The 52,510-nt window shown below is 53.6% G+C and carries 49 protein-coding genes and 3 pseudogenes (1 of these 52 running past the window's edge); 32 read left to right on the top strand and 20 right to left on the bottom strand.

From position 1 onward, the window contains the following. Nucleotides 1-405 precede the first annotated feature (405 nt). A pseudogene (locus ACQKE4_RS04835) lies at nt 406-537 on the top strand (GntR family transcriptional regulator); the annotation flags it as partial. Nucleotides 538-588: 51 nt separating this feature from the next. Here the strand turns inward: ACQKE4_RS04835 and ilvY are convergent. Next, entirely contained in the window at nt 589-1,467 is an 879-nt protein-coding gene (ilvY, locus tag ACQKE4_RS04830) for an HTH-type transcriptional activator IlvY (RefSeq protein ID WP_427387153.1), read from the bottom strand. A gap of 196 nt (nt 1,468-1,663) precedes the next feature. On the opposite strand from ilvY, the gene ilvC reads away from it, so the two are divergent. Together ilvC and modF are read left to right on the top strand one after the other, a co-directional pair. Next, a complete protein-coding gene (gene ilvC / locus ACQKE4_RS04825; RefSeq protein ID WP_427387152.1) occupies nt 1,664-3,136 on the top strand; it encodes a ketol-acid reductoisomerase in 1,473 nt (490 codons plus the stop codon). A gap of 138 nt (nt 3,137-3,274) precedes the next feature. Further along, nucleotides 3,275-4,762, top strand: a complete 1,488-nt coding sequence (gene modF / locus ACQKE4_RS04820) for a molybdate ABC transporter ATP-binding protein ModF (RefSeq protein WP_427387151.1) — start codon at nt 3,275-3,277, stop codon at nt 4,760-4,762. Between the two features lie 100 nt (nt 4,763-4,862). Here the strand turns inward: modF and ACQKE4_RS04815 are convergent, their stop codons facing one another. From ACQKE4_RS04815 to ACQKE4_RS04770, 10 genes are all read right to left on the bottom strand, one after another. Next, a complete protein-coding gene (locus tag ACQKE4_RS04815; RefSeq protein WP_427387150.1) occupies nt 4,863-5,126 on the bottom strand; it encodes a Txe/YoeB family addiction module toxin in 264 nt (87 codons plus the stop codon). Then, nucleotides 5,123-5,365, bottom strand: coding sequence for a type II toxin-antitoxin system Phd/YefM family antitoxin (locus tag ACQKE4_RS04810; RefSeq protein ID WP_427387149.1), 243 nt, complete (start codon nt 5,363-5,365; stop codon nt 5,123-5,125). Before ACQKE4_RS04810 ends, ACQKE4_RS04815 begins: the two co-directional genes overlap by 4 nt. Nucleotides 5,366-5,632: 267 nt before the next feature. Next, nucleotides 5,633-5,929: a type II toxin-antitoxin system RelE/ParE family toxin gene (locus ACQKE4_RS04805; protein WP_427387148.1), complete on the bottom strand. Its 297-nt coding sequence runs from the start codon at nt 5,927-5,929 to the stop codon at nt 5,633-5,635. Continuing rightward, complete coding sequence (locus ACQKE4_RS04800; RefSeq protein WP_427387147.1) at nt 5,929-6,177, bottom strand: type II toxin-antitoxin system ParD family antitoxin; 249 nt, start codon at nt 6,175-6,177, stop codon at nt 5,929-5,931. The genes ACQKE4_RS04805 and ACQKE4_RS04800 overlap by 1 nt, the downstream gene beginning before the upstream one ends. 152 nt (nt 6,178-6,329) lie before the next feature. Then, nucleotides 6,330-7,244: an SH3 domain-containing protein gene (locus ACQKE4_RS04795; RefSeq protein ID WP_427387146.1), complete on the bottom strand. Its 915-nt coding sequence runs from the start codon at nt 7,242-7,244 to the stop codon at nt 6,330-6,332. 103 nt (nt 7,245-7,347) lie between these two features. Further along, complete coding sequence (locus tag ACQKE4_RS04790; RefSeq protein WP_427387145.1) at nt 7,348-7,953, bottom strand: hypothetical protein; 606 nt, start codon at nt 7,951-7,953, stop codon at nt 7,348-7,350. Further along, nucleotides 7,946-8,404: a Panacea domain-containing protein gene (locus ACQKE4_RS04785; RefSeq protein WP_427387144.1), complete on the bottom strand. Its 459-nt coding sequence runs from the start codon at nt 8,402-8,404 to the stop codon at nt 7,946-7,948. Before ACQKE4_RS04785 ends, ACQKE4_RS04790 begins: the two co-directional genes overlap by 8 nt. A gap of 551 nt (nt 8,405-8,955) precedes the next feature. Beyond that, the gene (locus ACQKE4_RS04780) at nt 8,956-10,425 is read right to left on the bottom strand and encodes an NCS1 family nucleobase:cation symporter-1 (RefSeq protein WP_427387143.1); all 1,470 of its coding nucleotides are present in this window, start codon (nt 10,423-10,425) and stop codon (nt 8,956-8,958) included. Between the two features lie 27 nt (nt 10,426-10,452). Then, on the bottom strand, nt 10,453-11,811 hold the full coding sequence (locus ACQKE4_RS04775) for an NCS1 family transporter (protein ID WP_427387142.1): 1,359 nt from the start codon (nt 11,809-11,811) through the stop codon (nt 10,453-10,455). 152 nt (nt 11,812-11,963) lie between these two features. Beyond that, the gene (locus ACQKE4_RS04770) at nt 11,964-12,719 is read right to left on the bottom strand and encodes an aspartate/glutamate racemase family protein (RefSeq protein WP_427387141.1); all 756 of its coding nucleotides are present in this window, start codon (nt 12,717-12,719) and stop codon (nt 11,964-11,966) included. A 308-nt stretch (nt 12,720-13,027) separates the two neighbouring features. On the opposite strand from ACQKE4_RS04770, the gene puuE reads away from it, so the two are divergent. Further along, nucleotides 13,028-13,966 (top strand): allantoinase PuuE, encoded by a 939-nt coding sequence (gene puuE, locus ACQKE4_RS04765; RefSeq protein ID WP_427387140.1) that lies wholly within the window; start codon nt 13,028-13,030, stop codon nt 13,964-13,966. Between the two features lie 24 nt (nt 13,967-13,990). After that, entirely contained in the window at nt 13,991-14,866 is an 876-nt protein-coding gene (locus ACQKE4_RS04760) for a MurR/RpiR family transcriptional regulator (RefSeq protein ID WP_427387139.1), read from the top strand. A 521-nt stretch (nt 14,867-15,387) separates the two neighbouring features. Here ACQKE4_RS04760 and ACQKE4_RS04755 read toward each other — a convergent pair. Then, complete coding sequence (locus tag ACQKE4_RS04755) at nt 15,388-16,260, bottom strand: zinc-binding dehydrogenase (RefSeq protein ID WP_427387138.1); 873 nt, start codon at nt 16,258-16,260, stop codon at nt 15,388-15,390. On the opposite strand from ACQKE4_RS04755, the gene ACQKE4_RS04750 reads away from it, so the two are divergent. After that, nucleotides 16,249-17,352 carry a LysR family transcriptional regulator gene (locus ACQKE4_RS04750; RefSeq protein ID WP_427387137.1) on the top strand — a complete coding sequence of 368 codons (1,104 nt, stop codon included), beginning with the start codon at nt 16,249-16,251 and terminating at the stop codon, nt 17,350-17,352. The genes ACQKE4_RS04755 and ACQKE4_RS04750 overlap by 12 nt on opposite strands. On the opposite strand, the gene ACQKE4_RS04745 is transcribed toward ACQKE4_RS04750, so the two are convergent. After that, nucleotides 17,349-17,591, bottom strand: coding sequence for a hypothetical protein (locus ACQKE4_RS04745; protein ID WP_427387136.1), 243 nt, complete (start codon nt 17,589-17,591; stop codon nt 17,349-17,351). The two genes, ACQKE4_RS04750 and ACQKE4_RS04745, sit on opposite strands and share 4 nt — an antisense overlap. On the opposite strand from ACQKE4_RS04745, the gene ACQKE4_RS04740 reads away from it, so the two are divergent. Both ACQKE4_RS04740 and ACQKE4_RS04735 read left to right on the top strand, forming a co-directional pair. Then, nucleotides 17,578-18,213, top strand: coding sequence for a transporter substrate-binding domain-containing protein (locus ACQKE4_RS04740; RefSeq protein WP_427387135.1), 636 nt, complete (start codon nt 17,578-17,580; stop codon nt 18,211-18,213). The two genes, ACQKE4_RS04745 and ACQKE4_RS04740, sit on opposite strands and share 14 nt — an antisense overlap. Beyond that, nucleotides 18,171-18,635, top strand: a pseudogene (locus ACQKE4_RS04735) (ABC transporter permease subunit); the annotation flags it as partial. The gene ACQKE4_RS04740 and the pseudogene ACQKE4_RS04735, both read left to right, overlap by 43 nt. Nucleotides 18,636-18,676: 41 nt before the next feature. Here ACQKE4_RS04735 and ACQKE4_RS04730 read toward each other — a convergent pair. Beyond that, nucleotides 18,677-20,116: a YfcC family protein gene (locus tag ACQKE4_RS04730; RefSeq protein WP_427387134.1), complete on the bottom strand. Its 1,440-nt coding sequence runs from the start codon at nt 20,114-20,116 to the stop codon at nt 18,677-18,679. 281 nt (nt 20,117-20,397) lie between these two features. On the opposite strand from ACQKE4_RS04730, the gene ACQKE4_RS04725 reads away from it, so the two are divergent. The 7 genes from ACQKE4_RS04725 (at nt 20,398) to ACQKE4_RS04695 (ending at nt 26,495) form a co-directional block, all read left to right on the top strand. Continuing rightward, nucleotides 20,398-21,228, top strand: coding sequence for a bifunctional allantoicase/(S)-ureidoglycine aminohydrolase (locus ACQKE4_RS04725; protein ID WP_427387133.1), 831 nt, complete (start codon nt 20,398-20,400; stop codon nt 21,226-21,228). A gap of 9 nt (nt 21,229-21,237) precedes the next feature. Further along, on the top strand, nt 21,238-21,726 hold the full coding sequence (locus ACQKE4_RS04720; protein ID WP_427387132.1) for an ureidoglycolate lyase: 489 nt from the start codon (nt 21,238-21,240) through the stop codon (nt 21,724-21,726). A 105-nt stretch (nt 21,727-21,831) separates the two neighbouring features. Then, on the top strand, nt 21,832-23,307 hold the full coding sequence (gene pyk, locus ACQKE4_RS04715) for a pyruvate kinase (RefSeq protein WP_427387131.1): 1,476 nt from the start codon (nt 21,832-21,834) through the stop codon (nt 23,305-23,307). Beyond that, entirely contained in the window at nt 23,294-24,091 is a 798-nt protein-coding gene (gene modA / locus ACQKE4_RS04710; protein WP_427387130.1) for a molybdate ABC transporter substrate-binding protein, read from the top strand. Before pyk ends, modA begins: the two co-directional genes overlap by 14 nt. A 46-nt stretch (nt 24,092-24,137) precedes the next feature. Then, entirely contained in the window at nt 24,138-24,806 is a 669-nt protein-coding gene (gene modB, locus ACQKE4_RS04705) for a molybdate ABC transporter permease subunit (RefSeq protein WP_427387129.1), read from the top strand. Continuing rightward, nucleotides 24,769-25,959: an ABC transporter ATP-binding protein gene (locus ACQKE4_RS04700; RefSeq protein WP_427387128.1), complete on the top strand. Its 1,191-nt coding sequence runs from the start codon at nt 24,769-24,771 to the stop codon at nt 25,957-25,959. Before modB ends, ACQKE4_RS04700 begins: the two co-directional genes overlap by 38 nt. Before the next feature lie 2 nt (nt 25,960-25,961). Further along, a complete protein-coding gene (locus tag ACQKE4_RS04695) occupies nt 25,962-26,495 on the top strand; it encodes a DUF192 domain-containing protein (RefSeq protein ID WP_427387127.1) in 534 nt (177 codons plus the stop codon). Here the strand turns inward: ACQKE4_RS04695 and ACQKE4_RS04690 are convergent. Continuing rightward, nucleotides 26,492-27,352 carry a DMT family transporter gene (locus ACQKE4_RS04690; RefSeq protein ID WP_427387126.1) on the bottom strand — a complete coding sequence of 287 codons (861 nt, stop codon included), beginning with the start codon at nt 27,350-27,352 and terminating at the stop codon, nt 26,492-26,494. The genes ACQKE4_RS04695 and ACQKE4_RS04690 overlap by 4 nt on opposite strands. 331 nt (nt 27,353-27,683) lie before the next feature. Here ACQKE4_RS04690 and ACQKE4_RS04685 point away from each other — a divergent pair, with 331 nt between their 5' ends. The 12 genes from ACQKE4_RS04685 to ACQKE4_RS04630 all read left to right on the top strand — a co-directional run bounded on the left by ACQKE4_RS04685 (nt 27,684) and on the right by ACQKE4_RS04630 (nt 42,241). Further along, nucleotides 27,684-28,091: a GFA family protein gene (locus ACQKE4_RS04685; RefSeq protein ID WP_427387125.1), complete on the top strand. Its 408-nt coding sequence runs from the start codon at nt 27,684-27,686 to the stop codon at nt 28,089-28,091. Nucleotides 28,092-28,265: 174 nt separating this feature from the next. Beyond that, nucleotides 28,266-29,276, top strand: coding sequence for a DctP family TRAP transporter solute-binding subunit (locus ACQKE4_RS04680; RefSeq protein ID WP_427387124.1), 1,011 nt, complete (start codon nt 28,266-28,268; stop codon nt 29,274-29,276). A gap of 62 nt (nt 29,277-29,338) precedes the next feature. Then, nucleotides 29,339-29,818 (top strand): TRAP transporter small permease, encoded by a 480-nt coding sequence (locus ACQKE4_RS04675; protein WP_427387123.1) that lies wholly within the window; start codon nt 29,339-29,341, stop codon nt 29,816-29,818. Continuing rightward, the gene (locus ACQKE4_RS04670) at nt 29,808-31,112 is read left to right on the top strand and encodes a TRAP transporter large permease (protein WP_427387122.1); all 1,305 of its coding nucleotides are present in this window, start codon (nt 29,808-29,810) and stop codon (nt 31,110-31,112) included. The genes ACQKE4_RS04675 and ACQKE4_RS04670 overlap by 11 nt, the downstream gene beginning before the upstream one ends. Before the next feature lie 407 nt (nt 31,113-31,519). Continuing rightward, entirely contained in the window at nt 31,520-32,500 is a 981-nt protein-coding gene (locus ACQKE4_RS04665; RefSeq protein ID WP_427387121.1) for a TAXI family TRAP transporter solute-binding subunit, read from the top strand. A 166-nt stretch (nt 32,501-32,666) separates the two neighbouring features. Next, nucleotides 32,667-35,273 carry a TRAP transporter permease gene (locus ACQKE4_RS04660; RefSeq protein WP_427387120.1) on the top strand — a complete coding sequence of 869 codons (2,607 nt, stop codon included), beginning with the start codon at nt 32,667-32,669 and terminating at the stop codon, nt 35,271-35,273. Nucleotides 35,274-35,284: 11 nt separating this feature from the next. Further along, the gene (locus tag ACQKE4_RS04655; RefSeq protein ID WP_427387119.1) at nt 35,285-35,713 is read left to right on the top strand and encodes a universal stress protein; all 429 of its coding nucleotides are present in this window, start codon (nt 35,285-35,287) and stop codon (nt 35,711-35,713) included. 324 nt (nt 35,714-36,037) lie between these two features. After that, the gene (locus tag ACQKE4_RS04650; protein ID WP_427387118.1) at nt 36,038-36,862 is read left to right on the top strand and encodes a DUF2189 domain-containing protein; all 825 of its coding nucleotides are present in this window, start codon (nt 36,038-36,040) and stop codon (nt 36,860-36,862) included. Between the two features lie 171 nt (nt 36,863-37,033). Then, nucleotides 37,034-37,519 carry a molybdopterin-dependent oxidoreductase gene (locus ACQKE4_RS04645; RefSeq protein ID WP_427387117.1) on the top strand — a complete coding sequence of 162 codons (486 nt, stop codon included), beginning with the start codon at nt 37,034-37,036 and terminating at the stop codon, nt 37,517-37,519. Then, nucleotides 37,509-39,746 (top strand): ATP-binding protein, encoded by a 2,238-nt coding sequence (locus ACQKE4_RS04640; RefSeq protein ID WP_427387116.1) that lies wholly within the window; start codon nt 37,509-37,511, stop codon nt 39,744-39,746. Before ACQKE4_RS04645 ends, ACQKE4_RS04640 begins: the two co-directional genes overlap by 11 nt. Next, entirely contained in the window at nt 39,703-40,893 is a 1,191-nt protein-coding gene (gene nosP / locus ACQKE4_RS04635) for a nitric oxide-sensing protein NosP (RefSeq protein WP_427387115.1), read from the top strand. The genes ACQKE4_RS04640 and nosP overlap by 44 nt, the downstream gene beginning before the upstream one ends. Next, nucleotides 40,862-42,241 (top strand): hybrid sensor histidine kinase/response regulator, encoded by a 1,380-nt coding sequence (locus ACQKE4_RS04630; protein WP_427387114.1) that lies wholly within the window; start codon nt 40,862-40,864, stop codon nt 42,239-42,241. The genes nosP and ACQKE4_RS04630 overlap by 32 nt, the downstream gene beginning before the upstream one ends. Here the strand turns inward: ACQKE4_RS04630 and ACQKE4_RS04625 are convergent. Then, nucleotides 42,238-42,909, bottom strand: coding sequence for a response regulator (locus tag ACQKE4_RS04625; RefSeq protein WP_427387113.1), 672 nt, complete (start codon nt 42,907-42,909; stop codon nt 42,238-42,240). The genes ACQKE4_RS04630 and ACQKE4_RS04625 overlap by 4 nt on opposite strands. A 116-nt stretch (nt 42,910-43,025) precedes the next feature. Here ACQKE4_RS04625 and exaC point away from each other — a divergent pair, with 116 nt between their 5' ends. Beyond that, complete coding sequence (gene exaC / locus ACQKE4_RS04620; RefSeq protein ID WP_427387112.1) at nt 43,026-44,546, top strand: acetaldehyde dehydrogenase ExaC; 1,521 nt, start codon at nt 43,026-43,028, stop codon at nt 44,544-44,546. A gap of 141 nt (nt 44,547-44,687) precedes the next feature. Continuing rightward, nucleotides 44,688-45,716, top strand: coding sequence for an alcohol dehydrogenase AdhP (gene adhP / locus ACQKE4_RS04615; RefSeq protein ID WP_427387111.1), 1,029 nt, complete (start codon nt 44,688-44,690; stop codon nt 45,714-45,716). A gap of 76 nt (nt 45,717-45,792) precedes the next feature. Here the strand turns inward: adhP and dauA are convergent, their stop codons facing one another. Beyond that, nucleotides 45,793-47,544, bottom strand: a complete 1,752-nt coding sequence (gene dauA / locus ACQKE4_RS04610; protein WP_427387110.1) for a C4-dicarboxylic acid transporter DauA — start codon at nt 47,542-47,544, stop codon at nt 45,793-45,795. A 176-nt stretch (nt 47,545-47,720) separates the two neighbouring features. Next, entirely contained in the window at nt 47,721-48,155 is a 435-nt protein-coding gene (locus ACQKE4_RS04605; RefSeq protein ID WP_427387109.1) for a hypothetical protein, read from the bottom strand. A gap of 148 nt (nt 48,156-48,303) precedes the next feature. Here ACQKE4_RS04605 and ACQKE4_RS04600 point away from each other — a divergent pair, with 148 nt between their 5' ends. Beyond that, entirely contained in the window at nt 48,304-49,263 is a 960-nt protein-coding gene (locus ACQKE4_RS04600; protein ID WP_427387108.1) for an alpha/beta hydrolase fold domain-containing protein, read from the top strand. Between the two features lie 121 nt (nt 49,264-49,384). On the opposite strand, the gene ACQKE4_RS04595 is transcribed toward ACQKE4_RS04600, so the two are convergent. Continuing rightward, nucleotides 49,385-49,936, bottom strand: coding sequence for a heme ABC transporter permease (locus ACQKE4_RS04595; RefSeq protein WP_081192588.1), 552 nt, complete (start codon nt 49,934-49,936; stop codon nt 49,385-49,387). Further along, entirely contained in the window at nt 49,933-51,381 is a 1,449-nt protein-coding gene (locus ACQKE4_RS04590) for an ethylbenzene dehydrogenase-related protein (protein WP_427387107.1), read from the bottom strand. The genes ACQKE4_RS04595 and ACQKE4_RS04590 overlap by 4 nt, the downstream gene beginning before the upstream one ends. Before the next feature lie 187 nt (nt 51,382-51,568). On the opposite strand from ACQKE4_RS04590, the gene ACQKE4_RS04585 reads away from it, so the two are divergent. Both ACQKE4_RS04585 and ACQKE4_RS04580 read left to right on the top strand, forming a co-directional pair. Then, nucleotides 51,569-52,324 carry a prenyltransferase gene (locus ACQKE4_RS04585; protein WP_081192584.1) on the top strand — a complete coding sequence of 252 codons (756 nt, stop codon included), beginning with the start codon at nt 51,569-51,571 and terminating at the stop codon, nt 52,322-52,324. Continuing rightward, nucleotides 52,267-52,510, top strand: a pseudogene (locus tag ACQKE4_RS04580) (alpha/beta hydrolase fold domain-containing protein); its annotated part runs 419 nt beyond the window's last position; the annotation flags it as partial. The gene ACQKE4_RS04585 and the pseudogene ACQKE4_RS04580, both read left to right, overlap by 58 nt.

Raw genomic sequence — 52,510 nt, 5'->3', positions numbered from 1 at the left:
AAGCGGCTGTTGGTGCTTGATGGATTGGTTAGGTTCTTGAAATCATAGCACTTTCAGCCGCTTTCTTTTATACCCTGTGAGAAATCCGGGCTAGCTTATCTGCTGGGGTAGAAAATCCCACTGTTATTCGGAGGAATTATGATTCTTCCCATTGACGGTGGACACCACCAGAATGTAATACGCTACGATGAGGTGCACCATGGGAAAGTCGATAATAACAATGAAAAAAATCATACACCCGTTATTCAAATGCCTACCGGCAATAAGCGTTAGTGCTGGCTGATCGCATGGGTGTCGTCGCTGAAGTTTGTGAGTTAAGTGGTGTACTTACTTTGTGAAAGCCTCAAGTGAAGTGCACCCTTTGTCCACCGTTATCGCCAGGCTTTCGGTGTTCAGCAGATGCGCCACATGGAAGCAGGCAACAGCGGGCACGCCAAAGCCTTTATGAGCCGCCACCTAAAAGCCATCGAAGCCTCGCTCTCCATGGTCGAAGAGGAAGAGAGCGCACCGGATCTGCAGCAGATTTTTGGCGGGTAAGGGCGGTTTCGGATCGCTAAAAAACAGCGCCTGGGGCTTATTAAGGAGGGCTTACATCAACCGCCAAAACGCGTCGACCAGTGGGTTTTTTAGGTTTTTCTTTAAGGTAAACAAACCAATATCGTAGGGTTCCAGTTCCGGTGTCACGTCGAGCACGCGAATGCGATCCATCAATGGGCTGTTGTCGAGGACGATTTTTGGCACCACGCCAATCCCAAAGCCCAAGCTCACCATACTCACAATGGCTTCATTGCCGGTGACCTGTGCATAAATGCGCGGGGAGACATCCAACTGGCGAAACCACTCATCCACACGGGCTCTTGAGACTCCGCTCTCCGATAGAATCATCGGGATGCTCGCCCACTCTTCCGGTGTGGTTGGTGTGTTAGTAGGCACATTCGGCACTTGCTGCTCAACAGGCGCAATAAACAGTAAAGGTGACGTAGCAATGGGTTTAAAAGCCAAGCCACGCGGCAGGTTGGCAGGCTGCGCGGCAATGCTTAGGTCTTCCTTGCCATCCAGAACACGGGCAATCGCATGTTCTGGATCACCCGTGCGCAACTTTATCTCTATCACCGGGTAGGCAATACGAAAGCGGCGCAGTAGCTCGTATAAAAAGCTGTAGCTGGCGGTAACGGAGCCATACAAGCTGATTTCACCACTTAGCTGGTCAGAGTTGTCGGTTAACTCATGACGAATCAAGTTCCACTGGCTACTGGCATCGCGGGCATACTTGAGAAATTTTTGCCCTGCCTGAGTCAACACCACGGTACGGTTGTCGCGATTAAACAGCGATACGCCCAGCTCATCTTCTAAATGACGAATGTTGCGCGACAAGGCAGAAATGCTGATATAGCACTCATCGCTGGCGCGTCCGAAATGCAGGGTTTCTGCCAAGGCGAGGAACTGTTTTAAAATTTTATAGTTCATAAACGCCATAATAATTGATATTTGCAAAAATCGGGATACGCTGTTGCAAATATATCAATTTAAGAAATGCTCACTCTTGTATAGATTGTCCTTATCCACATGGCGCTGGATCTTGCATTGAGCGGCTATGTCTCCCTTTTTCGTGTCGGTGTGGCTCACATCGATATGGTGATCATAAATATTTAGGATGTTAACGATGGCTAACTACTTCAATACGCTGCCGCTTCGCGAGCAACTGGCTGAACTCGCCAAATGCCGTTTTATGTACAGCTCTGAATTTGCTGATGGCGTAGACGCGCTAAAAGGCAAAAAAATGGTGGTGATCGGCTGTGGCGCGCAAGGCCTTAACCAAGGCTTGAACCTACGCGACAGCGGCTTAGACGTCTCTTACGCACTGCGCCCAGAAGCCATTGAACAAAAACGTCAGTCTTGGAAAAACGCCTCTGAGAACGGCTTCGTAGTAGGTACTTACGAAGAGCTGATCCCCACGGCAGACGTGGTTTTGAATCTTACGCCCGATAAGCAGCACACCTCTGTTGTAACGGCGGTAATGCCGCTGATGAAGCAGGGCGCTTGCCTGTCTTACTCTCACGGGTTCAACATCGTAGAAGAAGGCATGAAAGTCCGTGAAGACTTAACTGTCATCATGGTAGCGCCTAAGTGCCCGGGTTCTGAAGTGCGCGCTGAATACGTGCGCGGTTTCGGTGTTCCCACCTTGATCGCTGTTCACGAAGACAATGATCCTAAAGGCGAAGGCCTTGCCCTGGCAAAAGCCTACGCAGTAGGTACTGGCGGCCACAAAGCGGGCGTATTGATGTCCTCTTTCATCGCGGAAGTTAAATCCGACCTGATGGGTGAGCAAACGATCCTTTGCGGCATGCTGCAAACCGGTTCTATCCTTTGCTTCGACAAAATGATCGAAGAAGGTATCGAGCCTGGCTACGCCTCTAAGCTGATCCAGTATGGCTGGGAAAACATCACTGAAGCACTGAAATACGGCGGCGTGACTAACATGCTGGATCGTCTTTCTAACCCAGCTAAGATCAAAGCCTTTGATCTTGCTGAAGAGCTGAAAGAGATTATGCGCCCGCTGTACAACAAGCACCAAGACGACATCATCAGTGGCCACTTCTCTAAAACGATGATGGAAGACTGGGCGAACGATGACGCTAACCTGCTAAAATGGCGTGCAGAAACAGCAGAAACGAACTTCGAGAAAACACCTGCTGGTAACGTAGAAATTACTGAACAGGAATACTTCGACAACGGCATCTTGATGGTGGCGATGGTTAAAGCGGGCGTTGAGCTTGCTTTCGAAACCATGACGGCGGCTGGCATCATCGCCGAGTCTGCTTACTACGAGTCTCTCCACGAAACGCCGCTTATCGCCAACACCATTGCGCGTAAGAAACTGTACGAGATGAACGCGACTATCTCTGATACAGCGGAATATGGTTGCTACCTCTACAACCACGCGTGTGTGCCGCTACTGGCTGACTTTATGAAAGGCATCAAATCCGATGTTATCGGTAAAGGCCTGGATCTAGACGACAACGGCGTTGATAACGCGCGTTTGATCGAAGTCAACGATGCGCTTCGCGCCCACCCGGTTGAAGCCGTTGGCGCAGTGCTTCGTGGCCACATGGCTGATATGAAGAAGATCGTTTAATCGGCTGATTAAATGATAGCTCGTCAAAGAATAGACCGCTAAGTCATCTAAAAAGCCGAGATATCGCCACGATATTCTCGGCTTTTTTGTCTCATTTTATTCGAACACTGACTTTTCCAAACAATAAGGAACACATTGATGGAGCCTTCCAGCCGCTTAGAGAGTATTCAGCTAAAAAAAGCGACGATCAGTTTTGATGATCGCTTCACCCTAAGCGAGATTGATTGGATCATCGAACCCCACCAACATTGGGTTATCACTGGCACCAATGGCTCAGGAAAATCGGCCCTGGCGGCGGCGCTGGCGGGCGTTGGCAAAATTGAAGCAGGCACGGTTCAAGGGCTTCCCAAAAACGTTGGTTTGGTCTCTTTCGAAGCGCAAGCCGAACTCATCGCCAAAGAACTGAAAAAAGACGATGCCGATATCATGGATGTCATTTCTCTAGGCACCCCCGTCAGTGAAATGATTTTCGAGCAGTGCCAAGACCCTGAACTCGCAAGCGAGCTGGTCGAAAAATTCGGGCTGAGCAAGCTGCTTGACCGCGCCTTTCGTAAACTCTCCACCGGCGAAACCCGCAAGGTCATGCTGATTCGTGCGCTGGCGAGCAAGCCGGACCTACTGATTTTAGACGAGCCGTTTGATGGTTTGGACGTCGACACCCTCGCCATGCTGCAAGCCCATCTCGCTTCCATTATCGACACCGTTCCCATGGTGATGGTGCTGAACCGCTTTGATGAAATGCCGGACTTCATCACCCATGTGGCCTATCTGGATAAAGAGCGCTTGGAGAAAAAGAGAGGGGATAAACAACGGGGAGATAGTGGCCGATTAGCGTTCATGGTAGAGCGTCAGGACGAAGCCGCTTTCAATGAGCTGTACCAATTGCTGCATTTGAAAACCACCGATCTAAGCGTGCCCGAGGCCGACCCAGCCAATCAATTACCCGCTCTCGACCCCAGCCAGCCGTTGGTGAAGCTCAAACAAGCGACTATCCAATACGGCGATACCGTGATTGTCGATAAGCTCGACTGGACGATAGAGCAGGGCCAGCACTGGCAACTGAGTGGCCCTAACGGTAGCGGTAAAACAGGCGTCTTGTCCTTGATCACGGGGGATCATCCGCAGTGCTATACCAACGATATTTTTGTGTTTGGCTTCCAGCGCGGTAACGGCGAAAGCATCTGGCAGATCAAGCAGTTTATCGGCTATGTCTCCACCGCCCTGCAGTGGGAATATCGCGTTAGCACCAGCTGCAAAAACGTGATTATTTCAGGCTTCTACGACAGCATCGGTATGTATTCAAAATCCACCAATCACCAGAAAAAGATTGCCGACCAGTGGCTCGAATTACTCGGCATGCAAGAGCGCACCGATCAGCCCTTTAACAAACTCTCCTATGGCGACCAGCGTCTGCTACTTATCGCCCGCGCCATGGTGAAGCACCCGCCGCTATTGATCCTAGACGAGCCCTGCCTCGGCCTGGACGATATGAACCGCCAGCTGGTGCTAGCGCTTATCGAGAAAATCTGTGAAGGCAAAGAAACCACGGTGCTTTACGTGAATCACCACACGGAAGACAAGATAAAAGAGATAGATAACCATTTGGCGTTGGAGAAAAATCATTAGTCGGCGGGGCAGCTCGGCTAGGCGCTAGCGCTGGGCTTTGTGGCTATTTTGGTGACGCGCAGCGGTATGCATTTCCCGGCAAAAGCGGCGGGGTCATAAATTATTCGTAGTGACTCCAGAGCCTGAGAACTTTTACCGTTCGCTCGTCTTCGAGCACTTGATACACCAGGCGATGCTGAATATTGATGCGGCGAGAATAGGCTCCCGCAAGATCACCAATAAGCTTCTCAAACGGAGGCGGCTTGCGGTAAGGATCTTCTGCAATCAGTGCCAACAGTTCCTGGGCTTTTGGTTTAAGGCCGCTGGAGGCAAGTTTCTTTGCATCTTTCTGGGCTTGCTTGGTGTAGACCAACTTCCATGTCACCAGTCCAACTCCTTATCGCATTCAGCTACCGGGGTATTTATCCCCTCACGAATCGATTCCCGCATACCGGGTACGGAGAGCAGATAAAGCGTTTCCTGAATGGCAGACCAATCTTCTTCGGATACCAAAACGGCACTGTTCCGCTTCCCCATAATGACGACTGGCTGGTGGGACTCGGCTGTTTCATCTATCAACCGGTAAAGGTTGCTGCGTGCCTCAGTTGCTGTGATACCAGTCATGACGCACCTCTAATGTGTTTAGTTCTTCATAAAGTGTACGTTACTACGCACGTACGTCAAGGCGAGCGTATTCTTAACGCTGCGTCATAGGTGTCACCTGGGACCACTTGTGTACGCGCAGCATGGGCATGAACTAATGGGGTGAAAGTCCCCTGTGGGACAATCACTGCCGGTTGGGTTTACCCGATTGAACGTAAACCACTAGCGAGTGGCTACGGCACTGGGCTTGATGGAGATCTTGATGCTGCGCCGAAAATATAGCTTCCACTACTCTAGAAGCCTTTCCGGTGCATCCATGTCCTCGTGAAGCACACGAACGACGAGCACTTCCGGTTCATGCAGTTGATAAACAACAGCGTGGTGCTCGACCTGTAATCTGCGATACCCAGAAAAAATAGGGTCGTAGTTAGCGCCAAGTGATGGATGCTCAATCAGCCGTTTCATGCCGGTCTCAAGCCGATCCGGGTAGTTATCCTCCTGATCAACGCCCCATTCCTCACAGGTATACACCCAAATTCCGATGAGATCAGATTCCGCCTTTGGCGTGACATTCAACTCAAGCACTAATCAACCGCCTTGATCCGCTGACGGCCAGCCGCCTTAATAGCCGATATATCCAGGAGTTTCGGGTTCCCGGTTGACTCACCCTCAACGAGGGCTTGCCTCAGTATGGCAAGACGTTGTTTGGCCTGCTGATCCCTTCGGATAAGATCGCGGATGTATTCACTATCGTTGCCAAAATGGCCGCTTTCAATCTGAGCTTTTACCCAGTTGTCCTGCTGCTCAGTCAGCGTGATGGTTTTCCGGTGCATGCTCAGGGCTGATGCTCCAAACATGGGTGAGGTATGACATTATCATGCTCCTCCCGCCACTGAATCAATGATGCTCTTACGCCCCCAAGCAGGGACATATTTTTGCGTTTTGTGCGAAGCGAAGCAAAAATATGTGATTTGTTAGAGAAATATCACTCATGACCTTCAGGAATGATTATTAAAAGAAAACGACTATGCGCCCAGCCTTTGACGTTTACGTTCGCAACATGATCGAAATACTCAACCTTTGCCCAATCTCTGTGTCGCTCAAGTTCCACTAACTTTTGATTCCTTGGGATACTTCCGATTACATCATGGTCTGTGCTCGGCCCAGACCGTAAATTCATAGATCGATCTGAAACTAAAAAAGATTTATTCAGCTCATTTGTTGTTGATTCAGTTAGCTGTGCAGAAATTGTTTGCTCTAAGTCGTCCATTCTAGCGAGCAACCTTTCCTCTGATTCTTGAGAAGATAGCTGAGAAAGGTAAAAGAGAAAAAGTGCCAGAAAAAGCTGTATATAAAATTCTGCGCTTAGGATTCCAGGCGGAGCGCTTTTAGCTCTTTTTTGAATTTCTACAGACAGGTCGTCTAGAGGTTCACCACCTGATAGGTTCTCGTATTCACTAACGATAAGTCCATAAGCTTCAGAGAACGTCAGAGCCCCGTATCCATGACTCATTTGTTTCGAAACGCTTAAAAAAGCCTCAATTGCAGGGCTTTTTTCAATTGCACGTAAAGCTCTTAACGCAGGAGAATCCTGCATTTGCTGAATAGCCTTGAAGGCTGGTGATTTTTGAAAATCCCTAATGGCTGCTTTCGCTGCGGGAGAACTTTCCAGCTCCCGTATCATACGGATTGTGGGAGACTCTTCGAACTCCCGGATCATTTTAATTGCGGGAGAGTTTTGTAACTGATACTTCGATTTTAGCGCCGACTGGTCATTTAACTCGCGCATTACCCGCATAGAAGATGATCTCTCTATAGCTCGAATTGCGCGAATAGAGGGCGAGTTATCAAGGTCGCGGATAGCTTTTAAGGCGGGGCTGTGGAATATAATATCCTTCATAATTAATGGCTCAAGTTGTCTTCCTCTAACGCAGAGCTTTGCGGCAATTTTGGAGCTGCAGAACGGTGGAAAAATTGTTCGTCAACAGCGACTGTTATGCACTCTACGATTCTGCAAATGCTTCGTAGAGCTCTGCGTTTTCCACTTGTAATTCTTTGATAACTTCTTGGAGCCTTTTGACCTCATCAGGTGAAAAGCATCTGACAGATGCTATATCCTTGTGTTTTTTAACATTACTCTTCATCGGATATAGGTTGTGGGCGGGATCAAACCAAACGATATTAAATGTATTATTCCAGATAAATCCGTGAATACGGCCATAATTTTTTGACAAGCTAATTTCAAATGCTCTTGATGCTATTTCTTCAGCTTGCGACCATGCTTCATCTCGATCTCTGGTTTGCACAAAAAGCTTCTCTTGCAGCTTAGAAACTACCTCTTCTGGAAAAGAATCTTTTATCGCAGTTTCAGTGTTGAATATTGATTTTGGGGAAAGGCTTGGGTGAATTTGTTGAGTGATTTCTTTTTCTTTTGCTCTTTTTATTTCAGAAAGACAACTGAAGAACTTTTGATAGTAGCTTTCCTCCATTCCATGAAAGAAAAATTCATCAGCGCTCCAGTCTATAAATTCGAAAGAAAGTCTAAGCTTCTCTTCTAATACGGACTCAGCGTCATTGTCCGCAATATTTTCGTATTTACTCTTAGCCATGCATTCTGAGTCGTGATTCAAAAAACTTTTTCAATGCCTCTTTCGGAATAAAGGCAGTGCTTCCCTCAGACTCGTCTAAGTCTCCTCGCGCGTCAAGCCAAGGCGATTCTCGATGGGTCATCGTGCTGAGCGCAGCACCATCGTAGCGGCCATACGCTGCGACTATCTTGGTCAGGAATTCGAGTTGAGGGAAATCAACTTCCTCAATATCATCGTTGATCTGCCTCCACTTGAAATGCTTAAACTTGGAGTACAGTTCGTATACGACAGGGCCGTGCTGCCATGCCTGAAATTCTTCAGGGAAAAGCTGTTGCCCCTCAGCCAAGGCATAACCTTGAGCATAATAGCAAAGCTTCTGCAGCTTCATTGGCGAGGGGCTCTCATCGAACAACTTCCGATGGGCATCAATTATTGCGTTTGACACCTTTTCCAACTCGTTGGACAGAGCCATGTCTAAATCTCCACTTGACTTTTTTGACGCGCTAGGAGCCTAGCTTAATACCTAGGTTTGCGCAACACTATCTGTTTATTCGTACAGCAGGCAGCATAACAGTTTATTCATACGCATGCGCGTTTTCCTGAGAAGCCAAAAACCACCAATAAGCAACAAGCGTCTGATATAAAATAAAAATACTCACTTTATCCTTATAAAGGCTGACAGAATAATGTGCATGCGCATAAACATTCCAGGTCATTTTTTCAAATTGCGAATAAGCCCATAGAACACTTTGATAACTTGTTGTTTTTGAATGTTTTAATAAAATATTTTTCAGAAAATTAAGCAGATGACACCTTGAGCGTACCAGACAAGCGTGCATTACAGCTCGAAAATATCTCATTTTACTGAGTTTTGATACCGCTAAATACGTTGCTTGGTAGCGCCATGAAAGGATTTAGGCAGGTTCTCAATTGGCCGCGCCAGCCCACGCCCCAAAAAAGCGCCATCGGCAAAACCGATGGCGCTTGTATAAGCTGCTAACCAGCTGGTTACGGCTCGCTTGCCTACTGCTCGGCAAACGTGGGCGTAGCCTTAAACTGGCGCATTAAGCCGTAGTAGAACAGCCCACCCAGTGCTGCGCCAATCATCCAGCCAAAGCCGTCCAGGCCGGTAAGTGCGGGGACTAATACGGTAGAGAGTGAGAACAGCGCGGCACCACCAAAGGCGATAAGGGCACGGGTGTTCCAGCCGTTTACATAGTAGTAGGCGGTGCCCGGTGCTGATGAGAATAGCTCCTGCATGTTTAAGTGCTGACGCTTAATCAGGTAGTAATCGACCACAATAATGCCGTAGAAGGGCGCGACGACGGCACCTAGCGCATTTACGAAGCCGGGAACGCCAATCTGGCTGATCACTGAAAGCCATAGCGCGCCGACGAAGAAAGCAATCACCGCAGTAATCAGGCCGCCCATCTTGAAGCTGATTTTGCTGGGGAATAGGTTGGCCAGGTCGTAGGCGGGGGGAATAAAGTTGGCGACCAGGTTGATGCCTACCGTGGCGGCGAAGAAGGTCAGTGCGGCGACAATCGTGAGCGGCAATGAATCCACTCGCTCAACGATATCGGCGGGGTTGGTTAGTGCCTCGCCAAACAGCACCAGGGTGCCAGCGGTAATAATCAGCGCGATAAACGAGAAGAACGCCACGTTAAGCGGTAAGCCTAGCAGGTTGCCCAGCTTCATCTGGCGTTCGGTTTTTACAAAGCGGGTGAAGTCACCGAAGTTGATAACCACCGCTGCGAAGTACGCCACCATGGTGCCCACAATCGCTAAAAAGGCCGCGATTGAACTTCCGCTAGCTTCACCGTCACCGCTAAAAATAGTGCCAATGGCAGGAATCAGTTCGCTGCCTGCCTGGAACCAAACAATGATCATCAGTACCAGCATCACTACGTAAACCAGCGGGCCTGCCCAGTTGAGGAAGTGCTTAATGCGCTCAATGCCCTGCCAGAAAATCGCGATCTGAAACAGCCATACAATCACAAACGACACCCACGCCACGCCGGAAAGGCCGAGGAACATACTGCCATCGCCTGCGCCGTAAAAGGCGGTAATCAGCAGCGTGACGGCGGTAGAGGCGAAGTAGGTCTGCACGCCGTACCAGAAAATCCCCACAATAGCGCGCAGCATCGCGGGTAGGTTGGCGCCCCGCACCCCCATACTGGCGCGCACCATGACCGGGAACGGAATGCCGTATTTAACGCTGGGCTTACCGGTCAGGTTAACCAAAAACATCACAATCACACCGGCCAGAATAATCGCCGCCATCACCGCCCAGCCGTTCAGGCCGTAGGTTAAAAACAGCGATGCAGCCAGGGTGTAGCCGAACAGGCTCTGGATATCGTTAGACCAGACGTTAAAGATCTCAAACGCGCCCCAGTTACGGTCCTGGGGTTTCAGCGGCGCAAGGTCTTCGTTATACAGCGTAGGATCGATATGTTTTATATCCAGATCGCTACTGGGCGTGCTCTCTTTCATTGGATTAGCTCGTTGTTTGAGTTGGCGTTACTGATTAAAGCGTTGGCAGGGCGCCCAATATTTCATGAGCAGGTAGTAGGTGACGCCTGCAGGTATCAGGCTGGCGTACCATGAAACTGCCGAGAAAGAGAGCGCCGCTACAATGCCCACCGCGGTCGCGATCAGAGCGGCGGCGTTGAAGCCTTTGTAGGGGCCCTCGGGGTCATAAAGGTTGTTGATATCCAATGTGCGGTGGCGAACTACGTAATAATCGACCACCAGAATGGCGAAGATCGGGCCTAAAAAGGCGGAGTAGGTCTGCACAAACATTTGCAGGCCCGCTGCGGAACCCGGCTGCACCAGTTTCCAGGGGAAGGTGGCGAAGGCCAGTAGCCCAACAATCACCGTGGCCACTGAGAACTTGATCTTGAAGATGTCCATCAGCACGTAAGTCGGGGGTACTACGTTGTTGAGTACGTTGGTGGTGACCTGAGCAAAGGCGATAAACAGCAGGGTGGTCATCAACAGCGGGGTGTTGTCGACGGCGTTGGCGAATACCTCGATAGGGTCGGCGGTGCCGGTGGCTTGCGAGACCATATAACCGATCAAGCCCATAAACAGCGTGCAGGGCAGAATCGACATGGCATAAATAGTGGTAAGTAGGCTCTGGGGCGTGCCCTTTTTATGCTCACGGGAGTAGTCGCTAACGTTAAGCATCATGGTGCTGTAGATGCCTAGGAACAGCATGGTGGCGCCCCAGAACGGCATGCCCCAGGAGCCTTCCATGGTCAGCAGGCTGGCGGAAAGCTCATCGCCATAGCGCTGCACCGTGGCGTAAAACATATACACCAGCGAGGCGAGGATAAAGGCGCTGCCGATATTCTCTAGCCACTTGATGCCCTGAAAGCCCATTACCGACAGGCCGATTTGCAGAAACTGAAAGGTAATGAAGTAGAAGATAAGGTTGTCGAAGCCAAATAGGGTGGCCGACACCATATTCAGTGCCCCCGCGCCAATCCAGCTTTGAAAGCCGTACCACACTACCGCAGGCACCGCGCGCACTAGCCCAGGCAAGCGGGTGCCGGTAAAACCGAAGGCACTGCGCGCTTGAACCATAAACGGGATGCCGTACTTATAGCCCGCCGCCCCGTTAATGGCGAGTGCGATACCGATCACAAAGCAACCAATGGCGATAGCCAGCGTTGCTTGTAGCAGGTTCAAGGTGCCCACTACGCTTGAGCCCATGGCGAAGGTGCCAATGGAAACGCAGCCACCGAACCAGGCCAGAAAATAGGAGCTGCGCCCCATAATCCGGGTGTGTTGCGGGGCCAGGCTTTCAGCCCCTATTGCTTTCGTCCCAGAATCGGGCCGTTCTTCTGACGGAAGAGCCGAGTTTGTAGCGCTCATGATGTCGTCCTCGCAAGATTATAGGTTTTATTAACTCTCAGCTAAGCCGAGAGACGCTTGCGGCGTGGCGTGCTAATGGACGTGCTTTTTTAAAGTGATGCTTAAGTTTTTGTTATTAAATATTTTTGAGTCGTTATTTTTTTGCAGAGCTCTTATGGCTTAAACGGCAGTGAAAGCTCTGAAAGCCCAGCAAATTTACCGGTAAAGGTTTTCGGTCTTGGATAGGCCAAATCGCCATGCTTGCTGGTGTAAAGCTCTAAACTCACTAGCGACTCGGCTAGTTTCAGCGCAGCTGTAACACCTTCTACTACCGGCAGGCCCACTTCGCGGCTGATCTCCTGGGTCAAATTCGCCATACCGCCGCAGCCTAAAACGATGGCGCCAATGCCGTCTTCATCCCGGGCGCAGCAGCACTCTTCAACAATGCGGGTAAACGCCGCTTCAGGGTGGTGCTCAAGATCCAACACCGGAATTTCCGCAGCGCGAATGCGGCGGCAGTGGTGGCTAAAGCCGTACTGCTGTAGCAAGTGCTCGGCAATAATGCCGGTGCGGCCCAAGGTGGTCACAATAGAAAAACGGGTGCTCACCAGGGTGGCAAGATGAAACGCCGCTTCGGCAATGCCAATCACGGGTGCGCGGGTGAGTTCGCGGGCAGCGAGCAAGCCCGGGTCGCCGAAACAGGCCACCACGTAGGCATCGATGCCGCCTTCGCGTTCGCCTTTAAGCACCTCTTCGGCAACCCCTACCGCGCTGATGGCTTCGTCAAAATGGCTTTCGATGGAGACGGGGCCAGCTTCAGGTTGGGAGGTGCTGACTGTGGTGCCGGGGCCTGCTTGTTGCTGTGCTGCCTGATGAATAGCAGCGGTCATGGAGGCCGTGGTGTTAGGGTTAATAACGCGTATATGCACGATAGTTATTCCGTGTGTAAACAATATCGAATTTATTGTATACAAAAATAGGGCGGTTTCTAGCCTTACGCAAGCCTCTAAACGCGAATAGACGATAAAAATGTCCCGCTAAAAGTTTGACCAATTGTTCAGTATTCAAGGGCTTAAAGCGGCGTGAGTATAGAAACTGCATGGATCTCAGCGGATTAGCCAGAGGCTGGATTGCGGTTCGCTAGTAATGTCGCTATTTTGTATACAAATAATTTGCTATTTCACCGGCCTTTTCTTCATCGGTGATGTATCTGGAATATGAGTTAAAGGAGCTACCTATGTCGTCATCCTCTAATAGCCATTACCCTCGCGATTTGATTGGTTACGGGCGCAACCCGCCTCATGCCAATTGGCCCGGCAAGGCGAAAATTGCCGTGCAGTTTGTGCTCAATTATGAAGAGGGCGGCGAGAACTGCGTGCTGCATGGTGATGCCGGCTCAGAGCAGTTTTTATCGGAAATTATTGGCGCGCCCGCTTATCCTGACCGTCACTTAAGCATGGAGTCGATTTATGAATACGGCTCCCGGGCTGGGGTCTGGCGCATTCTGCGTGAGTTTGAAAAGCGCGACCTGCCGCTCACCGTGTTTGGTGTGGCCATGGCGCTGGAGCGCAACCCTGACGTCGCACAGGCTTTTAAAGAACTCGGCCATGAGATCGCCTGCCATGGCTACCGCTGGATTCACTATCAGGAAGTTTCTGAGCACGTTGAGCGCGAACATCTTCAGCAGGCCATGGAGATTTTTCAGCGGCTTTACGGTGAGAAGCCTCAAGGTTGGTATACCGGTCGCGATAGCCCCAACACTCGCCGCTTAGTGTTGGATGAGGGCGGTTTCCTTTACGATAGCGATTACTACGGCGACGATTTGCCTTTCTGGACCCAAGTCACCGATAGCCAGGGCGGTGAGCATAATCATTTGATTGTGCCTTACACCTTGGATAGCAACGATATGCGCTTTGCCGCGCCGCAGGGCTTTAACACCGCAGATCACTTCTTTACTTACCTTCGCGATGCCTTTGATGTGCTTTACGCGGAAGGGGAGGAGGCGCCTAAGATGCTCTCCATTGGTATGCATTGCCGCTTATTGGGTCGCCCCGGGCGTTTCCGCGCGCTGCAGCGCTTTTTGGATTACATTGAAACCCATGACCGCGTTTGGGTTGCCCGGCGCGTCGATATTGCCCGTCACTGGGCCGAGCATCACCCCGCACCAAAGCGGTGATTAAATTACGCAAAATAGGATGTTATGACGCCGCATATAGGACAGCGAATTACTGCTCAGTTTGACGAGTTAAGTGCCCAGGAGCAGCGCGTAGCAAGCTTTATCCTCGACCACTTTGACGATTTGGCGGTGTATAGCGCCGCCGATTTGGCGCGTTTAACCGGCGTTTCTAAATCGACCGTCAGCCGCTTATTCAAGCGGCTGGGGTTCGAGAGCTACCGCACCGTTAAGGATCATGCCCGCCAATTGCGTAATCTGGGTGTGCCGTTAGTGATCGACGCCAACGCCATGCAAGAAGAGGCCGGGGCACCATTTCAGCGCCATCTTCAGCGGGAGCAGGATAATCTGCAGCGCTGCTTGAACAGTATTGCTACGGATCAGTTTGCCGCTTTGGTGGAACGCCTAAATGGGGCGCGCCATGTAGTAGTGATCGGCTTTCGTAACAGCTACCCCTTAGCGATGCACTTTCGCCAGCAGCTAATTCAGGCACGTACCCAGGTGCGAGTGGTTCCCCACCCTAACCAGTCGTTAGCGGAAGAGATTGTCGATCTGACCGAGCAGGATGTGGTGGTGCTGTTTGGTTTCCGCCGCCGCCCAGCGGCATTTGCCTCGCTAATAGCGGCACTTGAGCGTTCACCAGCCAAGGTAGCCTTACTGGCTGACCCCACCGCGGTAAATTTTGCCTCACAAGTCGAGTGGTTTTTTGAAACGCCGTTGGAAAGCCTTTCTGCATTCGATAGTTACGCCACGGCCAATAGCCTGATCTGCCTGATTGCCAATGGTGTGCTGCACCGTCGCCTTGCAGAAGGTCGCGAGCGGATTAGTGCGATCAGCGATATTTATTCGGAGCTCAGTGAGCTTGAAGCGCCGACCATGAGCGTTGATTGGAGTGCTCAGTAGCTAAAGTCTCTTCATGGTGCACCTCAGCGTATTGGCCGCTGAAGGTTGCATCAACTCGTTGCATCACTCTTCTCCTTTTATTCCCTTTGGTCAATGCGTCAGGCACTGCATTTTGGTTCTTGGCGCTCTCTAAGTTGATGTTCTGAAAATGTTAGCCACTTCTGGTATCGCTGTTGCTATTAGCTGGTCAAGTGAAGCAAAAGTTACTTTTTTAGAAATCGTGCAACAAAGCTTGCATTCGCTTTGCTTCCATCTAGTTATTCAGCGATGCATCTCTAGCAAACCCGAGACTCTGCAGGGCGTAAGCCTGCCAGGAGAGCTTTATGAAGCCGTTATCCCAGCGCTTCAATTACTCATTTCGAATCGCTTTAAGCGCTTGCAGTCTGGCGTTTTAGCCACAGGGTTGAGTGCAGCTGTTGCTCTCGGCGCTATTACTACTAGCTCCAGTGTTCAGGCGGATGCGCGTGATGATATCGAGTCACGCGGCACTCTCCCTCGCCAATGTAAGTCGCTGCTCGCCGTTAATACAGCTCACGGTCCAGCCACACTACCGCCTTGCCAATCTGCTGCCTGGCTTCAATCCGCGCATGCACTTGCTGCACCTGTTCCAGGGTGTAACGCTCTTCGATATCCACTGTCAGCGAACCCTCAAGCATCGCCGCGAACACCGCATCGGCACGCCGTTGCACGGTCGGGCCGTCGGCTATGTGATCGTTGAGGCGTGGACGAGTCAGGAACAGAGAGCCAGCCTCCCCCAATTCCATCGGGTCCAGATCAGTGATCGAACCGGAGACGTTGCCGTAATTGACGATCAGCCCTCTCATACGACAGGCCTTAAAACTTTCCCGCAACGTGACTTTGCCCACCGAATCGAACACCACATCCACACCCAGCCCATCGGTTTCCGCCAATACACGCTCGGCAAATCCCTGGTATTGCCACGCCTGATCAGCACCACGCTGAAGGGCAATTGCGCATTTTTCGGCGCTGCTACCGGTAGTGAACACCCTAGCGCCGAGTCGATGGGCCATCTGCACCAGCAACTGGCCAATGCTGCCGGAAGCCGCATGGATCAAGCAACTGTTGCCCGCCTGCAACCGGGCCACATCTTCAATCAGGTAGTGCGCCGTGCACCCCTGGAACATCGCCGCAGCCGCCTGATCGAAGCCGATCGCATTCGGAATTTGCGCCACCCGCGCGGCAGGCACACTGGCGTATTCAGCAAACGCGCCCCAGGAGATGCACCACGCCACCCGATCACCTGGAGCCAGATGGCTTACGCCCTCGCCCACTTCCACCACCACACCGGCACCTTCCATGCCCAGGGTGCACGGCAGTCGCACTGGGTAAGTCACCGACCGGGCGTACTTGCCCTGGCGGGTGTGCACATCCATGAAATTGATCCCGGCGCAGGCCACCTTGATCAGCACATGGCCGGGCGTGATATGAGGTTTGGGCGCATCGAGGCGCAATTGAACGGCTTCCGGGCCGCCGTAGGTTTCAAGGGTGAGGGCTTTCATCATGGGACAACTCTGTTTGCGGTGGAAATGTGCCATGGTAAAAGGCGTTACTCTGTAAGAGAATTCCCCAATACCTCCCACCCTCTGTGCGGAAATAACCCGATGTTTGACTGGCAGGATCTGTATTTTTTCACCGTACTGGCGCGCACTCAGTCTCTGTCGGCGGCCGCCCGCGAGCTGCAGGTGGAACACGCCACCGTGGGCCGGCGCGTCGATGCCCTGGAAAAAGCCCTAGGCGTCAAACTGGTAGACCGCCTGCCTCGCAGCCGGCCACTCACCGAGGAAGGCCTGGTATTGGCGAAACTAGCGGCAGGGATGGGCGAGATGGCCACTGAAGTGATGCGCCTGTCCCGCGTGGCCTCGATTGAGGTGGCAGGTTCCGTGCTGGTCAGTTGCCCGCCGTCGATTGCCATCCACTGCATCGCGCCGCACGTTGCGCGGTTCAGGACGCAGTATCCCAGGCTGAATATCGTGGTGATGTCCTCGACGACCCTTGCTGCCCTGGACAAAGGCGAAGCTGGCATTGCCCTGCGCACCGTGCGTCCCGACGAAGAAGCGCTGGTACGCAGAAAGGTCGGCGCCGTGCGCTTCGGTCTTTATGCCACGCCCGAGCTCAAGCAATTACCCGCCGAACAGTGGACGTTCATTGCCTATGACACCACCCGCGACCACCTGCCCCAACAGGCGTGGATGCATCAGGTGCGCGGCAACCGCACGGTTGCCTTTGCTGCTAGCGACCTAATTACCCAGCAAATGGCCGCTCGATCCCATGTGGGTGCGGTGGTGCTGCCCACTCTGGTGGGGGATCACGATGCGGAATTGGTGCGGCTGGCAACGAATACCGAAGGACCGGTTCGCGATATCTGGCTGACGGTGTATCCGGACATGCGCCGCTCGCCTTCAGTGAAGGTGGTGATGGAATTTTTGGTGAACTGCGTCGAAGGCGAGCCGCAGTTGCGGCGTTAACCCAACGCCATGAAGTCCGTCAGGGCCGCTCTCAGTTGATTGAACACAATGGCATTGCGCTGCACCTTGCGCATGTCCTGGTGCATGACGATCCACACGTTGACATTGAAATCCACCTGCCCTTGCAGGACGAGCATCAGGCCGTGACGTTGCGCAACCTGGCGTGAGCACACGCCAATCCACAGCCCGGCACGCAGCGCGACCAGTTGAGCGAGGTGATCGTCGGTGCGGATCATCATACGGGTGGCTGTACTACAAGATTTCCCACCGTTTGGCTCGGTAGGTACCGACCTGCAGCCACGTGGCTACGATATTGATATGGCCCAATACCTCGCTGACGAAATGGGCGTGGCGATAGAAATAATCCCCATGACCAGTGCTAACCGCATTCCCTATTTGCAGACCGGTCAAGCGGATTTGGTGATCTCCAGCCTGGGTAAAAATCCGGAGCGCGAAACGGCGATCGACTTCTCCGATGTCTACGCGCCGTTCTTCCTGGGCGTGTTCAGCGCTGATGAAGATGAAAGCGTAGATGATCCAGAAGGCTTAGCCGATAAAACCAATGTAGTCACCCGCGGTGCCGTGGAAGATATGGAGCTTTCGGAAATTGCGCCAGATTCCACTACCGTTCAACGCTTTGAAGACAACGCCACTACCATTTCTGCGTTTCTTTCTGCCCAGGTCGATTACGTAGCCACCGGTAACGTGGTTGCTGCCGTGATCGCCGAGCGCAATAGCAACCGTGCGCCTTCTTTGGTGTATCAGCTTAAAGATTCACCTTGCTACGTCGGCATGAACAAAAACGAGCCTGCCAGGGGGGTATCAAAATCGATGCGATTACTGCCGCCTTTATTGCCATGACGCTTAACCTGGCCGCCTACAGCGCTGAAATTCTTCGAGCTGGCATTAGTGCCACGGCGAAAGGGCAATTAGAAACTGGCCGTGCTCTGGGTATGACCACCCTGCAAAGCTATTGCCATGTCGTGCTGGTTCCGGCTTTTGCGCGGGTTTACCCGGCGCTGATCAGCCAGTCAATTATCGTGATGCTCGGTTCGGCGCTTGACCCTGAGCTGGTGGGTGAAGTGCTGCGCGTACTTGAGGCCTTGGCAAAAGAGGGGATGACGCTGATTCTGGTCACCCATGAGATGAGCTTTGCCCGTGATGTGGCGGATCGTGTGGTGTTTATGCACCAGGGGCGCATCCATGAAGAGGGCGCCCCCAGCGAGCTATTTAGCAATCCACAAACGCCGGAGCTGAAGCAATTTATCTCTGCGGTGCTCTAGCCGATTCACGACTAGTCGGTTCACTGTTAGCCGGTTCACTGCTAGCCGGTCCACTGAGTTGCCTGGGCAAAGATAAGAAAGCCCAGCGCAATCACAATCCAAACGCAAAAAAGTGGGAAGAAGAATTTGACCCACTTTTGCCACGGCACACCCGCCAGGGCCAGGGTGGCCATAAAGTAACCCGAGGTGGGGTAGAGAATATTGCCGATGCCGTCGCCGAGCTGGAAAGCTAGCACCGCTGTTTGGCGGGTAACGCCAATAATGTCGGAGAGTGGTGCCATCAGCGGCATGGTGACCAGCGCCTGGCCGCTACCGGAAGGCACGATGAAATTAAAACCGAGCTGAGCGAAGAACATGCCAATAGCGGAAAGCAGGGTGGGTAGGCCACCGACGAGATTACCAAGCCCAAACACCAGGGTATCCATGATCTGGCCATCTTCCAACATGACCGCAACGCCCCGCGCCACGCCAGCGATCATGGCGCCGACCAATACATCGCGAAAGCCCTGGTTGAAGCCTGAACATATTTCGTCAGTGTCGAGGCCGGCGATAAGGCCCACTACAATGCCCATAATGATAAACAGGCCCGCCATCTCCATCATGAACCAGCCTTGCTGGAGTACGCCATAAACCAGCACGGCGAAAAAGGCGAAGGTGGCGATGGCCGCCAGCTTCTGGCGAGCGGTGGCGATTAACGCAGGACTATTATCTGCGTGTTGGTACAGCGTGCGTTTTTCGGCTTCGCTAGCGTCATGGCTTAGTAAGCTGAGTGAGGGCGTGTGGCGCACCATCCGGGCGTAGCGCATAACGAAGAAGATGGCCGCCGCTAGCATGGCCACAAACGCCATGATGCGCAGTCCATAACCGGAGTAGAGGGGCAGGTCTGAGAGTTGCTGCCCAAGGCCTGTATTGATGGGGTTGAGTACGCCGGTCGTAAAGCCGACGGTAGTGGCGCAAAGTGCCACCGCCGCCGCAGTGACCGAATCAAAGCGTAAAGCAATCATTAGCGGCAGAATGACCGGCACATAAACCAATGCCAGCTCTTGCGTGCCGATCACGGTGGCTATCAGCGCAAATACGGTCATCAACACGGGGATAGTGAGCAGGCTTTGTCGTGCAAAGCGTCGCGTGAGTTTATCAACGCCTATTTCAATAATGCCGGTGCGCCTTAGCACCATGAACATGCCGCCAATCATAAAGGTAAAAAAGACCACTTCACCGGCGCTCATCAACCCATTGGGGATCGCCAGCATGAAGTCGACGATACCAATCGGCGACGATGCGACCTGCTCATAAGACGTCGGGTCAATGGTGGTTCTGCCATCCGGCCCAGGAACGCGTTCGAATTGCCCTGCAGGTACAAAGTGAGTCGCGAGCGCCGCCAAGCCTATAAATACGAACAGCACCACGTAGATATCCGGGATTCGACACCAGCTTTTTTTAGGTGGCGGACTATCAGGAGAGGGAGTTGGTTGGGACATGCTGTGCCTCGCGTTAGGGAGCTGCCACCCGGGATGGCGATTGTTTTTAATGTTTAACCTTAGCAACGATCATGCTCGATAGAGCCGTGAGGTTGCTGTTTCTGGTTGCGGATCTAATCGTTTTAGAATTGTGAAACAAAAGTTTCTAAAGAAGTTACTATTGGGAGGAGTGTTTCACAAGCGCTCTTTCAAGAAGCCCTGTGAAAGAGCGCTTTAATATGTTTCGTTAATCTTGTATACAAGAAGTATGTCTTATTTCCAAACGTCCTAAAGGTCTCAACATGCCAGCTAACTACTACGCCCCCACCGGTGGGCATCCGCCGCAAACACAAATCACCGCTGATCGCGCGGTATTCACGGAAGCGTATGCGCTGATCCCCAAGGGGGTAATGCGCGATATCGTCACCAGCAATCTGCCGTTTTGGGAAGGCACTCGGCTTTGGGTGCTGGCGCGTCCGCTGTCCGGGTTTGCCGAGACGTTTTCGCAATACATTATGGAAGTGCAGCCAGAGGGTGGCAGCGATAAGCCCGAGCCGGACTCCCAGGCGGAAGGCGTGCTGTTTATTGTTGAAGGTGAGTTAACGCTTACTTTAGCGGGTGAGCGTCACACCATGCAGCCCGGCGGCTATGCGTTTATTCCCCCCGGCAGCAATTGGCAGGTGCGCAATGAATCAAGCGCGCCAGTGCGCTTTCACTGGGTGCGCAAAGCGTACGAGTTTGTTGAAGGGCTTGAGGTGCCCCAGGCATTCGTCACCAACGAGCAGGACATTGCCCCTATCGAAATGCCGGATACCGAAGGACGCTGGGCCACCACGCGTTTTGTTGACCCTGCGGATGTCCGCCACGATATGCACGTTAATATCGTGACTTTTCAGCCGGGCGGCGTGATTCCTTTTGATGAAACCCATGTCATGGAACACGGTTTGTACGTGCTTGAAGGCAAAGCCGTTTACCACTTAAATCAAAACTGGGTAGAAGTCGAAGCCGGCGACTTTATGTGGCTGCGCGCTTTCTGCCCCCAGGCCTGCTACGCCGCTGGCCCTGGGCCGTTCCGGTATTTGCTTTACAAAGATGTTAATCGCCATGCTGCTCTTAAACTGTCATCTCGCTAAGGAACTGAAATGTTGAAGCTAAAAGCCGAGCCGCTAACGGCAGAGGCGTTTGCCCCTTTTGGCGATGTAATAGATGCGCGTACCTCCGCATCATTTCCTATCAATGCCGGGCGTACCCAACGTCATCACGATCTGGCCAAGGTAGAAACCTTGGGCGAAAATGCTCGCACGCTGGTGAATATTTTCGTTAGCCAGCCGATCACACTGCCGCTGGAACTCACCTTTCTAGAGCGACACCCTCAAGGCAGTCAGGCCTTTATGCCGCTGCACCAGGAGCAGTTTATTGTCGTGGTGGCACCACCGGGTGAGCATATTAACCCTGACGATGTACGCGCTTTTGTGACCGATGGCCGTCAAGGGGTAAATTACCGTGCCGGCACTTGGCACGCTATTCAGTCAGTGCTAGAACGTGAAGGCGAGTTCTTGGTGGTGGATCGGGGCGGCGATGGCAATAACTGCGATGAGTTTCCCCTGGCAATTAGCGTGATGTTGGAATAATACGTACATTTCCTGTTGCAGGGCTGTCATATAGAACGCGTTAAACTGATAAGCTAGTGTTATTAAACAGAGTTACTACACGCTCATTAGCATGGTTGGAATATTATGAACGCACTGCACTTCTCTACTATTCGTCGTACCAAAATTGTCGCCACCCTTGGGCCTGCCAGCGACCGTGAAGGCGTTTTGGAAGCCATGCTAGCGGCGGGTGTAGATGTGGTGCGTTTAAATTTTTCTCACGGTACCGCTGATGATCACCGTCGCCGATTGAACGAAGTGCGTGAAATTGCCGCCAAGTTAGGCCGCAGCGTAGCGGCCCTGGGCGACCTGCAAGGCCCCAAAATTCGTATTGCGCGGTTTAGAGATGGTGCCGTGGTGCTGAAAGAGGGCCAGCCGTTTATTCTCGATATGGAGTTGGATGGCGATTCAGGCGACGAGCAGCAAGTGGGCTGTGACTACAAAACTCTTTCGCAAGACGTGACCGCCGGTGACCGCTTGTTGCTGGATGACGGTCGTGTCGTGCTTGATGTGACCCGTGTTGAAGGCCAGCAAGTGCATACCCGTGTGGTCGTGGGCGGTAAGCTCTCTAATCATAAAGGTATTAACAAGCAAGGCGGTGGGCTCTCGGCACCGGCATTGACTGAAAAAGACAAAGAAGACCTTAAAACCGCCGTTGAAATCGGCGTCGACTACTTAGCCATTTCCTTCCCACGCCACGCAGAAGACATGCTCGAAGCGCGCCGTTTATTGGGCGAGGCGGGTAAAGATATTGGCTTGGTGGCTAAAGTTGAACGCGCCGAAGCAGTGGCAGATGACGCGACTCTGGATGGCATTATTGAAGCGTCTGAAGCGGTAATGGTGGCGCGAGGCGATCTAGGCGTCGAAATTGGCGATGCTAAACTGGTCGGCGTTCAAAAGCGCATGATTAAGCGCGCGCGCTCGCTTAATCGTGCGGTGATCACAGCTACGCAAATGATGGAAAGCATGATTTCAGCGCCGCTGCCTACCCGTGCTGAAGTATTTGACGTTGCCAACGCGGTACTCGATGGCAGTGACGCGGTGATGCTTTCCGCTGAAACCGCCGCGGGCGACTATCCGTTAGAAACCGTGGAAGCGATGTCACGAGTTTGTTTGGGTGCGGAGCGGGAAAAATCAGCCCAGGAGTCCGGCCACCGTATTCATGAAGGCTTTACCCGGCCTGACGAAACCATCGCGCTATCCGCCATGTATGCCGCCAACCATATGACCGGTATCAGCGCGATTGCCTGTATGACCTCTTCGGGCTATACGCCGCTCATTGCTTCGCGTATTCGCTCGGGCCTGCCGATTGTCGGCTTGGCGCACAATCCCATCGCCCAGCGCCGTATGGCGCTCTATCGTGGTGTCGTATCGCTGCCGTTCGACACCTCTGACATGTCTCCCACCGAGCTTAATGACAAAGCGCTAGAGCTACTGGTGAAGATGGGAATCTCCAAGCCAGGCGACCATGTAATCCTTACCCGTGGCGACCATATGAACGCCCATGGCGGCACCAATACCATGAAGGTAATGGAGATTACCGACGAGCATGCTAAAAGCTAAACTAAAAGCTAAATTGGCGCATGGGCTACTGCTGGCTGGCCTGCTATTAACAAGCGCCCCCGCGATTGCGGGGGCGCCTATTGTGGCAGCGGCTTCTGATCTGCAATTTGCTCTTACTGAAGCCGCCGAGCGGTTTCAGCAGCAGACGGGCAATACACTGCGGCTCAACTTTGGCTCGTCGGGCAACTTTCGTCGTCAAATTGCCCAGGGTGCGCCCTTTGAGCTGTATCTCTCTGCTGATGAGCGTTACGTCCAAGCGCTTTATGAAGAAGGCCATACCAAGGACGAGGGCGTCATTTATGCCATTGGCCGGTTAGTGTGGCTGCAGCGCGCCGGACGCGACGATTTACCCAGTGAGGACGCACCACTTTCAGCAGTACGCGACGCGCTGGAAAATCACGCAAGCGGCACCACTGAACGCATTGCCCTGGCTAACCCTGAACACGCCCCTTACGGGGTCGCCGCGCAGCAAGCCCTTGAGCATGTCGGGCTGTGGGAGGGCACCGAACCGCTGCGAGTGCTTGGCGAAAACGTCTCCCAGGCGGCGCAGTTTGCTCTTTCTGACGACGCTCGCGGTGGGTTAGTCGCTTACTCTTTGGCCTTGGCACCTGCCCTTGGTGAGCGAAGTGAGTACGTACTTATTCCTGAATCATGGCATAGCCCTTTACGCCAACGCATGGTGTTAACCAACCGGGCGGGAGAGGTCGCCAGCGATTTCTATCACTGGCTACAGCAGGATGAGGGGCAAGCTATTTTGCACCGTTATGGTTTTAACCCCGAATGATGGCTTTAGCGTTGAATAATGGTCCCGTCGTGATGGCGAAATCATAATGGATTGGTCAGCGCTTTCGGTCTCGCTTCGACTAGCCGTGTTTACCTGCTTAATACTTATCCCCCTCGCTATCTGGCTTGGTCGTTCACTCGCCTACGCCCGCTTTCGCGGCAAAGGCCTATGTGAGGCGCTGGTGGCGCTGCCGCTGGTGTTACCGCCTACCGTATTAGGCTTTTATCTGCTGCTCAGCTTTGGCCGTGATGCTCCTGTGGGAGCATTCTGGGCGCAAATGACCGGCGGTGGGCTTAATTTCACCTTTAGCGGCATATTAATAGCCTCGCTAATTGCTAATCTGCCCTTTGCGGTACAGCCCATTCAGCGCGCCTTTGAACACGTGCCTCATAACCTGCGTGAAGCGGCGTGGTGCAGTGGACTAAGCCCCTGGCAAACACTGCTGCGTATTGAATTACCGCTGGTCTGGCCAGGTATTATGTCTGCTGCGGCGCTAACCTTTGCTCATACGCTGGGCGAATTTGGAGTGATCTTAATGGTAGGGGGCTCCATTGACGGCGAAACCCGCACCCTCGCTATTGCCATTTATGACCGCGTTCAGGCGTTTGATGAACAGGGCGCGGCGCAAATGTCAGCGCTGCTATTGTTGGTATCGTTTATTACCTTAGGGCTGGTGTATGGCTTGGCTGGACGCAGGCGGTGGGCGCGTGGCTGATTTCTCTATGCCGGAGCTAACCTCAGGTTCAGGCGCAGGGCTATGTGTAGCAGTGAATCAAACCGGGCCGATTCCACTGGCTGCTGAGTTTGCCTGCCAGCCCGGAGAGCTGCTGGCGCTGGTTGGGCCTTCTGGCAGCGGCAAAACAACGCTGCTGCGCACCATCGCTGGACTCTATCAGCCCCAGTATGGGCAGATAAGCTGTGCTGGCGACGTTTGGTTTGACGCCGCAGGTAAGCGTTCACTCGCACCCCAGCACCGCCGTGTGGGAATTGTGTTTCAGGACTATGCGCTGTTTCCACACCTTACAGCGCTGGAAAATATTCAAGTACCGCTACGCCATTTACCCCAACCCCAGCGCCGTGAACAGGCCGAACAGTGGCTAACCAAGGTGCGCCTGGAAGGGCTGGGTGAGCGTTACCCCAATGCGCTTTCCGGTGGGCAATGTCAGCGGGTCGCACTGGCGCGTGCGTTAGCACGTGAGCCCCAGGTACTGTTGCTCGATGAGCCTTTTTCGGCGGTGGACCAAGTCACCCGGCGGCGCTTACAGCGCGAGCTGGCGCTGCTTCGCCAGCAGATCGAGATCCCCATCGTGCTGGTGACCCACGACCTGGAAGAGGCTACTGCGCTCGCCGATCAAATCTGTGTGCTGCATAACGGCGTAAGTCTTCAGCAGGACACGCCAGAGGTGCTGTTTAGTCGGCCCGCTTCACCGCTGGTGGCGCGCCTGCTAGACCGCCATAATTTATTTGCAGGTGTGGTGGTCGAGGTGGATGGCCAGCGTCGGCTACAGTGGGGGGAAAGTTTTCTGGAAGTAGCCGGTGGGCTTATCGATCTGACAATCGGTGAAAAAGTGACTTGGTACCTGCCGCCATCCGATATTGTGCTTCACCGCCGTGACCGGCCATCCCAGGGGGAGCGTGAGAACCCAATAACGGCCACGGTAAGTGAGCTGGTAGCGTTGGGCGGCATCACGTCAGTTTCGCTGCGCGTCAACCATGGTGATATGTTACGTTTCGATATCGCCACCCATGCTGCGCGTCGTAACCAATTAATCAGCGGGGCTGTGGTGAACGTTTCGCTACTGGCAACAGGCATTCACCTGATGTTAGGCCACCAAGTTCGCGCAGATGCGCATGACAAAAGGAAGTAAGCATGGATCACTCGCGTCGCACACTGCTCAAAGCGTCGTTACTGTTACCGCTGGCGGCACTCATGCCCCTTTCGTTACTAAGCTCCTTCGCCTGGGGGCAAGCGGCGTCAACAAGCATGCAGACCCTGGCGCTGGCCATCCATAGCGAGGGTGGTCCTCACCGTCTACAGGTCGAAGTAGCGGAAACCACTGCCCAACGTCAGCGCGGCTTAATGGAGCGCGAAAGTATGCCAGAAGAGAGTGGCATGCTGTTTCGGTTTGAAACCGAGCAACCTGCTGAGAACGCTTTTTGGATGTACCGCACGCTGATTCCCCTTGATATTGCCTATATCGATGGCCAAGGCCGAATTGTGGCGATTAATACCATGCAGCCTTGTGAGTCCTCCACACCACGAGACTGCCCATCCTACCCGGCAGGTGCAGCTTTCTACTCAGCGTTAGAAGTGAACGCTGGCTACTTTGCCGAGCGCGGTATCAAAGTGGGTGATTGTGTATCCGTTCCTGAAATAGCCGGTTATTGTCAGCCTGCTGATTAACCTAAGCGTGGTCGCCAGCGGATATTGAGCACAATCAAAGCAAGGCCTGCGACCACGAGGCTACCACCCATCAACTTATGAAAGCCTAGGCTGTCGCCCATTAATAGCGCGCCTAGGCCGACTGCAAACACCGGTGTGAGCAGCGTCATCGGGACAACGCGATTAACAGGGTGGCGGCGTAACAGTGCGTACCAAATCCCGTAGGCCACTATTGATGACATCACTGCGGTGTACACCATCGACCCCCAGCCTAGCCAAGTAGCCTGTTGCATTGCTTGCCACTGGCCACTTTCAAATAGCCATGAACCCAGCGCCACTTGCGGCACTGCAAACAGCGCCACCCAACCTGCTAACGCCAGCGGCGCAATCGGTGGGCCGCGCTTAATCAACAGCTGCGACACCGCCCAGCCAAAGGCACTTAATAACAGAATCGCCAGAGGGAGAGGCGTCGGTAAGGTGGGGCCGCCTGCTAGCACAATGATCCCCGCAAATGAGAGCAGCAGCCCTACAATGCGTTTGGGCCCCAATTTCTCTTTAAGAAACACCACTGCCAATAGCGTGGCAAAGGGCGTGCCCATCTGCACCAGCAACGCCCCTGTTCCTGCCTCGGCGTGCTCCAAACCAATAAATAGCAGCGCGAAGTGCAGGCTACCAAAGGTCACCGATAGCAGCAGCAAAAACGGCAGTTGCACGCGCGCCACCGGGTAGAACGGCACCAATAGCGCCGCCACCAGCATAAAGCGCAGCGTAGTCATTAACAGCGGCGGCAGCTCCGCCACGCCCACCTTGATCACAATGATATTCAGCGCCCAAATAGCGATAACAAACAGGCCGAGTAGCAGGTCGCGTAAAGGCACGTTGATGTCCATGGCTAGAAAAAAGACAGCTATTGTAACAGCTTGGGGGAGTACAAAAGTGATAGTGCAAGGAGTGGTCGCCGAAGATGTGAAGCTCGGCCTAAATAGGCATAAGTACCCAGGTCAGCAATTCTTTACCGTTTCACTCGGTAACTATTCTTGGCTGGTGGCTGACAGAAAATGATCTTCAAAAGTTTTTTCCCCGCTGCAATATCACCAAGTAATTTTGAGAGGGTAGTATGGCTAAGGCCAAAACGTTCTCGCGGGCATTGCGGTTTTTAGATTCTTCACTTTAGCTACTTACGAGCCCTATCAACGCAGGAGGTAAATCATGGAAGGTTCATGTCTTTGCGGTGCTATCGAAGTTTCAATCGCCGACCAAGCTAAAATCGATGTTTGCCACTGCACAACGTGCAGGCGTTGGGGGAGTGGCCCCATGCTGGCAGTACATTGTGGAACTGATGTTGTGTTCGGTGGTAAACAAAAGCCCACCACCTATCCGTCATCGGACTGGGCCGAGCGCGGGTTCTGTTCCATCTGTGGAACGCACTTGTTTTACCATCTGCTCTCTTCTGATGAGTACGCTCTTTCTGCCGGGCTTTTCCAGCAGGGCGCTAACTTTGAAATGAGCAGTCAGATATTCATCGAGCAAAAGCCAGACTATTACGACTTTGCCAATGAGACGCCGACCATGACCGGCGAGCAAGCGTTTGCGCACTTCTCGGAACATGATAATTAAATGTAGTGCTCTACAGTATGCTGTAGTCGAAATTCATCCAGCCATGCCGACCTTAGGCGTCTTTCTTTCCCGCGCTAAGTGCATACAATAAGTGTGGCTTTCTCGCAGCCTTACGACAGCTACCGCGCGCGCTATAAAACGCACAACATAAAAATAGCTAAAAAAGGATCTACCATGACGCTGACACGCTCTATGGCTCGTTTCACTGCCGGCTTGGCCGGGGCGGCACTGCTTTCCGCTTCGCTTTCTGCACAAGCCCGCGAACTTTCGGTTTCCACCGTTTTATCTGACGCTTTCCCCTGGGGGCAAGCGGCGGAGAAGTGGGCTGAGCTGGTGGAGGAGCGCAGCGGCGGTGAGTTAACGCTGCGCGTTTATCCTAATTCTCAACTGGTTTCTGGTGATCAAACCCGTGAATTTTCCGCTATGCGCTCGGGGTTAATCGACGCTGCAGTCGGGTCAACGATTAACTGGTCGCCCCAGGTGCCGGAACTGAATCTGTTCTCGTTGCCGTTTTTCATTCCCGATGAAGCTGCCGTCGATGCTGTCACGGGTGGTGAAGCGGGTCAGTTAGTGTTTGAAGCCATTGAGTCCCGCGGGGTTATTCCGCTGGCCTGGGGCGAAAATGGCTTTCGTCAGGTCTCTAACTCACGCGGGGCGATCACTCAGCCAGATGATTTGGACGGCCTGAAAATCCGCGTTGTTGGTTCGCCGCTGTTCCAGGATACCTTCTCAGCCCTTGGCGCTGACCCCACGCAAATGAGCTGGACTGACGCTCAGCCAGCGCTAACCACGGGTGCGGTGGATGGCCAGGAAAATCCGCTTTCGGTGTTTGACGTGGCGCGGATTGATCAAGTGGGTCAGGAGCATTTAACACTCTGGAATTACATGAATGATCCGCTGATTTTTGCGGTCAATCAGACCGTCTGGCAGTCCCTGGATGAAGAGCAGCAAACCATGCTGCGTGAAACGGCTCGTGAAGCGGGTGAGTGGGAAATTGCCATGACCCGTGAGCAGGAGAGAGAGCGCTTGGCGGCGATTCAAGAGCGCGGTGTGACCGTGACTGAATTAACCGATGAGCAGTACCAAGCGTTTGTTGAGGCGACTCAGTCCGTTTATGAAAAATGGGCGCCGCGTATCGGTGAAGAGGTGGTGAACGCTGCCCAAGCCGCCATCGACGCGCGCTAGTTACCTTTAATGTTTTAACTCCCAGCCCTTAGAGCTGGGAGTTTTTTTGCTATGAGGCTGCCATGAAAGGCTTTCCTGATGCACGCCTTGAGCGCTGGCTGGGCGCGCTGGCATTAATCATTATCTCGTTGATCAGTTTAGGAAATGTCATCACTCGCTACATTACCGGTGGGTCCTTCTCGTTCACTGAAGAATTCTCAGTTTTTCTGTTAGTGGTGCTGACCTTTGCGGGCGCTTCCGTGGCGTTGCGCCGCAACCGACATATCCGCATTAGCTTTCTAGAGCGGATGCTGCCGCCCCATTACCGAACGCTATTAATCCTTTTTCAAGCGCTATGCGGTGTCATCGTACTGGGGTTAATTACGTGGTACGGCGGCAAGCTTGCCTGGCAGGAGCAGCAGTGGGAGTCGCTATCGCCGGGGCTTGGCCTACCACAGTGGTGGTATTTGGTATGGCTACCCGTGCTGACCCTCGCCATGCTGTGGCGATTAATTCAACAAACCCGTGACCGCTTGACCGGGAGACTCTCCGATGAGCCCTGATGTATGGATGATTTTGGCCTTTGCAGGGCTGCTGATTGCAGGCGTGCCGGTGGCGTTTTCGCTAGCGCTCTCCGGGGCAGTGGGCATTGTGATCGGGCTATCGCCAGATATGCTCGCGACTCTTGGCACCAATACGTACAACAGCATCGCTAAATATCCGCTCATTGCGATTCCGCTGTTTATATTAACGGGGCTTATTTTTGAGCGCTCAGGGGTGGCGCTGCGTTTAGTGCGTTTTGCGCAGGCACTGATTGGCCCGCGCCATGGTGGCCTGGCGTTGGTGGCGGTGTTGGTTTGTATGATTATGGGCGGCATGAGTGGTTCAGGGCCCGCCGATGCGGCGGCTGTGGCGATGGTCATGCTGCCCAGTATGACCAAGGCGGGTTACCCCAAGCCGTTTTCGGCCACGCTAATTGCCGCTTCTGCCTCTACCGCTATCCTCATACCACCTTCAGTGGCGCTGATCCTCTATTCAATCGTCGTACCCGGAGTTGATCTGCGTGCGCTATTTGCCGCTGGTCTTTTTCCCGGTATTTTGGCGGGACTGGCGCTGTTAGTGCCTGCGATGCTTGTTTCCAAACGCTACGGCTGGGAAGGAGGCGCGCCGGTAGAGGGGGCCGAGCAGCTTAGTGTGCGAACTACGTTTAAGCAGGCGATACCTGCATTGTTTGCTCCAGTGCTGATACTGGGGGGCTTACGCTCTGGGCTGTTTACACCCACTGAAGCTGCTGTGGTGGCGGTAGCCTATGGCGCACTCGTAGGCCTTTTCCTCACCCGTGAGCTTTCGCTGCGAGATTTATGGGAATTGCTGGGCGAGGCGGCAATTATCTCTGGTGTGGTGATGCTGATTATTGCGCTTGCTGGTATTTTTGCCTGGGCGGGCACCATGCTGGGCACCTTTCGCCACTTAGCAGAGTGGATAATTGGCCTGACTGATAACGGCGTGCTGCTGCTGATTTTGGTAATGCTAGCGGTGCTGGTCGCTGGGATGTTGTTGGACGCCATATCGATTTATCTAATCATGATGCCGATCCTGATACCCGTTATGCAGCACTTTGAATGGAATCCGGTGTGGTTTGGGATTTTATTAGCGATGAACATTGCGATTGGCCAGTTTACACCGCCGGTAGCGGTAAATTTAATGGTAACCACTGAAATAGCCAAAATTCGCTTGGAGCATACCGTTGGATGGGCGCTGTTATTTGTCGTGGCGATGGGCTGTGCGCTGGCGCTGGTAGCTATTTTCCCCGCTATCGCGCTGTGGTTACCCAGCGTGTTGGGCTACAACATTTAAACTTCACGCTCGCCACCGACTAGGCAGTCGATAATGCAAAAGCAGCCGGTGTCGAGTGAGTCGCTAGCATCCTTATCCCCTATGCCAAAATGGCATGCTTGTTAACGCTTACTAAACGTTACCTAGCGCTAAACTACTATCTAACAGCGTAGGAAAGTGCTTTAAATGGGAGATGGCGTAGCTGCCTTGCTTCGAAAGTGCTTTTTTTCGCTAAATGCTTTGTTTTTCGCTAAAGTAGTATTAGCAGGGAGCTATATATCCGTTTGAAAATAGCTGCTTGTAACAGACTGTCTTGAAAAACGTTTTAGCATAAACCACCTGAGGGAACGGTTCACCAGGTGAGAACAAGACGCGCGATGTTAATAACATCAAATAAGCTCATAAAATCAAGATAAAGAGGTGTGTTCATGAAACGCCATGTATTTTCCACCGCAGCCTTCTCTGGCGCGATGATTGCTGCGGCAACGTTTGCTTCCCCAGCCGTTGCCCAGGATCGCTACATCACCATTGGTACCGGTGGCCAAACCGGCGTTTATTACGTCGTAGGTCAGTCGGTTTGCCGTATGGTTAACCGTGGCAGTGATGACCACAATATCCGCTGTAACGCACCTTCTACCGGTGGTTCAGTTGCCAACGTTAACGGCATGAAGAGCGGCGAACTGGACATGGGCGTTGTTCAGTCTGATGTTCAGTACCGTGCTTACAACGGCGAAGCTAACTTCGAAGAAGAGGGCGCTTGGGAAGATATGCGTGCCGTGTTCACCATGCACGGTGAGCCGCTAACTGTTGTTGCCCGTGCCGATTCCGGCATTGAGAACATCAGCGATTTTCCTGGCAAGCGTGTCAACATCGGTAACCCAGGCTCTGGCCAGCGCAACACCATGGATGTGGTCATGGATGCGTTCGGTTGGGATGAAGACACCTTCGCACTGGCTTCACAGCTTGATGCCGCTGAGCAGGCCGCTGCACTGTCCGACAACAACATCGACGCCATGGTTTATGTTGTTGGTCACCCGAACGGCTCTATCCAAGAAGCCACCACCACTATTGATGCTCGCCTAGTGCCGGTGACTGGCGATGAGATTGACGCATTGGTTGAAGAGTATCCGTACTACACGCGTTCGGTCATTCCTGGCGGCCTGTATCGCGGTAATGACGAAGACGTTGAAACCTTCGGTGTTGCTGCCACGTTTGTTTCTTCTACAGATGTAGATGAAGACGTTATCTACGAAACGGTCAAAGCCGTTTTTGAAAACTTCGATCGTTTCAAGCGCCTGCATCCTGCGTTTGAAAACCTGAACGAAGAAGACATGATCTCTGACGGTTTAACTGCTCCGCTTCACGACGGTGCAGCGCGTTACTACCGTGAGCGTGGCTGGATCGAATAAGCGCTACGTAGCAACGTAAAGGTCGGTAGCAACGTAAAGATCGACAGGTGAACAGTGTTCACCGACAGTAGTAAAGCGCGGGCTCCTGGTGATTGATAACCCAGGTGTCCGCGCTTCTTGTTGAAAGCGCTGATTGTCAGCGCTGACCATTAGGCAGGGCAAGCTTATGCGTGATGACAAACAACCTTCGGCGGCCTCTGAACAAGACCTGGAGGATATGGTCGCTTCTAGCGATTCAGGGGCAAGAAAGCCGGTAGGGGTGCCGGGTACATTGTTGGTAAGCATTGCAGCGATCTGGTCGCTGTTTCAGCTTTGGATAGCTTCACCGCTCCCGTATTTATTTCGCTTTGGTGTTTTTAGTGCGACCGAGGCGCGCTCCATTCATTTAGCGTTTGCGCTATTTCTCGCGTTTATGGCCTACCCTGCGCTTAAGCGTTCTCCTAGAGACCGTATTCCACTGCAGGACTGGGCGTTCGCCGCCGTGGCGACTTTTTGCGGTGCTTATCTGTTCCTATTTTACTCCGATTTAGCACAGCGTCCGGGTCGCCCAATCACCCAAGACATCGTGATTGGAGTGGTCGGCATTATTATGCTGCTGGAGGCGACCCGACGTGCCCTCGGGCCACCGTTAATGGTAGTGGCTGCTGTTTTTATTGCTTACTCGCTGTTTGGCCCTTATATGCCGGGCATTTTAGCCCACCGCGGGGTGAGTTTAGGCGGCCTGATTAATCACCAGTGGCTAGGTACTCAAGGGGTGTTTGGTATTGCGCTGGGCGTCTCGACAAGTTTTGTTTTCCTATTTGTGTTGTTTGGTGCGCTGCTCGATAAAGCAGGGGCAGGTAACTATTTTATTAAAGTTGCCTTCTCTATGTTGGGGCACTTTAAAGGTGGTCCGGCCAAGGCTGCTGTCGTTGCATCTGGGCTAACCGGTTTGATCTCAGGGTCGTCGATTGCCAATACGGTAACCACGGGTACTTTTACGATCCCGATGATGAAACGCGTTGGCTTTAGTGCAGAAAAAGCCGGGGCTGTTGAAGTGGCTTCTTCTGTTAATGGTCAAATTATGCCGCCCGTCATGGGCGCGGCAGCGTTTTTGATGGTGGAGTACGTTGGCATTTCCTATGTGGAAGTCATCAAACACGCATTTTTACCTGCCATTATTTCTTATATTGCGCTGATCTATATTGTTCACCTTGAAGCGTTAAAAGCGGACATGAAAGGGTTGCCTTCGAGTAACCCAGCGCGGCCTCTGCTGAATAAGATCCTTGGTTTCTTGACCGGGTTGATTTTGTTGATGGCCCTCTCGTTTGCCGTTTATTACGGGCTTGGTTGGCTTAAACCAGTATTGGGTGATGCGACCCCATGGGTCGTCTCGATAGGCTTGACCGTGGTGTATATAGGCTTGCTAAAAGTTAGCTCCAACTACCCCGAACTTGAACTGGATGACCCTAAATCAGCAGTGTTAATCCTGCCCCAAACACGCCCCACGGTAATGGTCGGCCTGCACTACATTCTGCCGGTGATTGTATTGGTATGGTGTTTGATGGTGGAGCGCATGTCGCCAGGGCTGTCGGCATTTTGGGCGACCATGTTTATGATCTTTATCATGGTGACTCAGCGTCCGGTTATCGCGTTCTTCCGTGGTCATAGCAAGTTCGCCGCTGACGTCAAAGAGGGTTTTAAGGACCTATGGGATGGCCTTGTTGCCGGTGCCCGTAACATGATCGGTATCGGTATCGCTACAGCCGCCGCGGGTATCATTGTGGGTGCTGTATCACAAACTGGGGTGGGCTTGGTGCTGGCGGATGTAGTGGAGATTCTCTCGGGTGGCAACCTGATGATGATTTTGCTGCTAACTGCGCTACTCAGTCTGATTTTGGGCATGGGCTTGCCGACCACTGCGAACTACATCGTAGTATCTGCACTAATGGCGCCAGTGATTGTGGTACTAGGCCAGCAAAACGGGCTGATTGTCCCGCTAATAGCGGTGCATTTGTTTGTATTCTACTTCGGGATTATGGCGGACGTGACGCCGCCCGTGGGGCTGGCCTCGTTTGCTGCAGCGGCGGTCTCTGGGGGTGATCCGTTACGTACCGGCTTCCAGGCATTCTATTACAGCCTGCGCACAGCAGCCCTACCGTTCCTGTTTATCTTTAATACCGACCTGTTGTTGATTAATGTCACGGTAATGCAGGGGATAGTGGTGTTTATTGTAGCAACGGTGGCGATGCTGATATTCGCGGCGGGTACCCAAGGCTTTATGCTTGTACGTAGCCGTTGGTATGAGTCGCTGCTGCTATTGCTGGTGGCATTTGCGCTATTCCGCCCAGGTTTCTGGATGGATCGGATCCATGATCCCTATGAGTCAGTGCCTCCCGCACAGTTTGCTGAAGCTCTCGGAAGCGTTGAGGATGGCAGTAACCTGCGGGTGAGGATTGCAGGCGAGAATGATTACGGCGACCCAATGACGACCTACATTCTGGTTCCGGTACCGCGTGGCGATACGGCTGAAGAGCGTATGGAAGCGTTGGGTATGGAGCTGTGGGTCGATGGCGATGAAGCTACCGTGGATTTTGTTGAGTTTGGTAGCCAAGCCGCAGATTTGGGCTTTGACTTTGATCAAGAGATTCTTGAAGTGCTTGCGCCAGTAGATCGCTGGACCAAGGAGTGGATATGGATACCTGCATTTTTAGTGTTTGCGTTTGTGGTACTGATGCAGCGTCGTCGGCGTAACAATCTTCCTTCTGATGGGGCAGCGGTAACGTCTGCTTAAAGGTGGTCACGATGTACCAGAAGATTCTACTGCCTATAGATTTAAATGAAGAGGCTTCGTGGGTGAAGGCGCTGCCAACCGCGATCACCTTATGTGAAACCTTTGGAGCGTCACTTCATATTGTGACGGTACTACCGGAATTTAAGATGCCCATGGTGGGCGCTTATTTTCCCAAAGACTTCTCCAAAAAGGCGCATGAGGTGATTAAGGAGGCGCAGCGTGAATTTATTAAAACGCATGTGCCTGAAAACATAAAAACGCAGAGTGTCATAGTGGATGGTTCGCCGTGGGAGGCAATTATTAAGGTCGGTAAAAAGCTCAATGTCGATCTGATCGTGATGGCGTCCCACACGAAGCGTAAGTTTGTTGATTACGTACTTGGTCCTAACGCTGAGCACGTTGTGCATCATGCCAAGGTATCAGTGATGATCGTGCGCTAAAAGTACTGTTGTTGCCTATTATTGGTGCAGTTAGCAACGCAAACTCCGGATTAACAACCCGGAGTTTTTTTATTTTTAGGTATATCGTTAATTGCTAACCCAACAATTTAATTGGTGCTTTCGCCCCCCGTGGAGGAATTTTTGTACGCATAACCTATCGATGAGCGCCTCGCGACATCAGGTCGGCTACATTAATAGAGTATTAAGTCATTAAGTTGGCATTAATACCTTCAATCTGAATTGAAAAAGTAGGTTGATGCTTTGAGGTAAATCCTGAATTGAGTATTTATCAGGATCTCTATTAGGAACAACAGGAGTAACGCCATGAATGCGGCTACTACAAAAACAAATGACCATTCAAATGCGCCCAGTGTGAAAATTACCATTAATAAGGTGGGCTTTGAACGGCCAAGGGCATGGTTAGCTGCGGGCGTAGAGGACTTTCGTCATGCAACGGCGGTAAGCCTCTCTTATGGCATGTTTTGGGTAGGTCTTAGTATTGCGATTACGGTGGGAGCATTTACGCTCGGTTATTGGTATTGGCTATTGCCAATGATTGCGGGCTTTATGTTTATTGGGCCCCTTGTTGCCGTGGGCTCTTACGGTATTAGTCGCGCTCTTGAGCGTGGGCGAGTGCCCAACTTAGGTGATGCTTTTGGGAGCTGGAAACCTCATGCGGGTCAGTTAGCGATGATGGGCGTGATGATGATGATTTTCTTCCTCGCCTGGATTCGATTAGCCACCCTGCTATTTGCGCTCTTTTTTGGCTTTGAAGTGCCAAGTCCTGCCACGCTCTACACCTCACTACTAACCACACCGGAAGGACTGGGGATGTTAGCTGTCGGTACGGTAGCGGGCGGTATTCTTGCCTTTGGCGCGTTTGCTATTAGCGTAGTGGCGATCCCTACCCTTATGGATCAAGACCTTACCTTTATGGAAGGTATTGAAGCCAGTGTGCGTTGCGTTGCGCGTAATTTCCGCGTCATGCTGCTATGGGCGGTCATCTTGACCGTGTGTGTGCTAGTGGGGGTAATGACCTTTTATATTGGCTTAGCGCTGATCCTTCCTGTGTTAGGACACGCCAGCTGGCATGCTTATGAAGACTTAGTGCGCTTTGAACCCTATGAAAAAAGCCAAGTCGTCACTTAATGTGAACGGTTAATAACGCGACGCTTACGAAAAAAACACTATTTGGCCTGACCTCATAAAGGAGATGGCGTAATCTCTAAGCTGTCTTCTTTTTTTACTCTTGAGCGTTTGGTTCAATGAGTAATCTTTTGTGAGGTGGTCACTGTGAAAGCATTGTTGATAGGGTGGGCCATGCTGACGCTTATCACTCCTCTAACGGGGCTAGCTGAGGCAAGCACACAAATGGTCATACCTAGCGGCCCAGTCATTCTCACCGTCACGGGAAATATTGAACGCACGAACGTGGCAGATGAGGTGCAGTTTGATCGCGTTATGCTCGAAGCCTTGCCACAACATGAGTTCGATACGGGAACGCCTTGGACTGAGGGCACTAGCCACTACAGAGGGCCATTAATGCGGGATCTGTTGGCAAGTCTGGGTAGTGACAGTGACACGGTGCATGTTGCTGCTCTTAATGGCTATGAGGCTGAAATACCGGTAAGCGATTTTTACGATTACGATGTTATTTTAGCCCTGGCAAAAGATGACGCCGCAATACCCATTCGGGAGTATGGCCCTTTATGGGTGCTTTATCCTTTTGACCAAGATGAAGCGATGCTAAGCGAGAAAATACGTTTTAGAGCGGTATGGCAGGTTATGCAGATTGATGTCCGATAGCGCTTCAACGACGCCAACATTCAGCTTATTGCGGTATCCACGCCGGTTTAAACTCGTTGCCATCATTGCCGTATTGTTATTCGCCGCTGCGTTAGTGGTAGCAACATTGGCGGCATGGCGGCAAGAAAATCTCACCCAAAGTTTACGCGAAGATACCGCCTGGGTCGTCTACAAATTAGACCGTGATGCGGTGCAGTTATTGAACCATTTGCTCGCAGCCTCCCGTGAAAAGATAGACCCCGCCAGGCATGACGAGCTAAATCTACGCTTTGAGTTGTTGTATAGCAGGATGACGCTGCTCAACGAAGGTGAAGTTAGCACTCTGTTACAAGAGATTCCTGCTGCGCGTGAGCTGCTGCTACAAATCCACCAGCATCTTGATGTGCTAGATCCTATGTTTGAGCCCTATGGCGTGCTTGAGCAGCTACCGGTCGCTGGTCTTGAAGTTGAACTACAGACGCTAGGTCGACTTACCGAAAGGCTCGTTATTGCCATCAATGGTTATTTGGCTGAGTCGGCAACTGAAGAGCGTGCCCAGCTTAGTCAGCTCTATAAACTGCTAATGTCACTGATTATCGGCATGAGTTTAGCGGCTTTGCTGGTGATTATATTTTTGGTGCGTGAAATGCGCGAAAGCGCAGCCATTAGGCGCCAGCAGGAGCAGCTTGGGCTGAAGCTTGAAGAGACCGCCGAGCAGGCCCAGGCGGCCAGCCAAGCAAAGTCGGACTTTTTGGCTATGGTGAGCCATGAAATCCGCACGCCATTGAACGGTGTTATTGGCATGAGCGAGCTGCTACGTGAATCGGTTAGCCTCACCCAGGTCGAGGACTATGCGCGCACCATTCACGACAGTGCCAATCAACTGTTAGCAATGATCAATGAGATTCTTGATTTCTCAAAAATTGAAGCAGGCCACCTAACCCTTGAAACCTCGCCCACTGCGTTAAAGCCATTGATTGATAGCGTGGTGGTGCTATTTGCGCCACGGGCGAAAATGAAGGGGCTATTACTCACGGTTAATATAGACCCTTTGGTTCCGGAGTGGGTATTGGTAGATGAAGGCCGCCTAAGGCAGATTCTGCTTAACCTGATTGCTAACGCGATCAAGTTCACTGCCCAGGGTGAAATTAATGTGCGAGTTTCTTCTACAGTGGAGGAGCTTATATTTGAAGTGAGTGATACTGGCTGCGGATTAAGCGAGCCACAGCAGGCGCGCCTGTTTGAGCCTTTTCAACAGGCTGATGAGTCAGTTTCCAGGCGTTTTGGAGGCACTGGTTTGGGGCTGGCGATTTGTAAGCGGCTATGCGACGCAATGCATGGTCAGCTAGGCGTACAGAGCCGTTTAGCTCATGGCAGCACCTTCTGGTGCAGGCTACCACTGGTGGAGGCGCACCCTGTGAGTGCCTCACTGCCGTTGGCTCCCAGTCTTGATTTTACGGGTACCTCACTGCTGCTAGTAGAAGACAACGCAGTCAATCGCAAAGTCGCTGTCGGTTTATTATCGCGCTTAGGTTGCTCTGTAGTGTGCGCTGAGAATGGTCATGAGGCGCTAGTTATGGCACAAACTCAGCAAGTGCATCTGATTTTTATGGATATCCAACTGCCGGATATTGATGGCATAACGGTCACCCAGCGCTTACGTGAGAAAGGGGGCTGGTTGGCCGGCGTTCCCATTGTCGCCATGACCGCAGGTGGCATAGAGGATGATCGCCAGCGCTGCCTGGCGGCCGGTATGACCGATTATATTACTAAACCACTGTCACTCGCGGCGTTAAGCAACGTGCTGGCATTGCAGCTATTTCCTTCTGGGGAAGATGGGCCGTTGCGGCTGTTATCGTCTGGCTCATCATTGCCAGGGGAAGCCTCTATGGTTAATACCGATACGCTCAATATGTTAAGAAACACGCTGGGGGAGGCGAGCCTGTCCCAGCTGCTTGTGCTTTATCATCAGCAAGTGAGTGATTACTTCGCACAGTTGTCGGCATGCTTATCATCCACCCCTTTGTCATATGATCACGTTATTCGCTTAGCTCACCAATTGCGTGGCGAATCTGTAAGCGTTGGAGCAGAGCAGCTTGCGGAGCAAGCGAAGCTACTGGAGAGCTTAGCCAAGGTTGAGCACTCTACATTAGCTCAGCTAAATGACGTATTCAGTTCGCTCAAACAAACGTCAGCACAAACCAATGCAGCACTTGAGAGATGGCGTAGTGATCACTTACCCGCTTGAACTCGGGGTGCTAACTGCAGCCAGCCAGCATGCTGATGCTTATCACGCTGCCGCTGAGTTAGCCCTCGCGCTGCGCCATGACGATTTGGGATTCGTGCTGTTTTTCTGTAGTGCGGAGTACGATTTAGCCGCACTGGCCGAGGCACTTGAAGAGCACTTTTTCCCAACGCCGCTCAGTGGATGTACCACTGCAGGTGAAATCACCCCGCTAGGTTATGATCGTGGCTCAATAGTAGCGATTGGATTTGATAGGCGTTTTTTCGCCATTGAAACCGCGCTGATTGATGATCTCGACCATTTCGAATTAGCCAAGGCGCAGCCGCTGGTAGATACGCTATTGGAGCGTTGTCGTCGACAGGCTCTTGCTCCTATCAACGAGCACAGCTTTGCGTTGACCCTGCTGGATGGTTTGTCCAGCCGTGAAGAGCAGGTACTCGCTACCCTAGATGCCGCGTTGGGGCGTATTCCCAGCTTTGGCGGCTCGGCAGGAGACGATAATCATTTAAGTCATACTCATGTGTATATTAACGGATGCTTTCATACCCGAGCCGCTGTGGTGGTGATGATCAATACTCGGCTACCGTTTGAGGTGTTTTCTACTCATCATTTGACCCCGTTGCACTATAAGTTGGTGGTGACCCAAGCGGATCGTGAACAGCGGCGGGTCATCGAACTCAATGGTATGCCTGCCGCTCAGGTGTATGCTGACTTGGTAGGCGTGACGCCGGAGCAGCTCAGTGCTGGCGTGTTTGCCCATCATCCATTGGCGGTACGTATCGGTGAGCAGCACTATGTACGCTCAATTCAGCGTGTAAATAGCGACCATAGTTTGAGTTTTTATTGCGCGGTAGAGAACGGTATTGTACTCACCGCTATGCAGTCAGCACCGTTGTTGAACAATCTTGAATCGATGCTTGCCGGAGTAAGCGCCCGTTTGGGATCCCCTGGCGTCATCATTGGCTGCGACTGTTTTTTACGCCGTATGGAGCTTGAAGCGCTGCAGCAGGTGGATCAAGCATCACAGCTGTTGCGACAGTCTAGCGTGGTGGGTTTTAACACTTACGGCGAGCAGCATCATGGTATGCATGTGAATCAAACGTTTACGGGGGTGGCGTTTGGATCTCTTCCAGTTATCGACAAATGCTGACACGGTCGACCCCATAGCGCTGCGCGAGGAAAATCGTCGCCTGCGAAAGGTGTGCCAAGCGCTAATAGAGCGGGTGGAAACCGGCGGTAGCGCCGATGGTGCCCCCTATGCAGCGTTCGAACGCTCGGTTCTGTTAGCTGAGCAGGTGCGAGAGCGCACCGAAGCGCTGCACCGCGCGTTAGATGAGTTAGGTCAGGTGAATACGCGCTTACTGGCGGCGAAAGCGGAAGCCGAAGCAGCCAATCTATCCAAAACGAAATTCTTGGCGGCGGTCAGCCATGATCTGTTGCAGCCGCTCAACGCCGCAAGACTGTTTGCCAGCGCTTTAGAAACCCACGCTCTCCCTGACTCCTCGCATATGCTAGTCGGCCATATAGGGCGCTCATTGAAAGATGTTGAGGGCTTAATTGGTACGCTAGTGGATATTTCACGCTTGGACGCAGGCGTGCTCAAACCTGATAAAGCCCCCTTTGCGGTGAGTACGTTGCTTGATGCGCTAGCCGAAGAGTATCGCCAAGTGGCAAGCGTACGCGGTTTGGTGATGCACTATGTACCCTCCAGCGTAGTCGTTGAGTCTGATTTAGCGCTGCTGGCGCGAGTGATCCGCAACTTCTTAAGTAACGCAGTGCGTTATACCGAGCATGGCAGGGTGTTGCTGGGCTGTCGGCGGCGCAAGGAAGGGTTGGAAATTATGGTCGGCGACACTGGCCCCGGTATTCCTGAGCAGCAGCGTAAAGCGATTTTTTTGGAGTTTCGTCGTGTTAACCAGCCAAGCAGCGCCCATAGCCGTGGCTTAGGGCTTGGGCTCGCCATCGTTGATCGTATCAGCACCATGCTCGAACAACCGATATCACTTGCCTCGCGGCCTGGTGTGGGCGCGCTGTTTTCTATCACCGTACCCTACGCGGCGCCAAGCGCGATGCCGGGCTTAACAGGCAAACGCTACCCACTAATGGTTGAAGAGGCGCCTGACCCGCTTCACGGCTGCGTGGTATGGGTGATTGATGATGACCTGGCAATTATAGAAGGTATGCAGGCGCTACTGAGTAGTTGGGGCTGCCGTGTTCGCGCGGCCGCCACAGTAAGCGCTTTAGAAGCCGCCAGTGACGGTGAACACCCGGCGGTATTGCTGGTGGATTATCACTTGGGCGAGCATCGTGAAACCGGTATTGATTTGGCGGCACGGCTGCAACGACGTTACCCGGGTTTGGCGGCAGTCGTGATCACGGCCAACCACGAGGCGGAAATTAAACGCGCGACTCGTGAAGCGGGCATGCACTGTTTGCTTAAACCGCTAAAGCCGCTGCGGCTGAGAATGCTACTCGGTAACCTGCTCAGTAAGTCCTAGCGTGCGCGATTAGCGCGATGGAAGCTTAAATCTTCTTCTCCTGCAATGACGATCGCATGAACCCGGCTGGTGGCGTTTAGCTTACGCAGAATAGCGGACACATGGGTTTTGACGGTGGTTTCTGCAATCAATAATTCCCGGGCAATATGCTTGTTGGACATGCCTTTCGCCATGCAGCCCAGTACCGTGAGCTGTTTATCGGTTAAACGCGCTAAGCGCTCGCTGGTCGACGTGGTGGCGGGTGGTGCTGAGGTGGTTCGAGGAACTGGACGACGCATAACATCGGGGGGTAGATAGAGCTGGCCTTCAAGCATCTGCGTCAGCGCGGCGACTAATGTTTCTCGAGGCGTAGATTTGGGAATATAGCCTACGGCACCCAAGGTAATGGCATCCAACACCAGTTGGCGCTCTTGATTAGCAGACACAATCGCCACCGGTAGCCAGGGAAATGCTTCCCTCAGTGTTGTTAGCCCTTCAAGCCCCTCTGCATCTGGCAAGCTTAAATCCAACAGCAGTAAATCTAATCCTTCATGCTGCTCAATAAGTTTTATCGCTTCGCCAAGGCTATCCGCTTCCAATAGCTGGCTGTCGGCCAGGCCACCGCTAATCACGGCTTGTAGCGCGTCGCGGAACAGCGGGTGATCATCTGCTACCAACAGGGAATACATGGCGTCTCCTACCAAGGGATGAGGGATACTCCTGCCATCGGGCTATATCGCCATTTGCTTTAGTGAATAACACTGTTATAGCACCTTCAATAATCATAATACGCAGGAGCATGACAATGATCTACGCCAACCCTGGTGACACCGGTTCTGTGGTGTCATTTGAAAAACGTTATGGCAATTACATCGGCGGCGAATTTGTGGCCCCGGTGAAAGGCCAGTACTTTGACAATATTAGCCCGGTCAATGGTCACGTTTTTTGTGAAATCCCTCGTTCTAGCGCAGAAGATATCGATAAAGCGCTCGATGCTGCCCATAAAGCGGCGCCTGCCTGGGGGAAAACGTCCGCTCAAGAGCGCAGCAATATTCTGCTGAAGATTGCCGATCGCATTGAGCAAAATCTTGAAGCCCTGGCCGTTGCCGAAACCTGGGATAACGGCAAAGCCGTGCGCGAAACCCTCAATGCTGATCTCCCGCTCGCCGTTGATCACTTCCGCTACTTTGCCGGCTGCATACGCTCGCAGGAAGGCACGGCGGCGGATATCGATGCCAACACGGTGTCCTACCATTTCCACGAGCCGCTGGGCGTAGTAGGCCAGATTATCCCCTGGAACTTCCCGATTCTAATGGCGGTTTGGAAGCTGGCACCTGCACTTGCGGCGGGTAACTGCGTGGTGCTCAAACCTGCCGAGCAAACGCCAGCATCGATTTTGAAAGTCGTCGAATTGATTGGCGACCTGCTTCCGCCGGGCGTGCTCAATATCGTCAACGGCTTTGGTGCCGAGGCAGGGCAAGCGTTGGCGAGCAGCAAGCGCATCGCCAAAATCGCCTTTACCGGCTCTACTCCCGTTGGCTCGCATATTCTGAAATGCGCGGCGGAAAATATTATTCCCTCCACCGTCGAGCTAGGCGGCAAGTCGCCCAATATCTACTTTGCCGATATTATGAACGCCGAACCGACCTTTATCGATAAAGCGGTAGAGGGTTTGGTATTGGCGTTCTTTAACCAGGGTGAAGTATGTACTTGTCCCTCGCGCGCGCTGATTCAAGAGAGCATGTACGACGAGTTCATGGCCAAGGTGATTGAGCGCACCAAAACCATCAAGCGTGGCAATCCGCTGGATACCGATGTGCAGGTGGGCGCGCAGGCGTCCCAAGAGCAGTTTGATAAGATCATGTCGTACATGGATATTGCTCGTGATGAAGGGGCTGAGTTCCTTACCGGTGGCAATAAAGAAACCATGGACGACAGCATCAACGATGGTTACTACATTCAGCCCACGCTGCTGAAAGGTAACAATCAGATGCGCGTTTTCCAGGAGGAAATCTTTGGCCCGGTGGTGGCAGTAACCACGTTCAAAGATGAAGAAGAAGCGCTGGCGATTGCCAACGACACCGAGTTCGGTCTGGGCGCTGGCGTGTGGAGCCGCGATATGAACGTCGCCTTCCGAATGGGTCGGGGCATTCAAGCCGGGCGCGTCTGGACCAATTGCTACCACCAATACCCCGCTCATGCGGCCTTCGGTGGTTACAAGAAATCCGGCGTTGGCCGCGAAACCCACAAAGTCGCCCTGGAACATTATCAGCAAACTAAAAACCTGCTGGTCAGCTACGACATCAACCCACTGGGCTTCTTCTAAGCTGCCAGGCTTTTCCCATTCTATGTAGCTAGCTACACCGCTCGGCATAAGCCGGGCGGTATTGTCAGTTCCCCTGACGCTGACGCTACCGATAAGAGCCGTTCTTAAACGGCCGTATCGAAAACCATTAGGAGTTGCATCATGGATAGCACAATGCGCGCGGCGGTTGTACGCGAATTTGGTCAGCCGTTGGCCATAGAAGAAGTCGACGTACCGCGCCCTAAGCAGGGCGAAGTACTGATGAAAGTGGCGGCCTCTGGGGTTTGCCATACCGATTTACACGCCGCACACGGCGATTGGCCGGTAAAACCCTCGCCGCCGTTTATTCCCGGCCATGAGGGCGTTGGGCATATCGTGGCGGTGGGGGAGGGCGTTTCCCATGTCAAAGAAGGCGATCGTATCGGTGTGCCGTGGCTATACTCGGCCTGCGGCTACTGCGAGCACTGCTTGGGCGGTTGGGAAACCCTGTGCGAATCCCAGCAAAACACCGGTTATAGCGTTAACGGTGGCTTTGCCGACTACACCTTGGCGGATGCAGGCTATGTAGGGCGCCTGCCTGATTCTGTCGATTTCGTCGAAATCGCCCCGGTGCTGTGTGCCGGCGTCACGGTTTATAAAGGCTTGAAAATGACCGATACCCGCCCCGGCCAATGGGTGGTAATTTCGGGCATTGGTGGCCTGGGCCATATGGCGGTGCAGTATGCCAAAGCCATGGGCCTAAACGTTGCTGCAGTGGATATTGACGACGGGAAGCTAGCCTTGGCCGAGCGACTAGGGGCTACGGTAACCGTTAACGCCATGAACACCGACCCGGCGGCCTATCTGAAGAAAACCATCGGCGGCGCTCACGGTGCATTGGTCACCGCAGTATCGCCTAAGGCGTTTGACCAGGCGCAAAACATGCTGCGTCGAGGCGGCACGCTGGTGCTTAATGGCCTACCTCCGGGCGACTTCCCGCTGCCGATCTTCAGCACGGTGCTCAACGGTATTACCATTCGCGGCTCCATCGTTGGCACGCGCCTCGACCTGCAGGAAGCGTTGGACTTCGCCGCTGAAGGCAAGGTCAAGGCAACGGTGGCGACCGATACGCTGGACAATATCAACGATGTCTTCCAGCGCATGATCGACGGCAAAATAGAGGGCCGTATCGTGCTTGATATGGCGAGTTGATAGCTGTTTAGTGGGTGCTATACAAGGGGGAGGCAGCTTCCCCCTTTTTAATGGCAAGCTTGCCATTCCCTATCTGCTACCCAGCATTCGCAGTAGCTCTACCACCCAGCCAGCGGCGTGCCATGCGCTCGGCATGGGAAAGGTTGCTGACGACCGCTAGTTTACTCGCTTCGCGTTTAATGCCCGCGCGCTTTATTTTCAGCGCCATACGTGGCGGCAGTCCAACAAATATAACACCAACGCCTTGCTCGCCAAGCTCCCGGCGCAATGTGTCCAGCGCCACCATGGCGGTGGTGTCCAGGCTGGGCACATCGCGCATATCCAAAACGACAACCCGAACGCCGTGATCGATCACCCGCAGCGTGGCAATGGCCTTTTCGGCCGCGCCAAAAAAAAGCGGGCCACTGATTTTGTAGAGCGCTACGTCAGCAGGGAAGTGCTGGTCAGAATTGGGTCGGTCTAAGCGCTGGGTATGGGTCACCTGGGCCATGCGGCGAATAAATAGCGCCGCCGCAAGGCCAATACCGACGGCAACGGCAATCACCATGTCGAAAATCACCGTTAGGGCAAAGCAGATCACCAACACTGAGACATCGCTGGCAGGGGCACTTTTTAGTGTATGCACAAAGTGGCGCGCCTCGCTCATGTTCCAGGCAATAATAAATAGCAGTGCTGCCAGTGCCGCCATGGGGACAAACCCCAGCACACCCGCCAGGGCCACCACGGCAAGTAGCACCACGATTGCATGCACCACTGCAGCAACAGGTGAAAAGGCCCCGCTTTTGATATTGGTCGCAGTGCGCGCCAAGGCTGCTGTTGCGGTAATGCCGCCAAAGAAAGGCACCACCAGGTTACCCAGCCCCTGGCCAATTAGCTCGGCGTTAGGATCATGGCGGGTGCGAGTTAAACCATCTGCCACCACGGCACACAGCAGCGATTCAATCGCTGCCAGCAAGGCGATTGCCAATGCCGGGCCAAGCAGTGCTTGTATCAGCGCAAAGTTAATCTCAAGCGGGGTGCCATCCGCGCCAGGGAAATGCCACGGAGCGGTAAAGCCAGGTGCAAAAGGGGGGATGCCGCTGCCGCTTTGTCCATCAAACTCCCAGCTAAAGCGTGAGGCGATGGTATCGACTTCAACGCCACTCATCAGCAGTAGCGCTGCAGCCAGGGTGCCCACCGCCAAACCCACCAGAGGGGCAGGAATTGGCGTATTCAAGCGGGGCCAGATCAGCAGCGCTGCCAAAGTGACAAGCCCTACACTAATCTCCGCCGGTGACAGGCTGGGCAGCGCCTGGCCAATCAGTAGTAGGTTATGCGGCGTGCTATCGCCTAGTTCGACCCCCGCTAAGCCGAGAAAATCAGGTAACTGCAATAGCGCAATGACGACACCAATGCCAGCGGTAAAACCGAGAATCACCGGATAAGGTACGTACTGAATCAGGCTGCCGAGTCTTGATAGCCCTAGTGCCACCAAAATGGCGCCTGCCATAAAGGTCGCAATTAGCAGCCCGCCCAGGCCGTGGTTGCCCACAATGGGGAATAGAATGACCACAAAGGCGGCGGTAGGGCCGGAGATATTGAATCGTGAACCGCCGGTTAAGGCGATCACCGCGCCCGCTACGATGGCAGTATAAAGCCCATGTTGAGGTGGCACGCCGGTTGCGATGGCCAGCGCCATGGAAAGCGGTACCGCCACCACGCCAATCGTCAGCCCCGCCATCACATCCCGCTTGAGTTTGGCCAGCGTATAGCCTTCACGCCAAGCGCTGAGCAAAGCGCTGCCAGGCACCGGGAACACGTAACCCGAGGGACGATGAGCACGGGACATGTTATTAGCCTCCTAAGCACCTTTGAGAACAAGCCATCAAGGTACGCTTGCGTTAAAAGTTGCACAACTGGGCGTTAGTCGTGGCCAAGTGTGGAGCGGCCGGTATGCCGATGAACATGCAGACAAAAAACGCCCGGAAACCGGGCGTTGGAGCTATCGCTGACGTTTTTAAGCGTTCATTCGCTATCGCCACTTTCGCCATGCTGGCCGCGTTTGCCATGTTTACCACGATACTCATCATGGGCTTCGCGCATGGCAGTGCGCAGTGCTTCCTGCTCTTCTTCAGAAAGGATTTCAGCAACGCGCTCTTTATGCTCATCGCGCAGCGCGTGCACCGCTTCACGATGTTCCGCGTGTGCTGCGTTAAGCTCAGCCTGTTTCTCTGCTGAAATATCTGCACGCTCGTACACTTCCTGGCGACGCTCTTCCATGCGCTCTTCCATGCGCTCTTCCATGCGCTCTTCCATGCGTTCGCGATCAGGGCCTTGGCCTTCATGGTCACCGTGGCTATGTGCTTGAGCGGTAAACGCTAATGGAGCAATGGCGATAGCCAGCAGGGTGGGGGCAAACAGTTGGCGAATTGACATTTTCCGAGTGTTTGAAACGTTCATAAATTCTCTCCTGGTGAGTTGACGATGTCAGTATCGCTAGGTGCAGTGCAAACCGTTTGCACAGAGTGTGCAACAATCGTGACCTTATTAGGGCTGAGCGGGTCGTAACGGATAGGTGAGGGGTCACCTATGTTTAAGGAGAAAGACAATGTCGCGAGTGAAGTTGAGCAATGAGAGGCAACCGCATGGCGCCCTTTCCACCCTGCGCCGTGTAGCTGGCCTGGGCACCCTCACGCTATTGCTGAGCGGCTGCGGCGCTACTCACAGTGTTAGTCAAGGCGACCCCGCCATTGAAAGTAGTGGTTTGCATGAACCTCGGCCTTTTACGCGCTTAGCGCCAAAAATCTATACGCCTGACGAGTGGCCTCAAGCTCTGGAAGCTGACGTTTATCTACCTGAAAATGATCCAACCGATACGCTGCGCCCCGCCGCATTAGTGGTTCACGGCGGTGGTTGGCGAAATCGCACGCCGGAAGATATGCAAGGCATTGCCGAACAGTTAGCAGGGCAAGGCTACGTCGCGGTTAATATTGAACACCGTTTTGCACCAGAGTACCGCTTCCCTAACCAACTGTATGATTTGCAGCAAGCCATGGCGTGGATTCATGCCAATGCCGACGACTGGCAGGTGGATACCAACCGCATAGTGGGGGTTGGTTTTTCCTCTGGCGCGCATTTAGTAAGTTTGTTGGCATTGGCCGGTGTAGAAGGGCCGTTGGCCGAACCCTACGGTGGTGAGCAGAGCCGTTTGGCCGCGGTACTGGCGGGGGGGCTACCGAGTGATTTGCTTAAATTCGACGATGGCCGCCTAGTGGTCGATTTTATCGGCGGCACCCGTGCTGAAGAGCGCTCAGCGTATCACCTGGCGTCACCCGCCCAGCATATAACCCCCCAGGCACCGCCCTTTTTCCTATTTCACGGTAAGTGGGATCGGTTAGTGCCCGTGGATCATGCAACGGACTTCTATCAAGCCCTCCAGGACAACAATATTGAGAGCGAGCTTTATCTACAAAACTACCGAGGCCACTTTGCCAGCTTTCTACTACGCGGCAGCGCCATTAATGCGGGCATCGCATTTCTTAATCGACAGGTATTTAGCGAGGATTAGACGTTAGGTGTTTTCTTGCTTTATGCAAGGTGGGTGACAGTTTTGTGGGGTATAGGTGAGGCCGGCGGCAAGAACCCCGCCGAAGCGGGGCCCTTATTGGTTACGAGAAGCGCGAAGAGAATCAGCCGCTGCTGCGCTGGCCTTTCAGGCCAAGCACTGCGGCCGCGATGCCGATGATCACCATCACGACGACGACCCATAGCGGGCTGTAGAAGGTGGTGTAGACCTGCCATCCCATCAGGCCGAGCACCTGGGAAAAGGCGGTGGTGGAACCCGCCAGATGGCCGCCCAGGGTGCCAGCAGCCGAGAACATCAGGCCACCGGTCAGCGCTAGGATCACCAGCGCCCAGCGGCGGTTGCCCTGGAAGGCGGCATCGCCGGCTTTCCAGGCCAGCACGGTGAGCATGGTGTAGATGCCTAGCGACCAGAAGGCCATCAGGATATGGTTGCGCGCCAAGGGGCTTGCCAGGTTGGCTTCCATCGGCCAGACCAGGAAGCCGCTGACGATAGCCGCCAAAGCCCCAAGCAGGCTGAGCACCAGTACGGGCAGCAGGGCGGCGCGGCTGATTTCGGCCAGCCGCCCAGTCATAAAGACACCGGCGAGGATCATCAGGGTAGAAAGGGCCCAGAAGCCCACCGGGAAGTGGGAGAGCATGGCATGAGTGCCGTTCATGAGCGGTCTCCTTGACGAGTGGAGCGGAAGCTAGGTAGCAGGGCGAGAGTGGTGCCGAGCATGGCGATCAAGCCGGCGATCAGTGTCATCAACCAGCGCGAGGTGATGGCGTCGTTGAATTCCATCTCCACCCCGTAGAGGGCGAGTTGCTTCTCGCTGTGGCGGGGGCGCACTGGCTTACCCTCGGCGATATCCTCGGCACCCGCATGGGCGCGGCTGACCAGCAGCGGCCAGTCGACTTGGCCGGGGTAGAAGAGGGTCATATCGAACCAGTCATTCGACCAGTCTGGTGAGTCCCCGTCGAACGCCATGGCCTGAAAGTCCGCCTCGCGTCCCAGGCCTACCGTGTAGGGGTGCGATACGTAGTGCCAGCGGCTCCCGGTGGCGTTGCGATAGACGCCGATGCCGATGTCGTACACGCCCTGTTCGCGGAACGCCTTGTCGTCCAGCGGGCTGCGGGTATCCATGTCGCGGATCAGGGTCACGTCCCAGTAGCCATCTTCCCAGCGGGCAGGGCCTTCGTGCACCCTTATATCGCCGCGGGAACCGGCCGGCTCACGCAGCAGGCGCCGTGGGATGACATCACCGTTCTGCCAGTCGTGGTCGGGGTCGAAATCGGTGCGGTTGTCCTCGGAGAGGTAGTAGATGCCGTCGAAATCAACGCCCCCTGAGGTCACATCTTCCCAGCGCAGCGCGCGCTGGCCGGTCTGGTCTGGGTCGAGCATCCAGCGCGGCTGGCTATTGTCGCCGTCCCAGTTGGTGGTGAACGGGCCGCTGCCGGCATCGCCGTGGCGATAGTCGCCGACCCACTGGTCATCGGAGGCGCCAATGGCATTGGAGCGACCGGCACGCCAGTGCCAGAGATCCAGAAAATAGCCGGCCTCCCGTTGAGCTTGTAGCACGTCAGCATCGACTACGCTGCGCCAGTCATTCTGGTCGCTTCGCGTGGCGGGCAGGTACTTGCGAACATCGCTCTCACCGAGGGTTTCACCAAGGTGTGGATGCGCCCGTACATCAGCCGGTGAAGCGGAGTTGGAGAAGAAGCGCATCTGGTCGCCGACGGTAATATAGCCGCCATAGCGGCTGAACTGAGGGACGCCGCCATCGTCCACCAGCATGGCTACTCGATCCTCGTAGGTACCATCTGGATCAGGCCCTGGCACCGAGCGGCCGTGGCGAATCCACTCGCCGTCCTCGTAGCGCAGCATGTCGTGATAGACATGGGGCTGAGATGCAGGCCAGCGATAGCGGAAGAAGATCTGTTCGCCGTTGTAGGCGGCCTGCACCTGCAGCGGCATGGTCAGCTCATCGGGAATCCAGATATTGCGTTCGAGATCGTTCTCGATCACCCCGGTGCCTTGGGTCACCCAGGCCAGCCCGAGGGCGATCGGCACCCCGAGAACCAGCCAAGGGGAGGCACCCTTGTCTTGATCTTTTCTTGTCATGAGAACTCCTGAGCCTGGATGTAAGGAACCTTCGATAGAACCTTTAGTATTGCTTAGGCTATCATGAGTGATCTTGATCTATATCAAAAAACAAACGGTCATCCGCCTTAATGCTTGAAGTGGAATACTCTCGGTTGAGATCCTTGTTTCAATCAATTTTGATCATTAACCAGAGGATCTTTCGATAATGCGGCAAATCTACCGACTCGCGGTACTGAGGGCTACGCGCCCGAGCTTCCTGGTGTTGGCGCCGCTCTGCGTGCTGCTCGGCATTGCCCTGGCGGCCCGCCAGCCGGTGCCGCTCTCTCTCACCGAGGTGGTGCTGGTGCTGGTGGGGGGTCTGTTGGCTCATGCCGCGGTCAATCTGCTCAACGAGTATGACGATTTTCGCTCGGGGCTGGATCATCTCACTCAACGCACACCCTTTTCCGGCGGTAGCGGAGCCCTGCCTGCTGCTCCCGGGGCGGCTCCTGCAGTGCTGGCGGCGGGACTCGTCGCGTTGGCGGGAGTAACAATTATCGGCGTGGCTTTCTTGTGGTGGCGGGGCTGGCCTATGCTCGCGGTGGGCCTGCCTGGGCTGGCATTGGTCGTCGCCTACACGCGTTGGCTCACCCGCTCCCCCTGGGTCTGCCTTATGGCACCGGGGTTGGGCTTCGGCCCGTTGATGGTGCTTGGCACCATGCTGGCACTTGGCGGTACACCGGATGCGACCTCGCTGTGGGTGTCCCTGGTCGTCGGGCTACTGGTGAGCGAGCTGCTGTTGCTCAACCAGCTGCCCGACCGTGACGCCGACCGCCGCGTAGGTCGCCGCCATTTGGTCATTCTGCTCGGGGCGCATCGTGCCGCTCGCCTGGTAGGTGTACTGTTGCTTGCGGCCTTTGCAGTGGTGGCGGTTGGCGCAATCGCACGCCAGAAGATATGCAAGGTATTGCCGAACAGCTAGCGGGACAGGGCTATGTTGCGGTCAATATTGAGCACCGCTTTGCGCCGAAGTACCGCTTTCCTAATCAACTGCACGATTTGCAGCAAGCTATGGCATGGATTCACACCGATGCCGATGAGTGGCAGGTCGATACAAATCGTATTGTGGGCGTGGGCTTTTCATCCGGTGCGCATTTAGTAAGTTTGC

Source organism: Halomonas sp. NPDC076908 (assembly GCF_050269715.1).
Lineage (GTDB): Bacteria > Pseudomonadota > Gammaproteobacteria > Pseudomonadales > Halomonadaceae > Vreelandella.
The sequence above is the reverse complement of the archived record's forward strand: the minus strand, read 5'-3'. Positions and strand labels throughout refer to the sequence as shown.

Bases quoted from the DNA above. Each gene is read 5' to 3' on its own strand.
- ilvY (WP_427387153.1), bottom strand. From the start codon at position 1,467: ATGAACTATAAAATTTTAAAACAGTTCCTCGCCTTGGCAGAAACCCTG.
- ilvC (WP_427387152.1), top strand. From the start codon at position 1,664: ATGGCTAACTACTTCAATACGCTGCCGCTTCGCGAGCAACTGGCTGAA.
- modF (WP_427387151.1), top strand. From the start codon at position 3,275: ATGGAGCCTTCCAGCCGCTTAGAGAGTATTCAGCTAAAAAAAGCGACG.
- ACQKE4_RS04810 (WP_427387149.1), bottom strand. From the start codon at position 5,365: ATGACTGGTATCACAGCAACTGAGGCACGCAGCAACCTTTACCGGTTG.
- ACQKE4_RS04800 (WP_427387147.1), bottom strand. From the start codon at position 6,177: ATGCACCGGAAAACCATCACGCTGACTGAGCAGCAGGACAACTGGGTA.
- ACQKE4_RS04795 (WP_427387146.1), bottom strand. From the start codon at position 7,244: ATGAAGGATATTATATTCCACAGCCCCGCCTTAAAAGCTATCCGCGAC.
- ACQKE4_RS04790 (WP_427387145.1), bottom strand. From the start codon at position 7,953: ATGGCTAAGAGTAAATACGAAAATATTGCGGACAATGACGCTGAGTCC.
- ACQKE4_RS04785 (WP_427387144.1), bottom strand. From the start codon at position 8,404: ATGGCTCTGTCCAACGAGTTGGAAAAGGTGTCAAACGCAATAATTGAT.
- ACQKE4_RS04780 (WP_427387143.1), bottom strand. From the start codon at position 10,425: ATGAAAGAGAGCACGCCCAGTAGCGATCTGGATATAAAACATATCGAT.
- ACQKE4_RS04775 (WP_427387142.1), bottom strand. From the start codon at position 11,811: ATGAGCGCTACAAACTCGGCTCTTCCGTCAGAAGAACGGCCCGATTCT.
- puuE (WP_427387140.1), top strand. From the start codon at position 13,028: ATGTCGTCATCCTCTAATAGCCATTACCCTCGCGATTTGATTGGTTAC.
- ACQKE4_RS04760 (WP_427387139.1), top strand. From the start codon at position 13,991: ATGACGCCGCATATAGGACAGCGAATTACTGCTCAGTTTGACGAGTTA.
- ACQKE4_RS04755 (WP_427387138.1), bottom strand. From the start codon at position 16,260: ATGGATGTGCACACCCGCCAGGGCAAGTACGCCCGGTCGGTGACTTAC.
- ACQKE4_RS04745 (WP_427387136.1), bottom strand. From the start codon at position 17,591: ATGATGATCCGCACCGACGATCACCTCGCTCAACTGGTCGCGCTGCGT.
- ACQKE4_RS04730 (WP_427387134.1), bottom strand. From the start codon at position 20,116: ATGTCCCAACCAACTCCCTCTCCTGATAGTCCGCCACCTAAAAAAAGC.
- ACQKE4_RS04725 (WP_427387133.1), top strand. From the start codon at position 20,398: ATGCCAGCTAACTACTACGCCCCCACCGGTGGGCATCCGCCGCAAACA.
- ACQKE4_RS04720 (WP_427387132.1), top strand. From the start codon at position 21,238: ATGTTGAAGCTAAAAGCCGAGCCGCTAACGGCAGAGGCGTTTGCCCCT.
- pyk (WP_427387131.1), top strand. From the start codon at position 21,832: ATGAACGCACTGCACTTCTCTACTATTCGTCGTACCAAAATTGTCGCC.
- modA (WP_427387130.1), top strand. From the start codon at position 23,294: ATGCTAAAAGCTAAACTAAAAGCTAAATTGGCGCATGGGCTACTGCTG.
- modB (WP_427387129.1), top strand. From the start codon at position 24,138: ATGGATTGGTCAGCGCTTTCGGTCTCGCTTCGACTAGCCGTGTTTACC.
- ACQKE4_RS04700 (WP_427387128.1), top strand. From the start codon at position 24,769: ATGGCTTGGCTGGACGCAGGCGGTGGGCGCGTGGCTGATTTCTCTATG.
- ACQKE4_RS04695 (WP_427387127.1), top strand. From the start codon at position 25,962: ATGGATCACTCGCGTCGCACACTGCTCAAAGCGTCGTTACTGTTACCG.
- ACQKE4_RS04685 (WP_427387125.1), top strand. From the start codon at position 27,684: ATGGAAGGTTCATGTCTTTGCGGTGCTATCGAAGTTTCAATCGCCGAC.
- ACQKE4_RS04680 (WP_427387124.1), top strand. From the start codon at position 28,266: ATGACGCTGACACGCTCTATGGCTCGTTTCACTGCCGGCTTGGCCGGG.
- ACQKE4_RS04675 (WP_427387123.1), top strand. From the start codon at position 29,339: ATGAAAGGCTTTCCTGATGCACGCCTTGAGCGCTGGCTGGGCGCGCTG.
- ACQKE4_RS04670 (WP_427387122.1), top strand. From the start codon at position 29,808: ATGAGCCCTGATGTATGGATGATTTTGGCCTTTGCAGGGCTGCTGATT.
- ACQKE4_RS04665 (WP_427387121.1), top strand. From the start codon at position 31,520: ATGAAACGCCATGTATTTTCCACCGCAGCCTTCTCTGGCGCGATGATT.
- ACQKE4_RS04660 (WP_427387120.1), top strand. From the start codon at position 32,667: ATGCGTGATGACAAACAACCTTCGGCGGCCTCTGAACAAGACCTGGAG.
- ACQKE4_RS04655 (WP_427387119.1), top strand. From the start codon at position 35,285: ATGTACCAGAAGATTCTACTGCCTATAGATTTAAATGAAGAGGCTTCG.
- ACQKE4_RS04650 (WP_427387118.1), top strand. From the start codon at position 36,038: ATGAATGCGGCTACTACAAAAACAAATGACCATTCAAATGCGCCCAGT.
- ACQKE4_RS04645 (WP_427387117.1), top strand. From the start codon at position 37,034: ATGCTGACGCTTATCACTCCTCTAACGGGGCTAGCTGAGGCAAGCACA.
- ACQKE4_RS04640 (WP_427387116.1), top strand. From the start codon at position 37,509: ATGTCCGATAGCGCTTCAACGACGCCAACATTCAGCTTATTGCGGTAT.
- nosP (WP_427387115.1), top strand. From the start codon at position 39,703: ATGCAGCACTTGAGAGATGGCGTAGTGATCACTTACCCGCTTGAACTC.
- ACQKE4_RS04625 (WP_427387113.1), bottom strand. From the start codon at position 42,909: ATGTATTCCCTGTTGGTAGCAGATGATCACCCGCTGTTCCGCGACGCG.
- exaC (WP_427387112.1), top strand. From the start codon at position 43,026: ATGATCTACGCCAACCCTGGTGACACCGGTTCTGTGGTGTCATTTGAA.
- adhP (WP_427387111.1), top strand. From the start codon at position 44,688: ATGGATAGCACAATGCGCGCGGCGGTTGTACGCGAATTTGGTCAGCCG.
- dauA (WP_427387110.1), bottom strand. From the start codon at position 47,544: ATGTCCCGTGCTCATCGTCCCTCGGGTTACGTGTTCCCGGTGCCTGGC.
- ACQKE4_RS04605 (WP_427387109.1), bottom strand. From the start codon at position 48,155: ATGAACGTTTCAAACACTCGGAAAATGTCAATTCGCCAACTGTTTGCC.
- ACQKE4_RS04600 (WP_427387108.1), top strand. From the start codon at position 48,304: ATGTCGCGAGTGAAGTTGAGCAATGAGAGGCAACCGCATGGCGCCCTT.
- ACQKE4_RS04595 (WP_081192588.1), bottom strand. From the start codon at position 49,936: ATGAACGGCACTCATGCCATGCTCTCCCACTTCCCGGTGGGCTTCTGG.
- ACQKE4_RS04590 (WP_427387107.1), bottom strand. From the start codon at position 51,381: ATGACAAGAAAAGATCAAGACAAGGGTGCCTCCCCTTGGCTGGTTCTC.
- ACQKE4_RS04585 (WP_081192584.1), top strand. From the start codon at position 51,569: ATGCGGCAAATCTACCGACTCGCGGTACTGAGGGCTACGCGCCCGAGC.